Origin of the sequence: Paenibacillus sp. FSL R5-0914 (assembly GCF_038004525.1) — a bacterium.
In the GTDB taxonomy this organism is placed as follows: Bacteria; Bacillota; Bacilli; order Paenibacillales; family Paenibacillaceae; genus Paenibacillus_AQ.
Map to the genome: position 1 here is coordinate 2,941,098 of NZ_JBBORH010000001.1, position 57,671 is coordinate 2,998,768.

At 43.9% G+C, this 57,671-nt stretch carries 51 protein-coding genes, 1 pseudogene and 2 riboswitches (2 of these 54 cut by a window edge); of the genes and pseudogenes, 43 read left to right on the forward strand and 9 right to left on the reverse strand.

What is annotated here, in order from left to right:
• Window positions 1–340, reverse strand: the beginning of a protein-coding gene (locus MKX60_RS12945; RefSeq protein ID WP_339266250.1) for an ABC transporter substrate-binding protein. The gene continues 668 nt to the left of window position 1, outside the view; the window shows 340 of its 1,008 coding nt (coding positions 1–340); its start codon is at window positions 338–340; its stop codon lies beyond the left edge, outside the window.
• Window positions 341–553: 213 nt separating this feature from the next.
• Between MKX60_RS12945 and MKX60_RS12950 the strand changes: the two genes are divergently transcribed.
• The 6 genes from MKX60_RS12950 (at window position 554) to MKX60_RS12975 (ending at window position 8,416) form a co-directional block, all read left to right on the forward strand.
• The gene (locus tag MKX60_RS12950) at window positions 554–1,612 is read left to right on the forward strand and encodes a FecCD family ABC transporter permease (protein ID WP_042190334.1); all 1,059 of its coding nucleotides are present in this window, start codon (window positions 554–556) and stop codon (window positions 1,610–1,612) included.
• Window positions 1,613–1,614: 2 nt separating this feature from the next.
• The gene (locus MKX60_RS12955; RefSeq protein WP_042194295.1) at window positions 1,615–2,649 is read left to right on the forward strand and encodes a FecCD family ABC transporter permease; all 1,035 of its coding nucleotides are present in this window, start codon (window positions 1,615–1,617) and stop codon (window positions 2,647–2,649) included.
• Between the two features lie 43 nt (window positions 2,650–2,692).
• On the forward strand, window positions 2,693–4,408 hold the full coding sequence (locus tag MKX60_RS12960) for an ABC transporter ATP-binding protein (RefSeq protein ID WP_042190332.1): 1,716 nt from the start codon (window positions 2,693–2,695) through the stop codon (window positions 4,406–4,408).
• Between the two features lie 42 nt (window positions 4,409–4,450).
• A complete protein-coding gene (locus tag MKX60_RS12965) occupies window positions 4,451–5,491 on the forward strand; it encodes an NAD(P)/FAD-dependent oxidoreductase (RefSeq protein ID WP_042190330.1) in 1,041 nt (346 codons plus the stop codon).
• Between the two features lie 84 nt (window positions 5,492–5,575).
• Window positions 5,576–7,258 (forward strand): AraC family transcriptional regulator, encoded by a 1,683-nt coding sequence (locus tag MKX60_RS12970; RefSeq protein ID WP_341060045.1) that lies wholly within the window; start codon window positions 5,576–5,578, stop codon window positions 7,256–7,258.
• 132 nt (window positions 7,259–7,390) lie between these two features.
• A complete protein-coding gene (locus MKX60_RS12975) occupies window positions 7,391–8,416 on the forward strand; it encodes an iron-hydroxamate ABC transporter substrate-binding protein (protein WP_341060047.1) in 1,026 nt (341 codons plus the stop codon).
• A 143-nt stretch (window positions 8,417–8,559) separates the two neighbouring features.
• Here the strand turns inward: MKX60_RS12975 and MKX60_RS12980 are convergent, their stop codons facing one another.
• Entirely contained in the window at window positions 8,560–9,588 is a 1,029-nt protein-coding gene (locus MKX60_RS12980) for an ABC transporter substrate-binding protein (protein ID WP_256716301.1), read from the reverse strand.
• 103 nt (window positions 9,589–9,691) lie between these two features.
• Entirely contained in the window at window positions 9,692–11,278 is a 1,587-nt protein-coding gene (locus MKX60_RS12985) for an AraC family transcriptional regulator (protein WP_341060049.1), read from the reverse strand.
• Window positions 11,279–11,424: 146 nt separating this feature from the next.
• On the opposite strand from MKX60_RS12985, the gene MKX60_RS12990 reads away from it, so the two are divergent.
• The 5 genes from MKX60_RS12990 to MKX60_RS13010 all read left to right on the forward strand — a co-directional run bounded on the left by MKX60_RS12990 (window position 11,425) and on the right by MKX60_RS13010 (window position 15,343).
• Window positions 11,425–11,784 (forward strand): (2Fe-2S) ferredoxin domain-containing protein, encoded by a 360-nt coding sequence (locus MKX60_RS12990; RefSeq protein ID WP_042190321.1) that lies wholly within the window; start codon window positions 11,425–11,427, stop codon window positions 11,782–11,784.
• A gap of 168 nt (window positions 11,785–11,952) precedes the next feature.
• Window positions 11,953–12,102, forward strand: a complete 150-nt coding sequence (locus MKX60_RS12995) for a hypothetical protein (protein WP_340971653.1) — start codon at window positions 11,953–11,955, stop codon at window positions 12,100–12,102.
• Between the two features lie 166 nt (window positions 12,103–12,268).
• Window positions 12,269–13,423 (forward strand): AI-2E family transporter, encoded by a 1,155-nt coding sequence (locus MKX60_RS13000; protein WP_341060051.1) that lies wholly within the window; start codon window positions 12,269–12,271, stop codon window positions 13,421–13,423.
• Window positions 13,424–13,442: 19 nt separating this feature from the next.
• Window positions 13,443–14,915, forward strand: a complete 1,473-nt coding sequence (locus MKX60_RS13005) for a carboxylesterase/lipase family protein (RefSeq protein WP_341060053.1) — start codon at window positions 13,443–13,445, stop codon at window positions 14,913–14,915.
• A gap of 23 nt (window positions 14,916–14,938) precedes the next feature.
• Window positions 14,939–15,343: a VOC family protein gene (locus MKX60_RS13010; protein ID WP_340971647.1), complete on the forward strand. Its 405-nt coding sequence runs from the start codon at window positions 14,939–14,941 to the stop codon at window positions 15,341–15,343.
• 50 nt (window positions 15,344–15,393) lie between these two features.
• Here the strand turns inward: MKX60_RS13010 and MKX60_RS13015 are convergent, their stop codons facing one another.
• On the reverse strand, window positions 15,394–16,890 hold the full coding sequence (locus MKX60_RS13015; protein WP_341060308.1) for an N-acetylmuramoyl-L-alanine amidase family protein: 1,497 nt from the start codon (window positions 16,888–16,890) through the stop codon (window positions 15,394–15,396).
• Window positions 16,891–17,097: 207 nt separating this feature from the next.
• Window positions 17,098–18,288 (reverse strand): PstS family phosphate ABC transporter substrate-binding protein, encoded by a 1,191-nt coding sequence (locus tag MKX60_RS13020; RefSeq protein ID WP_339266235.1) that lies wholly within the window; start codon window positions 18,286–18,288, stop codon window positions 17,098–17,100.
• 208 nt (window positions 18,289–18,496) lie between these two features.
• Window positions 18,497–18,645, forward strand: a riboswitch (FMN riboswitch).
• Between the two features lie 126 nt (window positions 18,646–18,771).
• Between MKX60_RS13020 and MKX60_RS13025 the strand changes: the two genes are divergently transcribed.
• The 7 genes from MKX60_RS13025 to MKX60_RS13055 all read left to right on the forward strand — a co-directional run bounded on the left by MKX60_RS13025 (window position 18,772) and on the right by MKX60_RS13055 (window position 28,340).
• Entirely contained in the window at window positions 18,772–19,731 is a 960-nt protein-coding gene (locus tag MKX60_RS13025; protein WP_076299551.1) for a DMT family transporter, read from the forward strand.
• Window positions 19,732–20,033: 302 nt separating this feature from the next.
• Window positions 20,034–21,785: a sensor histidine kinase gene (locus MKX60_RS13030; RefSeq protein ID WP_076284532.1), complete on the forward strand. Its 1,752-nt coding sequence runs from the start codon at window positions 20,034–20,036 to the stop codon at window positions 21,783–21,785.
• An 11-nt stretch (window positions 21,786–21,796) separates the two neighbouring features.
• Window positions 21,797–23,437, forward strand: coding sequence for a response regulator transcription factor (locus tag MKX60_RS13035; RefSeq protein WP_076284533.1), 1,641 nt, complete (start codon window positions 21,797–21,799; stop codon window positions 23,435–23,437).
• Window positions 23,438–23,546: 109 nt separating this feature from the next.
• Window positions 23,547–25,250, forward strand: a complete 1,704-nt coding sequence (locus MKX60_RS13040) for a sugar ABC transporter (protein ID WP_341060055.1) — start codon at window positions 23,547–23,549, stop codon at window positions 25,248–25,250.
• A gap of 247 nt (window positions 25,251–25,497) precedes the next feature.
• On the forward strand, window positions 25,498–26,388 hold the full coding sequence (locus MKX60_RS13045) for an ABC transporter permease (RefSeq protein ID WP_042129685.1): 891 nt from the start codon (window positions 25,498–25,500) through the stop codon (window positions 26,386–26,388).
• A 24-nt stretch (window positions 26,389–26,412) separates the two neighbouring features.
• The gene (locus tag MKX60_RS13050) at window positions 26,413–27,291 is read left to right on the forward strand and encodes a carbohydrate ABC transporter permease (RefSeq protein WP_042190304.1); all 879 of its coding nucleotides are present in this window, start codon (window positions 26,413–26,415) and stop codon (window positions 27,289–27,291) included.
• A gap of 2 nt (window positions 27,292–27,293) precedes the next feature.
• Complete coding sequence (locus MKX60_RS13055; RefSeq protein ID WP_340971632.1) at window positions 27,294–28,340, forward strand: glycoside hydrolase family 53 protein; 1,047 nt, start codon at window positions 27,294–27,296, stop codon at window positions 28,338–28,340.
• Between the two features lie 54 nt (window positions 28,341–28,394).
• Here the strand turns inward: MKX60_RS13055 and MKX60_RS13060 are convergent, their stop codons facing one another.
• Window positions 28,395–29,429: a glycoside hydrolase family 53 protein gene (locus MKX60_RS13060; RefSeq protein ID WP_042190300.1), complete on the reverse strand. Its 1,035-nt coding sequence runs from the start codon at window positions 29,427–29,429 to the stop codon at window positions 28,395–28,397.
• Between the two features lie 263 nt (window positions 29,430–29,692).
• Between MKX60_RS13060 and MKX60_RS13065 the strand changes: the two genes are divergently transcribed.
• The 5 genes from MKX60_RS13065 (at window position 29,693) to MKX60_RS13085 (ending at window position 35,137) form a co-directional block, all read left to right on the forward strand.
• Window positions 29,693–30,355: a stage V sporulation protein AA gene (locus MKX60_RS13065; protein ID WP_339266226.1), complete on the forward strand. Its 663-nt coding sequence runs from the start codon at window positions 29,693–29,695 to the stop codon at window positions 30,353–30,355.
• Window positions 30,352–30,777, forward strand: a complete 426-nt coding sequence (locus MKX60_RS13070) for a stage V sporulation protein AB (RefSeq protein WP_076284537.1) — start codon at window positions 30,352–30,354, stop codon at window positions 30,775–30,777. The genes MKX60_RS13065 and MKX60_RS13070 overlap by 4 nt, the downstream gene beginning before the upstream one ends.
• A 707-nt stretch (window positions 30,778–31,484) precedes the next feature.
• Window positions 31,485–33,098: a spore germination protein gene (locus MKX60_RS13075; RefSeq protein WP_076284655.1), complete on the forward strand. Its 1,614-nt coding sequence runs from the start codon at window positions 31,485–31,487 to the stop codon at window positions 33,096–33,098.
• Window positions 33,099–33,225: 127 nt separating this feature from the next.
• Window positions 33,226–34,560, forward strand: a complete 1,335-nt coding sequence (gene lysA / locus MKX60_RS13080; RefSeq protein ID WP_076284538.1) for a diaminopimelate decarboxylase — start codon at window positions 33,226–33,228, stop codon at window positions 34,558–34,560.
• Between the two features lie 145 nt (window positions 34,561–34,705).
• A complete protein-coding gene (locus MKX60_RS13085; RefSeq protein ID WP_042190291.1) occupies window positions 34,706–35,137 on the forward strand; it encodes a peptidylprolyl isomerase in 432 nt (143 codons plus the stop codon).
• Between the two features lie 57 nt (window positions 35,138–35,194).
• Here MKX60_RS13085 and MKX60_RS13090 read toward each other — a convergent pair whose 3' ends face one another.
• The gene (locus tag MKX60_RS13090) at window positions 35,195–35,953 is read right to left on the reverse strand and encodes a YwaF family protein (RefSeq protein ID WP_076299557.1); all 759 of its coding nucleotides are present in this window, start codon (window positions 35,951–35,953) and stop codon (window positions 35,195–35,197) included.
• A gap of 280 nt (window positions 35,954–36,233) precedes the next feature.
• Between MKX60_RS13090 and MKX60_RS13095 the strand changes: the two genes are divergently transcribed.
• Window positions 36,234–39,677, forward strand: a complete 3,444-nt coding sequence (locus tag MKX60_RS13095; protein ID WP_341060056.1) for a collagen binding domain-containing protein — start codon at window positions 36,234–36,236, stop codon at window positions 39,675–39,677.
• Window positions 39,678–39,758: 81 nt separating this feature from the next.
• Here MKX60_RS13095 and MKX60_RS13100 read toward each other — a convergent pair whose 3' ends face one another.
• Both MKX60_RS13100 and MKX60_RS13105 read right to left on the reverse strand, forming a co-directional pair.
• Window positions 39,759–40,862 (reverse strand): sensor histidine kinase, encoded by a 1,104-nt coding sequence (locus tag MKX60_RS13100; protein WP_341060057.1) that lies wholly within the window; start codon window positions 40,860–40,862, stop codon window positions 39,759–39,761.
• A gap of 38 nt (window positions 40,863–40,900) precedes the next feature.
• Window positions 40,901–40,984 (reverse strand): annotated as a pseudogene (locus tag MKX60_RS13105) (DNA-binding response regulator); the annotation flags it as partial.
• A gap of 358 nt (window positions 40,985–41,342) precedes the next feature.
• Here MKX60_RS13105 and mscL point away from each other — a divergent pair.
• The 19 genes from mscL to MKX60_RS13200 all read left to right on the forward strand — a co-directional run.
• Window positions 41,343–41,747 (forward strand): large-conductance mechanosensitive channel protein MscL, encoded by a 405-nt coding sequence (gene mscL, locus MKX60_RS13110; protein WP_341060059.1) that lies wholly within the window; start codon window positions 41,343–41,345, stop codon window positions 41,745–41,747.
• Window positions 41,748–41,995: 248 nt separating this feature from the next.
• A riboswitch (FMN riboswitch) is annotated at window positions 41,996–42,171 on the forward strand.
• Between the two features lie 216 nt (window positions 42,172–42,387).
• The gene (gene ribD / locus MKX60_RS13115; RefSeq protein ID WP_042190282.1) at window positions 42,388–43,488 is read left to right on the forward strand and encodes a bifunctional diaminohydroxyphosphoribosylaminopyrimidine deaminase/5-amino-6-(5-phosphoribosylamino)uracil reductase RibD; all 1,101 of its coding nucleotides are present in this window, start codon (window positions 42,388–42,390) and stop codon (window positions 43,486–43,488) included.
• Between the two features lie 101 nt (window positions 43,489–43,589).
• Complete coding sequence (gene ribE, locus MKX60_RS13120) at window positions 43,590–44,258, forward strand: riboflavin synthase (protein ID WP_042190280.1); 669 nt, start codon at window positions 43,590–43,592, stop codon at window positions 44,256–44,258.
• Between the two features lie 62 nt (window positions 44,259–44,320).
• Window positions 44,321–45,574 carry a bifunctional 3,4-dihydroxy-2-butanone-4-phosphate synthase/GTP cyclohydrolase II gene (locus tag MKX60_RS13125; RefSeq protein ID WP_076284543.1) on the forward strand — a complete coding sequence of 418 codons (1,254 nt, stop codon included), beginning with the start codon at window positions 44,321–44,323 and terminating at the stop codon, window positions 45,572–45,574.
• Between the two features lie 36 nt (window positions 45,575–45,610).
• Window positions 45,611–46,078, forward strand: coding sequence for a 6,7-dimethyl-8-ribityllumazine synthase (gene ribH, locus MKX60_RS13130; RefSeq protein ID WP_042194286.1), 468 nt, complete (start codon window positions 45,611–45,613; stop codon window positions 46,076–46,078).
• Window positions 46,079–46,213: 135 nt separating this feature from the next.
• The gene (locus MKX60_RS13135; protein WP_042190275.1) at window positions 46,214–47,005 is read left to right on the forward strand and encodes a segregation and condensation protein A; all 792 of its coding nucleotides are present in this window, start codon (window positions 46,214–46,216) and stop codon (window positions 47,003–47,005) included.
• Window positions 46,974–47,576, forward strand: a complete 603-nt coding sequence (gene scpB / locus MKX60_RS13140) for an SMC-Scp complex subunit ScpB (RefSeq protein WP_042190273.1) — start codon at window positions 46,974–46,976, stop codon at window positions 47,574–47,576. Before MKX60_RS13135 ends, scpB begins: the two co-directional genes overlap by 32 nt.
• Before the next feature lie 184 nt (window positions 47,577–47,760).
• Window positions 47,761–48,474, forward strand: coding sequence for a DUF2953 domain-containing protein (locus MKX60_RS13145; RefSeq protein WP_076284544.1), 714 nt, complete (start codon window positions 47,761–47,763; stop codon window positions 48,472–48,474).
• 83 nt (window positions 48,475–48,557) lie between these two features.
• The gene (ytfJ, locus tag MKX60_RS13150; RefSeq protein WP_149646797.1) at window positions 48,558–49,052 is read left to right on the forward strand and encodes a GerW family sporulation protein; all 495 of its coding nucleotides are present in this window, start codon (window positions 48,558–48,560) and stop codon (window positions 49,050–49,052) included.
• Window positions 49,053–49,218: 166 nt separating this feature from the next.
• Window positions 49,219–50,418, forward strand: a complete 1,200-nt coding sequence (locus MKX60_RS13155) for a D-alanyl-D-alanine carboxypeptidase family protein (RefSeq protein ID WP_341060060.1) — start codon at window positions 49,219–49,221, stop codon at window positions 50,416–50,418.
• A gap of 35 nt (window positions 50,419–50,453) precedes the next feature.
• The gene (locus MKX60_RS13160; RefSeq protein WP_076284546.1) at window positions 50,454–51,119 is read left to right on the forward strand and encodes a nucleoside recognition domain-containing protein; all 666 of its coding nucleotides are present in this window, start codon (window positions 50,454–50,456) and stop codon (window positions 51,117–51,119) included.
• A gap of 52 nt (window positions 51,120–51,171) precedes the next feature.
• On the forward strand, window positions 51,172–51,660 hold the full coding sequence (locus tag MKX60_RS13165; RefSeq protein WP_042190265.1) for a spore maturation protein: 489 nt from the start codon (window positions 51,172–51,174) through the stop codon (window positions 51,658–51,660).
• Window positions 51,661–51,726: 66 nt separating this feature from the next.
• Window positions 51,727–52,071, forward strand: coding sequence for a peptidoglycan recognition protein family protein (locus tag MKX60_RS13170; RefSeq protein ID WP_076284547.1), 345 nt, complete (start codon window positions 51,727–51,729; stop codon window positions 52,069–52,071).
• 20 nt (window positions 52,072–52,091) lie between these two features.
• Window positions 52,092–52,850: a pseudouridine synthase gene (locus MKX60_RS13175; protein WP_036676166.1), complete on the forward strand. Its 759-nt coding sequence runs from the start codon at window positions 52,092–52,094 to the stop codon at window positions 52,848–52,850.
• A 120-nt stretch (window positions 52,851–52,970) separates the two neighbouring features.
• Complete coding sequence (locus MKX60_RS13180; RefSeq protein WP_042190261.1) at window positions 52,971–53,492, forward strand: redoxin domain-containing protein; 522 nt, start codon at window positions 52,971–52,973, stop codon at window positions 53,490–53,492.
• The gene (gene resB, locus MKX60_RS13185; protein WP_341060062.1) at window positions 53,492–55,177 is read left to right on the forward strand and encodes a cytochrome c biogenesis protein ResB; all 1,686 of its coding nucleotides are present in this window, start codon (window positions 53,492–53,494) and stop codon (window positions 55,175–55,177) included. Before MKX60_RS13180 ends, resB begins: the two co-directional genes overlap by 1 nt.
• Window positions 55,174–56,436, forward strand: coding sequence for a cytochrome c biogenesis protein CcsA (gene ccsA, locus MKX60_RS13190; RefSeq protein WP_042190256.1), 1,263 nt, complete (start codon window positions 55,174–55,176; stop codon window positions 56,434–56,436). Before resB ends, ccsA begins: the two co-directional genes overlap by 4 nt.
• Window positions 56,437–56,513: 77 nt before the next feature.
• Entirely contained in the window at window positions 56,514–57,230 is a 717-nt protein-coding gene (locus MKX60_RS13195; protein ID WP_036676174.1) for a response regulator transcription factor, read from the forward strand.
• Window positions 57,231–57,671, forward strand: the 5' portion of a protein-coding gene (locus tag MKX60_RS13200) for an ATP-binding protein (protein ID WP_076284549.1). The gene runs 996 nt beyond the window's last position; the window shows 441 of its 1,437 coding nt (coding positions 1–441); the start codon lies at window positions 57,231–57,233; its stop codon lies off the right edge, out of view.

Genomic DNA, 57,671 nt, shown 5'->3' on the forward strand with positions numbered 1-57,671 from the left:
TTTTGAGCAGGTCTTTCAAGAAGGGGTTATCAAAAGTACTAGGTTCAACGCCTATGACGTTAGCTCCAACGGAGAGTAATTCCCCACCATAATAATCTGTAACGATCCGCTGAGGTTTAACTGGGATTTGAACAGTACCTTTAGTAGTTTCATAGCTGCGCATTTCGGCAGCGGAAGCATCAGGAACAGCTGTTGCCTCTGCACTCGGGGCTGTTGTTGCTTCAGTTGTCGCTGTTGGTGTATTAGATGAAGCCTTGTTGTTTCCCCCGCAAGCCGTCACAAATACAGACAATAACATTACGAGTGCCAGGATGGGGAAAAGGGTCTTTCTTTTTAGCATGGTAAACCTCCCTAAGTATATGTACCAAATGATAATAATGAGAATCATTATCATCATTATTATCAATTTGAACTGTATCAAAGCTTAGAATTTCTGTCAATGCAATAAATTAAATGGTACCAATTAAATCTATCTATTGCCAAACCTAGGAAATGTAATTTACAATAGTCTAATGATAATGAGAATCAATTTCACAGAAATAGGGTGGCATTCATGAATCAACAGATAACTACCAGGATAGGAGCCGATAAAGGAGTAGTTAAACGAGAATTTCGTTCACGTCCTTGGGCGGCAACATTAATCTTGGTCGGCGGTCTGGCGCTATTATTATTAGGAATCGCTGTTTCCGTCTCCTTCGGTGCAGCAGATATTAAGCTGTCTGTGGTATGGTCAGCTGTGTTTCACTTTGATCCGGAGATCATGGATCATCAGATTATTAGAGAATTAAGATTACCTCGTGTACTTGGCGGAGCAATGATAGGGGCTAGCTTTGCAGTTGCAGGTGCCATTATGCAAGGGATGACGCGAAATCCATTGGCTGATTCAGGTCTGATGGGTATCAACTCAGGCGCAGGATTTGCGCTTGCACTATGTTTTGCTTTTTTTCCAAATTTATCGTTTATGTATTTGATTCTATATTCTTTCGTGGGTGCCGGCGTAGGCGCGGGTGTTGTATACGGAATAGGATCACTTGCTAAGGGAGGATTAACTCCTGCTCGTTTGGTGCTGGCCGGTGCTGCTTTTAGTGCACTTTTGTCTGCGCTGAGTGAAGGGGTAGCTTTATATTTTCACATCGGTCAAGATTTAGCCTTCTGGTACGCGGGAGGTGTGGCTGGAACGAAATGGATCCAACTCAAAATCATGTTCCCTTGGATAGGGGCCGCTTTAATTGGTGCAATGGTAATCTCTCGATCGATCACGATGCTCAGTTTAGGTGACGATGTTGCGAAAGGTCTAGGTCAGCGTACAGGGCTTGTGAAGTTGGCAGGTGCATTAATCGTATTGATTTTGGCTGGATCATCGGTTGCAGTAGTTGGTGCAGTTGGTTTCATTGGACTAATTATTCCCCATTTGACACGATTTTTTGTGGGTGTCGATTACAGATGGATTATTCCTTGTTCAGCGATCCTCGGCAGTCTACTTGCTGTATTTGCAGATTTAACTGCGCGGATGATTAATCCACCTAATGAAACGCCACTTGGCGCTATTATTGCACTGATTGGTGTACCTTTCTTCCTTTATCTTGCACGTAAAGAAAGGAGGGAGCTGTAATGATGGAAAAGACGACATTCGGTTCCTTCGAAGCCGCCAAAAACAAACGGGGCTTAATTATCATGATTTCGTTGGCTGTACTAATTGTGATTGCTTTTATTATTAGTATGAATACAGGTTACATACGTTTGACTCCTATGGAGTTGATTAATACATTGTTCGGTAAAGGAACCGACAAGCAGGAGTTAATCTTGTTTCAGTTTCGGCTGCCACGTATTGTGATTTCCGTTCTAATTGGGGCAGGTCTGGCTGTATCCGGTGCTGTGATGCAGGGCGTCTTTCGTAATGCGTTGGCGGACCCTGGTATCTTAGGGATTAATGCTGGTGCAGGAATTATGGTTATGCTGTTGATCTCTTTTTACCCTACGGCAACCGCGGCTCCAGTGTATCTGCTGCCAATGGTAGCGTTCGTCGGTGCGGGGCTTACAGCTGCCTTAATCTATGCTCTAGCTTATAAACGGCACCAAGGAATATCGCCTATGCGTCTACTGTTGACTGGTGTAGCTGTCGCAGCTGGGATGAGTGCAGCTATGATCGTGCTTACGCTAAGGCTTGATCCAGAAAAATACCAATTCGTCGCTACTTGGCTAGCAGGCAGCATTTGGGGAACAAGCTGGAAGTTTGTACTTTCACTCCTACCGTGGATTCTTATTCTGGTGCCTTATGTCATCTATAAGGCAAGGGTGATGAACGTACTGAATCTAGGGGAGCAGACCGCTGTGGGACTTGGTGCCGCAGTAACGAAGGAACAATTTCGGCTTCTTGCGGCTGCGGTAGGATTAGCAGCGGCGAGTGTCGCTGTCAGCGGTGGAATTGGTTTTGTGGGATTGGTCGGACCCCATTTGGCGAGACGGTTAGTTGGGCCGAAGCATCAACTCATGCTTCCGACTTCGGCACTGCTTGGGTCACTACTCGTTATTACAGCGGATACCATTGGACGCTGGATCCTCCAGCCGTCTGAGATTCCTACGGGTATCGTTGTAGCTGTAATTGGAGCACCATACTTTTTGTATTTGTTAGCCCGTACGAAATCTTGATGAAAGTAGGCTGATCTCTCACCAGAAGGAGCGAATTATTAACATGTTGCGTCGTTTTTTTGCTTACTATAGGCCCTATAAGGGATTGTTTATTCTTGATTTTTCTTGTGCTATTGCTGCTGCACTACTTGAACTGGTCTTTCCGTTAGCCGTTAACCGGGTAGTAGATGATCTGCTGCCAAGCGGCAATTGGAGATGGATACTCTATTCATGCCTCGGCTTGCTGGGGATATATATTGTCAGTGCCTTTATGCATTTTGTCGTCACTTACTGGGGGCATAAGCTGGGGATTAATATCGAATCGGATATGAGAAAAAAGCTTTTTGACCGAGTTCAGAAGTTATCTTTCAATTTCTTTGACAACAACAAGACCGGCCATCTAGTATCCCGGATGACAAATGATTTGATGGACATCGGTGAGATTGCCCACCACGGTCCAGAGGATCTCTTTATAGCAGTAATGACACTGCTCGGTGTGTTCGGCATTATGCTCAGTATCAATTGGCAATTAGCTATTCTGACGTTTGTGATCGTTCCGCTTATGATTTATTTATCCATGTACTTCAGCCGGAAAATGTCTAAAGCCTTCCACATTATGTTCGCGGACATTGCTGACTATAACGCACGTGTGGAGAACAATGTAAGCGGGATCCGCGTTGTGCAAGCTTTTGCTAATGAGAATCATGAAATTTCCCGTTTTGCGGTCAATAACGAACGCTTCCGTATAACAAAGCTAATGACCTATCGAATTATGGCTTGGAATTCATCCTTTAGCTTTGTTCTCATGAAACTGGTCTCGTTATTTGTTCTCGTATGCGGAACATATTTTGTAATCCAGAAGCAAATGACCTACGGTGAATTTATTGCTTTTGTGATGTTGTCCAATGTATTTTTAGGACCATTACAACAGATTAACTCGGTCATTGAGACCTATCCCAAAGGCATTGCAGGTTTTAAACGTTATCTCGAACTGTTGGAGACGGAGCCGGATGTTGATGATGCGATTGACGCTAAGACAGTTCATGATCTTAAGGGGAATATAACCTTCCATGATGTGGCTTTCGCCTACAGCGATAAAGAGAACGTACTCCAAAATGTGAATCTGTCGATTCAAGCAGGAGAGACCGTTGCTCTGGTCGGTCCATCTGGTGCGGGTAAGACAACGCTTTGTAGTCTACTACCTCGCTTCTATGATGTAAGTGAGGGTAACATTAGCATTGATGGAATTGATATTCGTTCCATGAAGCTTGAATCTCTTCGTTCACACATCGGGATTGTACAGCAAGATGTATTTCTGTTTGACGGAACCATCCGTGAGAATATCGCTTATGGGCGGTTGGGTGCCTCCGATGAAGAAATCTGGGAGGCAGCACGGCGCGCCCAACTGGAAGAGCTGATCAAATCCCAGCCTGCTGGGCTGGATACTATGATCGGGGAGCGGGGCGTTAAGCTCTCTGGAGGTCAGAAGCAGCGGCTGTCCATTGCCCGGATGTTCCTGAAGAATCCAACGATTCTCATTCTAGACGAAGCCACATCGGCGTTGGATACCGAGACGGAGTCCGCAATTCAGGAAGCACTTGCGGAGTTGTCACAAGGTCGTACGACGCTTGTTATAGCTCATCGATTGGCAACGATCAAGAATGCCGACCGTATTGTTGTTGTTGCGGAAGGTGGTATCGCTGAACAAGGCAGACATGAAGAACTGTTACAGACTACCGGAATTTACAGTCGACTACATGAGGCACAATTTGGAGCGTAAGAAGCTAAGGGCATCAATAGAATATACTTTTGGAGGGACATAATGAACAATCAACTGGAATTATACGATGTAACGATTATTGGCGGCGGACCTGCTGGGATGTATACAGCTTTTTATAGTGGAATGAGAGACCTCAAGACGAAGTTGATTGAAGCGAAGGATGAGCTCGGAGGAAGAATGCTTATTTATCCTGAAAAAATGATCTGGGACGTAGGCGGAGTAACGCCGACTCTCTGTCATCAGCTGATCGGGCAGCTCAAGGAGCAGGCGCAGACCTTTGAACCCACCATTGTGCTGGGACAGCAAATCATGAATCAAGAGAGACAGGAAGACGGGACATATATCTTAACCTCGTCTACCGGGGAACAACACTGGACACGAACCGTTATTCTGGCAATTGGCTACGGAATCCTACAAATGGCTAAGCTCGAAATCGAAGGTGCGGATCGCTATGAGGTGACGAATCTTCATTATACCGTTCAGGAGCTAGAGCCATTCCGTGGCAAAAGAGTGCTGATCTCCGGCGGAGGAGACTCTGCAGTAGATTGGGCAAATGAACTGGAGTCCATTGCAGCAAGTGTAACGATTGTGCACCGTCGTGAACAGTTTGGAGGTCATGAGAAAAATATTGTGCGGATGAAGGAATCTTCGGTCAATGTCCGCGTGCCCTATGCAGTAAGCCAATTACACAGCAGTAATGGGGAAACGATAGATCAGGTGACGATCAACCACATAGAGACAGGTGAATCAGAGCAATTTGAAGTGGATGCAGTGATCGTAAACCATGGTCTTAAGAGCGATTTTGGTCCGTTAAAAGAGTGGGGCCTTGATATGGGCGAATGGTGTGCGAATGTATCTGATAAGCTGGAGACCAATCTCCCAGGCATATTTGCAGCTGGTGACTTTGTGGATTATACAAGTAAGGTACGTTTAATTGCCGGTGCTTTCACAGATGCAGTTCTGGCGCTTAATAGTGCCAAGCTGTTCATAGATCCAACTGCGGCTAAAGTTGCTTATGTGTCTTCTCACAATGAGCGGTTCAAAGAGAAGAATAAGGCGCTTGGTGTCGTTGACGACCATTAATAGCGGTAAATTCTTAAGGAATAGGTTTGATTTTAATGTTGAGCGTATAGGGCTTCTTATCCATTTCGAGCGGAGAGAAGCCTTATGCGCCTTCTTTATATTTCAAGCTTTAATAGCCTGATGATCTGGAAGGGAGCAGGAATGAAGCTATCTAATAATAACCTGGTACACAGAATTTATATGTTAAAAGAGGCTGGGAAACGCCAATGCGGCGGTGGTCATATCAGTAATCTCCAGATGGCCCAGTCCCCACTTTTCCTGACACCAATAGAAGCTACCGTTCTAATAACCATTGAAGGAGAGACAGTAGCTCTTAAAATAGGTGAAATTCTTTTTTTAAGCGCAGGTGCGACTTATCATATTAATACTCCATTAGAGACCGTTATCTCTGTTCTAGCAATCTCCTATGAGGTATATGGGCTAAGCAATAGCACTGAGCAAGAATTGGTCTATGGACTTTGCCGTGAATTTTTTCCTGTCAATGGGATTTTACCAGTACGTACGACGAATAAAATAACCCGCTTATTCAGCGAATTGGAAGATGTTGCTGCCAATAATTTAGAAGCACAGGCAGATAGAATTCAATCCTTGCTGCATCAGCTGCATCAACTGGTCGTAGAGACTGATACTGAAGCAGACATTACGGATAGTTCATATTTCAGAATGCTCTCTTATATTCACCAGAACATCCAAAAGGAGATTACGCGAGAGATGATGTCTAGAATGATGGGATTTAATCCTCGCTATTTCTCAGTATGGTTCCGCAAGCAGACGGGGTGGAGCTTAACCGAATATGTAGCTCATTTAAGAGTGAATAAAGCGAAAAAATATTTGATGTCCAGCCAAGCAACAATCCAGCAAATTTCTCAAAAAGTAGGCTATTCAGATGGACTATATCTGAGCCGGAAATTCAAGCAAGTCACCGGGATGACTCCAACAGATTTCCGTTTGCGTCCCAAACCGAAGCGGATTGTAGCGTTGCAATTTTTCGGGGATTTACTTGCGCTGGGTGTGAAGCCTGTCGCGGTTGAAAAAGATGTGATGAACTACTCATTGCTTTTACAGCCGGAACTGGCGGATGTACGATCGTTTGAGTTACAGGGATGTCCGGCGGAAGCGGACTTGTCTGGACTGGAAGCTGATATAGTCATTGCACCGACCTATCTGAGCCCCCGTCAGCTTAAATGGATGGAAAAGTTGGGTCCATTAGTTACGGTGGAATGTGATGAAATGGACCGCTTAGAACAGATTCGTTTATTCGGCAGACTGCTGGGAGAAGAGGAGAGGGCAGAAGCATGGATAAGACACTATCATTTGAAAATAGATTTGGCCAAGCAGCGCTTGTCCTCACTAATTGAATCTGGTGAAACGGTAGCGGTGTATGAGATTAGGCAAGATAACAGTATTTATATCTGGAATCATACAGCCCGAGGTGTGTACAATCTGTATCCAATGCTAGGGTTAGCTCCGCCGGACAAGGTAAGGTCAGATGTTCTGGAGCGGAATGATCATCTATGCATCTCACTGTCGGAATTGCCAATATACGCGGCTGACCATATGTTTGTGGTTGTATCAGGACGAGAGGACTGGATGTCGAGAACACGTAAACGCATTAGCAAGAGTGTGGTTTGGCGCAATCTTCCAGCATTCAGGAATGAACGCATATATTACCTCAAGCTTGAGGAATTTTGGGGCAGCGAAGGGCTTGCACTCGAACGTCAGTTGGAGATACAGACAGATTTGTTAATCGGCTATAAGTTAAGCTGACAATCGTCCATAGCCAAATTGATGTATTAGCGTGTATATATGTTTTCCCACGGAGACGTTATATTAAACATGGATCTAAATGATATTGATTATCAATATCACAATAATATAAAGTCTCAAGGGGGATTTACATTGTACAGAGTAATATCGTTAGGAAAAACAAGTATGATAGCCGTTGTACTTACGCTGGTGCTAATGTTGAGCGCATGCGGACAAGCTGCTAATCAGGGGAATGCTCCAGCTAGCACGTCTGCTGAAGTGGCTAAAAGCACTAATGATTCTGTAGTTGCCAGCACGGAGCCGGCTGCTGATGCAGAGTACTGGACATACGAAAGCGACAAAGGTCCGGTGCAGATCCCACGCAATCCACAAAGAATTGTAATTCCGGTACAAGACTTTATCGGTGATCTTCTGACGCTGGGGGTGACGCCCATTGCCGTAGCTGGGAATGACATCTTGAATCATCCATATTTCAAAGAGGCGCTTACAGGTGTAGAAGTAGTGGGTGATGACATGACGGTGTCCCTGGAGAAAATAACGAGCCTGGAACCGGATTTGATTATCACTTATCAGGAAGATACCTATGAGCAAATCTCCAAGATTGCTCCGACTGTCTTTATTCCTTGGGGCAAATACGACTATAAGGAACGATTGATCGAGATCGGGAAAATCTTGAACAAGGAGCAGCAGGCTGTAAAATGGGTGGCGGATTTCAATCAGAAGCTGGAAGCGAAGAAAGCGGAATTGGCCGATCTGATCGCAGCTGACAAAAAGGTGGCAATCTTTGAAATTGCCGGTAAAGAGCTGTATCTATACGGTTCGTCATATGGGCGTGGTGGAGAGATTATATACAACGGATTGGGGCTGCATGCACCTGATCTTGTCGAAGAGGTAGCCTTTAAGGAAGGCTGGGCTTCCCTTTCTCTCGAAACGCTGCCCGAGTATCTAGGAGAAGCTGATTATATATTCCAAGGCTTCAGCCGTGGTGTGGAGCAGGACAAGCTGGACATTCTGGACAGTGTCTTCTGGAAAAGTCTACCTGCTGTTAAGGCGGGTCATGTGTTCACCTACGATCTCAAAACTTATTATCTCTCTGATGCTTATGCGCTGGACAAGCAGCTGGATGAGATAGTCACGTTGTTGAAGTCCCTACAATAAGTTAAATTTGAAGCGTGAGATAAAAACACTCACAGATAAAACGCATTTAGATGCTTATAAGTTATCTTAGTAGGAATTTTGTACAACAATAAAGGGATGTCCGCTTAGCCGCTATGGCTTCGGACATCCCTTTTCCTCATGCATTATTTATTATTTATTAGCCAATCGGCCAGCTCTTCGGTCTGGGTTAATACCGCGATAGGGTCATAATACCAGGAACGTTCTTCTTTCCAAACATAGAGGTGTCCATTTTTGACTGCAGGAAGGTTGCCCCAAAATGAATCAGCCTTGTAATCAGCTTCTGTAAGGTTATTTGAGGTTAAGATAATATAATCTCCGGCATACTTAGTTAACGCTTCTTTAGATATTTCCGCCCATTGCTTCTCCATAATCTCCGCTGCTACTTCTGTAGGCGGCTTGCGACCAAGCGCTTGATAGATGGGCTGTCCGCCTCGGCCAAAGTTATCGCCATAGACCCAGATAGATTTTCCACCGTCTTCCATGATGGAGAAGGTTGCATCCGCCGGGAGGACCTTGTCCACTTTTGCTTTAGCTTCGGCTATCCGTTTGTCATAATCTGCAAGCCAATTCTTTGCTTCTTGTTCCTTTCCAAGGAGTTCTCCGAAATAGGTTAATTCTGCATGAGCATCTTTTAAATCCCCGTAAGGCACAATGATGGTAGGAGCAATTTTGCTAAGCGTTTCATAGCTTTCTGCTTGTCCCGAAATAATCAAGTCAGGATTTAGTGCGATGATTTTTTCAGGTGACATTTTACCGTACGCTCCTGTGTCTGTAACACCGGTAAGAGCCTCCTTATAATACATATTCTCTAAGGTCAAGCCTGGAGCTCCGATAGGAATGGTATCAAGAGCTATTAGACTTCCCAAGTATTCCTCAGCGACAATTCGTTTAGGATGAACAGGGATTTCAACATCACCTTTTACGGTATTTACTGTCTTGACAGCAGGGGTTTCAGCACTTTCTGCTTCTTGACTAGTTTCGGTTGGTGCTTGTGTTGCTGCTGTTGTATTACTGGTGTTACTGGTACCACCTGTATTCTCCACCGTAGTATTGGAATTTCCACAAGCTGATAGGACTAGAATTAACGTCAGCATGAAGGGAAATAGAAGCCAATGATTCTGTTTCGAAGTATTCTTTTGTAGATTATGCAATTTGTTGTTCCTCCTATGGTAATTGATTATCATTCTCAATAAGAACTTTACAATCTTCTCTGGTTATTTACTATGGACGAATATGATCTTCGTTTGTGCATATTTATGATGTCATCACACGCAGCAATTCTTTAAGCTGTGCTTGAGAAGACAGCGGATCAAATCCATAGAACATGTCACCCTGGTTCAGGATGTATACCCGATTGTTACGGACTGCATCTAACTGCTTCCAATCACGAGAACGCAGAAGGCGAGAGAGGCGTTTTCTTCCCTCAGAAGATGATGGGATGCTAGTGATAATAATATAGTCTGCAGGATAGGTTCCGATTTCCTCAATAGAAGACACTAGATACCCTGAATCCATTATTCCGTTCTCCATAATGATAGATGGTGGCTTGAATCCAAGATCTCCGTACAAAATCTGACACCCCCTACCGTAACTGCTACTGAAACAATAAGCTGCTCGGGAACTAAGCTCCCAAACGATAGCTGTCCCTCTTTCCGATCCTATCGAATGGTTCAGTTTCTTATTGGCAGCATGGCAGAGCCCATCGTAATGACCTAACCATTCTTCTGCTCGCTGTCGCCGGTTGACTACATCAGCGATCAAACCAAATTGCTCTCGCCAGCTCATTTGCATAAAGGGTAATTCAATGACCGGAGCAACTGGAGTCAGAATCTTATTCTCAGGAATATTGTAGCTGATAATGATATCTGGTTCTGCTAAAGCTATCGAATCAAATAGAAGGGAAGAGTTACCTTCGTTCATCGTAAGTTGTTTGGAGGCTGGCACTTGCTCTAAGCTCCGATGCCAATCCGAATAAACACCGAGTTGAGGCATAATTTCCAGTACCCGTAGGATAGCTGTGTGATTGTAGTTTAAAGCAACAATTTTTTTGTTCTTATTCTGATAGGCTGTAGGTGAAAGACCCACAAGCTGCTTGAATTTACGGCTCAGATAAGTTCCTTCTTCATAACCAACCTCATGCGCCAGCGTTGTTAGATTTGGGGAACTGGTGAGGATTCGCTGCTGTGCTCTGCGGATTCTTAACAGTGTAATATAAGCGCCGAAAGTTTGACCCATAATTTTACGAAAGGTACGTGAGAAGTGTTCAGGGCTTACCCCAGCTAACGTAGCCATCTGCTCCCGAGTAATATCTTCGTTGTAATGAGCTTCTATGTATTCAAACACATTTTCAATCCAGCTTCCTGACGTCTCCTTTTTAGCAGCCAGTTCATGATGAAGATCCACGATGAATTGAGTGAATAATTGCTGGACCTTAAACGGTTTCCGATCATCGGGTTCTATCCAAGCACTGTAAAGCTCACCAGATAGTGCGATCAATTGTGTGGAGGCGTGGTGTAAGGCTGGGCTGCCATTTAGAAAATTTTGCTCTTGCCTATGGTTGGGCATACTGGTGTACTCTATCCACATCCCCTGTAACTGTTGCTCAGTCTTTAGCTTCAATTTTGAAGTTGCAGCAAAGGTCATGATGATTCCGGATTCGAGGCTATGAAGTTCGCCATCTATCTCAAGCTGACCTTTACCTTCCCAGACAAACATAATACAGGAATTCGTAGCTGGGATGTTATCGGTTGCGTAGTGGGAAAGACTTGTTAGGCTACTAATCTTAACAGGCATATAAAAAGGATGGGAATGATGTGGCATCCCGCCGGATTGGATGGGCATGGTAGAAATCGCTCCCCTTTTCAATGATAATCATTCTCAGTTATAGTATACCAGTCTTTCTTTCTATTGACTATAATGGCTCTTATGATAGTGTTTAGAATAATCCGCTAACGGAATATTTTAGGCATGAAAGGAATGGGGATTTCATGACAACTTGGAATTTACAAGGAACCGTAAGTCACTTGTTGATATGTAATGGTAGCAGCTGCAAGAAACATAAAGGTGAAGAGGTAGCTGAAGCGATAGAAGATGAGATTGAAAAGCAAGGTGCACAGAGTCTTATACATACGACGGTAACCCGTTGTAATGGTAGATGTTCAGATTCCTGCGTCGTGATCGCATACCCTGAAGGTGTGTGGTATAAAGAGATCACACCTAAATCAGCGAAATCGCTAGTACGGAAGCATTTACAGGGCGAGAGACTTGAAGATCATCTGCTGTATACATATGATGGTCAGCTGATGGCTGCAAATGACAAGGGAGCTAAAGGGAAGAAGAAAAAATAGCTGTCAACTGATCGAAGCTTCGCAGCTAAGTGAAATCAAAGTAGAAATGATTGAAGTACCGTCAATGCGCTGGCGGTATTTTTTTGTCTTTTCAGGAAAGCAACTTCGTTTCTTTTTGTTTAGTAGAGGATTATGATTGAATGAAAAGAAGATCTAGGGGGAATAGACATGTTTAAGAGGCTTACAATGGATGATCATGCAGAAACGGCGCAGTTGTTTGCGGAATCTTTTTGTGTATTACATGAAGAAACTTTTCATACATATATGATGCTTGCGACTGAAGAATACAGTACTACGATTGCAGAATTCATGGCGTAGCAGATGCCAAAAACCCGGATTCTAACAAAGTATATCAATCGATTGGTTTTGTGGAGGCGGGCAGAATTGCGGATATCAAATTTGACTTGCGCCCCTAACGTTGACTATGCTATTAAAAAGTGAATAAAATAACACTTCATATAAGGCGCATGGGGGAGAGGGTTCGATGGAGAGGCTGCAGGTGTGGCCGGGGAAGTTTAAGAAGTTTTTTCTGAACAATAAATTTGTGGTAACCTTACTTGTTTTATTGTTAACTGGGGTAACTATCCTGGTGTTCTCAAAGATACCGTTTATTTTTACGCCTATATCTGTATTGCTGCACACGGTGGCTGCACCATTGTTACTATCCGGTATCGCTTATTACTTGCTGAATCCGTTAGTAGACCTAATGGGAAAAAGATTCAGGATGAAACGTGTATATGCAATCATCATTCTTTATCTGTTAATTGCGGGTATTATTACGTTGATTCTGGTGATGGTGATTCCGATTCTCCGAACGCAATTATCTGGTTTGATTGACGATTTTCCAAGGTATAGTGACTTGATCCAGGAACGATTTATGAATCTGACGGGAAGCGAATTCTTTGGTCAAGTTCAAGATAGTATAGGAACTAACCTAAGTGAAATCACCAGTAAAATTACGGCTTGGGGCACTTCTTTTCTGAATAATGCGCTAACAGGTGTAGGGAGCTTCGTCGGAGCCGTTACGGAGATTGTGCTGGCGGTGGTGACGACACCGTTTATTCTATTCTACTTGCTTCGTGATGGGAAAAGATTGCCAGATTACATTTTGAAATTTGTACCTACCGCGCTGCAGCCGCAGACTCGGATGGTAATGTCGGAAATGAACGCCCAGGTATCATCCTATATTCGAGGGCAAATTATAGTAAGCTGCTGCATTGGTGTGCTGCTCTATATTGGCTACTTGATTATTGGTCTGGAGTATTCACTTGTCCTTGCCATTGCTGCTGCATGTACAGCAGTTGTTCCCTATTTGGGTCCGGCAATTGCTATTACACCAGCCTTAATTGTGGCCATGGTCACTTCGCCATTTATGCTGCTGAAGATGATCATCGTTTGGACGGCTGTACAGCTGATTGAAGGAAAGTTTATCTCTCCGCAGATTATGGGCAAGACACTGAAGATTCATCCGATCACGATCATTTTTGTGATTATTTTTGCCGGCAAAATGTTTGGCGTTCTTGGCATTATCCTTGCAGTTCCTGGTTACGCGGTGCTCAAGGTTGTATTTACACATATTTTTCAATGGTTCCGGTTCCAGTCCGGATTGTATAAGCAGATTGAAGAGAATAAGGAATAATGTGGAAGGGTGAAATGTAATGGTAGGACCGATAGCAGTAACCTCTTACGGTAAGCTTCAAGGACGAGAGGAGGATGGCGTGAACGTTTGGCGTGGAATCCCTTTTGCCGATCCACCAGTTGGAGAGCTTCGATTTCGTGCGCCGCAGCCACCAGAAGCTTGGAGCGGAATTAGAGATGCTTCTGAATTTGGTCCAGTTAGCCATCAGCCAGCGGATACGAGAGGTACGCGTTTCGGTGGCTTAACACCTCGTCATTCTGAAGATTGTTTATATTTAAATGTATGGTCACCTGCATCCCCAGGCGAGGCACTCCCTGTAATGTTTTGGATCCACGGGGGTACATTTGTGACTGGTGCTGGAAGTCAGCCACAGTTTGATGGCACTAGTTTCGCGAAGAATGGTAATGTAGTCTTGGTGACGATTAATTATCGACTGGGACCATTTGGTTTTATGCATCTGTCTTCGCTTGGTGATGGATTTGCGTCTAATCAAGGCTTGCTGGATCAAATTGCCGCGCTGGAATGGGTAAAGCTTAATATTGCCGCCTTTGGAGGCGACCCTCAGCGAGTTACGGTATTTGGAGAATCAGCTGGCAGCATGAGTATCGCTGCCCTTCTGGCTATGCCTGCTGCAAAGGGATTATTTGCTGGAGCGATCATGCAAAGTGGGGCTGCTCAAACCTTGCCAAATCAGCAAGGAAAAGATATTGCTGTAGCATTACTTACTGAACTAGGCATTTCTCCTGATGGAGATACTAGCCTACTTAATACGTTCTCAGCGGAACAAATTATAGAAGCAGCCACAAGAATGACTATTAAATTAACGGGTGGTTCAATAGGCATGTTATTTCAGCCTGTCATTGATGGGGATACGCTTCCTGTAGATCCTGCACAGGCTGTGGCAGAAGGATCAGCCCAGGGTATTCCTTTGTTGATTGGAACCAATCGAGATGAGGGTAATTTATTTTTCAGGGGAGAAACACCAGGTGCAGACTTTGATGAATCGCTCAAGGCGCTGGAGCAGATGATGGGAACTGGAAGTCTGGCGGAGGTTGCCAGCCACTATTCTTCTACATGGGAAGGACAGGCGGAGATTCTAACGGATCTATATTTCTGGGGAACCTCTATATCCTTAGCTGAGAATCAATTGGCCTATGCGCCTGTTTGGATGTATCGTTTTGATGGGACGGTCCCTGGCCATCCATTGTTAAATAAAGCTGTACATGGTGCGGAAATTGTCTATGCTTTTAACAATCTGTCTCATGTAACTCGCTTGGGTGCGGAAATTACACCGGCGATGCAAAAATTGGCTGAAAGTATGCATACGGCATGGATTGCCTTTGCTCATCGAGGAAACCCAGCTACATCTGAGCTATCATGGCCTGAGTATAATCTGGAAGAACGTCCTACACTGATCTTTGATGAAGAGATGCGAGTAACTCAAGATCCCGATTCAGAGAAACGCAAGAGAATTGTCTCTATTCTGGTTTGAGAAGTCTGAGGAGATGAACGGGGATGAAGGTCCAAGGATTTAATCATGTGACGGTAAATGTGAGTGATTTATCACGTTCATTGAATTTTTATACTGGTATTTTGGGTCTTCAGCTAATACACAAAGGGAATACAGATGCCTATCTGGAATGGGGAAGCGCCTGGATTTGCCTCATTGAAAAGCCAGAATACACTGAATTAATGGGCAGTGTAATTGGGATAGACCACATTGCCTTTAGTATAGCGGAAGAACATTTCGAGGAGGCTGTACAGGTACTCCGTACCCACGAAGTACGAATCATTAGAGGACCTGTTAAAAGGGGAGTAGGCTGGACCGTCAACTTTCTCGATCCAGATGGGATTCAGTTAGAGCTACACACCTCTAATCTAAGAGAACGAATGGGTGTTTGGAATAACAAACAAAAATAAAATAGAAAGGGGAGCTTCTTAGCCAATTGGCTAAGAAGCTCCCCTTTTTTCTATCGACCTAAATATTCCTTAATCCCTAGAACTACTGCTTCGGCTATCCTATTCTGTACATCTACTGTGAAGAGTAATGCTTCGTCCTTGGTATTACTTAAGTAACCACATTCTAATAAAATGGCTGGCATTTTAGTTTCTCTTGTTACATGATAATTTGCTTGACGAACCCCTCGATCCTGAAGACCTGTAGCAACAGTAAGATATTTATGAACGGTTTGCGCGAATAATAAACTATCTTTACGTGTGTAATAGGTCTCTGTACCACTAGGATTGCTCTTACTGCCCACTGGGATACTATTGGCATGGACAGAGATAAACAAATCTGCTTTTACCTTATTGGCGAGGTTGGATCTGTCCTGCAGGGTCGGGTATGTATCATCACTTCGAGTGAGCACAACCTCAATATTTGGCTCTTTCTTTAGTAATTCTGCAATTTTTAGTGCTGTTGGCAAGGTGAAATCTTTCTCTTTGCGGTTACTTCCAGTGCCAGGATCTTTCCCACCATGTCCTGCATCAATAACGATTATCTTCTTGTCTGTGTTGCCAGTAGAAGGTGGAGGCGTTGTGACCGGTACTTCAGGTACAGTGGTTGCAGGAGGCGTTGTGCTTGTCCCATTTAGATCCACTATAATAAGTCCATCGTTAGCATTCGTTACACTGTAGTTATTCGCACTGTTCAGATCAATCACGATCCGGATCGTAGAGGGAGAACTACTGAATAATGAATAACGAATGGTTGAGACGTTAGGATATTCGGTAATCGTCAACTGCCCACTTTGGTTTTTTCCGACAGAAAGGTTCTGATGAAAGCTGTCGCCAAAGCTGGTATTCGGTAAATCTACGACAATTCGGTCTTTATCTGTCATTGTGAATACATTTGGTGTTACACTGCCGTTCATCGCGATGATGAGCTTGTTATCGATAAAGCTAAGATTTGTGACTGCTGCCGTCGAGGTGTTTCCATCAGTTGTTGTGTTACCATTCGCTCCATTATCAGAGGGTGCGGTTACAGATGTGTCTGGAACTGTAATTTCTGGTTCGCTTCCGCCAATCTCTGGTACTGGAGAAGTTAAGTATACCGTTTTGGTCACATTATCCCAACCGACAGTAGTTCCTGTCTGTTCACCAACAAATCTTAAAGGAACGAGGGTCGTGTTGCCACTGAGAAAAGGAGGGTTGTCCAGTTTTACCTGTTTCCCCGAAGCCTCTGCCATCGCATTATTCACGATAAGCTTTAATGTCGTTCCCTTTTGCTCAATGGTTGCAGTCTTGGTCACATTATCCCATTTCACGGTATAACCAAGCTGCTCCGTAACGAGGCGAAGTGGAACCATCACGCTTCCATTTACAATTTGAACTTGTGCTTCTTTTGAAATCTTAAGATCATTGCCGTCTAGATTGATGTGTGTCTCTGCAGAGCCGGCATAACCAGTTCCTGGATGAACCAGCACCAACAAAAGCAGCAGTAACGCCAAAAAACCAAACTTCTTCATCTGCAATCCCTACCATCCCCGTTTCTTGGTTTCTAGCAATTCTTACTTTTTCTTCCTATGATGCAGTTTCGGCTTATATAAATCTTAAACGACAATAGTTTCCAAAAGTTGCGCTCTTTTATAGTGAAAAAGGAAAAATTTCGGTATAAAAAGCGAAAAGAGAGCTTTCCCAAACATTTGGGTTAGCTCTCTTTCCCTAACAATATTTTATTGCAAAGAAGTATAACCCGTTTTTTCTACCAATTCCTGACCTTGAGCAGATTGCATCCAATCTAGAAAGGGCTGAATATTGGGGTTGTCACTTCCAGCAGTCACAGCATAAAATTCTGTAGCCAAAGGGTACTGTCCACTGCGAATACTCTCTTTGTCGGGCTTAACACCATCGATGGCGAGTAGTGCAATTTCCCCACTTTGATTCATTTCTGAGGCGTAAAATAAGAAGCTGTACCCGAGTGCATTTTTATAATTGCGATAACTGGAGGTTTGTTTAATAATTCCGCTCATAATATCCGCCACGTCTTCCTTAGGAGGTGTCATGAGTGTAGTGTCTCCCATAAACTTTTGCAGCATCGTCTGGCTCCCACTATCCTCTGGGCGTTGAAAAGCGCGAATACGGTTATTAGCTCCGCCTACATCTTTCCAATTGGTGATCTTGCCTGCGTAGATATCTTTAAGCTGGGCGGTGGAAAGTCCAGTTACTTCGTTTCGTTTATTCACAAAAAATACGAAAGCCTCGCGGCCGATGGGTGTGAGCTTCAGCTCGACGCCTTTTCGCTTCGCATGTTTCTGTTGGGCAAGAGAAGGAGCAGCGACAAAGATAATATCAGTTTCACCTTCGATTAGTCTTTTGTAAGCTTCCGGTGTGCTACTGCAAATCACTTGACTTGTTTGAAAATCATATGGATTATAACTGGCCGCAGGATAAGCAGATTGCACGAAAGCTGAATACAGTGGGTATAGTGCGGTTGCGCCATCCAATTTTGGTAAGTTGTTATCGATATGATATGAAGAAGGTTTATCCAGATTCACTGCTTTGGTATTCTCAGCAAAAGGTTCGTATTGTACCAAATTAACTTCCCGATCATCGACCGTGGCAATGCTGTTGATATATGCTTGTTTGATCTCATATCCTGCGGTTACGAGCACACTAAGTCCGAGGATGGATAGCAATATAATATTGCTTGTTTTTCGGGACAACACATTAAATATAAGGAGTACAACATAAATAGCTATCACAACAGATAAAATCGCCACAAGTGGAGTATAAAACATTAGTCCCCCGAAAAGCGCGGTAATTATTGAACCTATGAATCCTAAAAAAGCTATGACTCCGACAGCAAAAAAGGAGAACAATAACTTCGTCCAGAATGACTCCTTCATCCAAAATGATTCTTTCATAACAACCTCCTTAGAAAAATTCCTAAACTATGGAAAAATAAACATAATTTCATTATACAGATTTTTTTGGATGAGACAGTAGAACAATAACGAATAAAATATGTAAGAAAAGCTGTGATACATGAAAATTTTATGTATATTTTCATAAAGTACTGGACGAATGGCAAGAAGAGGTTTATTCTGAGATTGTGAAAAAAACAACGGAATACAAGATTCTCGGGGTAGGGTGAAATTCCCAACCGGCGGTAATGTTCAAAGCGAACTGAGCCCGCGACTCACTTGTTCTGCTTGCAGAGAAGTGACTGATCTGGTGTGAATCCAGAGCCGACGGTAAAGTCCGGATGGGAGAGGATCATAAGATAAAGGCGCTAGGAGTCTATCCTGTACGTCTTTATTGATAATGCCCCCGAGACGACCATTTATGGTGATTCGGGGGTTTTTGGTCTCTTATCGAGGGTTTGTATCGACAAGGAGAATGGAATTATGAGTAATGTAACAGCTTCATCATCAGCTAATAAGGTAAGCAGCACGTCGCCGTTACGCAGTGGGTTTTGGCTCGTTGTGTTCGGTGCAGCACTATGGGGCGTTGATCCGCTCTTTCGTATTATCCTCTTAAAATCTTTGACCTCATCGCAAATTGTTCTTTTGGAGCATGTGGTGCTTTTCTTGGCTGCTTCCCCTGTTCTTTGGCGTCACCGGGCGGAGCTAAAAGGTATTGGATTTCGCCAGATTGGAGCTTTGCTAATTGTTTCCTGGGGAGGTTCTGCTGGGGCGACAATTCTATTTACGATGGCACTCTCCAGTGGGGATTTAAATGCTGTGCTGTTGCTGCAAAAGCTTCAGCCAATATTCGCTATCGGTCTTGCAGCCTTAATTCTTAAAGAACGTCTGCCTAAAAATTTCGGAATCCTCATTATTGTGGCACTGGTAGGAACCTATCTGCTGACCTTTGGCTGGAGTATTCCATTCGGACATGTGAACAACTTTATCGGTGTTAGCAGTCTGATGGCCTTAGGAGCGGCCGCATTGTGGGGTGGCTCAACAGTAATGGGACGTTATCTGCTTGGGTCTATGAAATATGAGACAGTGACTTCCCTAAGATTTATATTGGCGCTGCCGTTGCTTTTCGTTATCACCACATTAGAAGGTGCTCCTTGGCAGATTAATGGTGGATTTGGTGCATCTGCTGCCATAGCCATTAATTTGTTGCTGCAGGCTCTGCTGCCAGGACTACTCAGTATGCTGATGTATTACAAAGGACTCAGCACTACCAAAGCTTCCTTTGCTACATTGGCTGAACTAAGCTTTCCTATGACGGGAGTAATCATTAACTGGATCGTATTCCAGCAGCTTGTCACGCTACCGCAAATTATCGGGTTCGCGTTGATCTGGACCGCTTTATTCTTCATATCGAGTCAACAATCTAAAGCACAAACGCTCTGAACAGACTCTGATTGTATAGATTGAACAAATAAAGTATAAAGGGATGACTGGAATGCCTAGCGGCTTTCGGATCATCCCTTTTTGTATGTCTCTACAATACATTAGACTGCAAAAACTGCAGAAATGTTTCGTACGTAGCATATAGCGCAATAATTTAAGCCTTTACAATAGAGAAGACGATAACAGTGCTTGAACAAGCTATCATCTGTCTACCTCATTTTGCAGGCAGAAATTATCTATGCGTTAATGAAGATTATTTGTACAATAGAGGCTATGACATTTGAGTCGGAGTGTGAAGGAAAGTGTATAGATATAATTTATTTACCAAAATCGTAAGTATCATGGTCATCATGCTGATTCCTATTACGATCCTCTATTTCTATTCCAATAAGACGACCACGGATGTGCTACGTACGGAGTTAAATACTTCGAACAGCAATCAGCTCAGTTTTTTTCAGAATCAAGTAGAGAGTAATATGGAGCTGTTGTCCTCCTGGCCGATCCTGCTCATTCATGATCCTGATATTTTGAGCTTGAAGGATACTTATTTGAAGGGAACACATTTGAACCTGGATGCGATTAACCTGATTAAGCGGATTCAGACCAAAATCAGTATTCAGGAAAGCTCCTCCAACTGGAAGAGTAAGTTGTACCTCTATTCACCGTCCATCCACCGAATGGTGTCAGAGAATGATGCTATACCGTATTCGGATGAGGATTTGAAGCGGGAAGTTAAGTCAGGCTGGCATGTAGAAAAGATCGTTGAGCAAGATGGCGACCATTTTGTGTTCTCTTGGTTTTCTTTTACCCCCTTCATGTCAGAGTTCACTCCTGAAAAGGTCAATACGATTATGAAAGTGGAGTTTGACAGCCGAAACATTGAAGATATGCTGGATAAATTCAAAAGTGATGGCAGGAGAGATCCTTTTTATTATAAACAGGGTACTGGACTTATCTTTAACCGTAGTGCTGACAAGCTGCTAGCTAATGAATTGGTAAAAAGGCTGGAGCAAGAGCAGCTGAAGCAAAGTGAAAATCGTACAGTGAACATTAATGGTGAGTCCTACAGTGTAAACATAGTCTATTCGGATAAAATGGGCTGGTATTTGATCGACTATATGCCGCTGTCAGAAATACTACATCCGATCCAAACCTCCAACCGCTTATTTTATTTTGCTATTGGTGCATTGTTATTAATGAGCTGTCTCGTAGCCTATCTACTATATGTTCAGGTGCAGGTGCCCGTTAGATTATTGGTTGGAGGCTTCCAGAGATTGAAGCAAGGAGACTACTCTGCTCGGGTGGAGATCAAAGGTAAGAATGAGTTCAGCTTCCTGTCCGGAAGGTTTAATAGCATGGTGGAACAGATTCAGAAGCTGATTGAGAATGTGTTAATGGAAAAGATCCATGTCCGAGAAGCTAGATTAAAGCAGCTTCAATCCCAGATTAATCCGCATTTCTTTTATAATTGTTTCTCATTTATTACGAGTATGGCGAAGCTCGATAATATGGGTGCTGTCGTCGGTATGTCGCATAATTTATCCCGATATTACAGATATACGACCCGCCAAGAACGCGATCTTGTCGCTTTATCTGAAGAAACGGAATTTGTGACTCACTATCTGGAGATCCAAAAAATGAGGATGAGCAGACTTCAATATGAAGTTCTTATCCCGCCGCAAATGCGGAAAAGAGATCTTCCTCCGTTGGTTCTTCAGCCTTTGGTCGAGAATGCGGTTATCCATGGGATTGAGCCTGTCTCTAAAGAGGGGCTGGTGCGAATTACGGGCACATGCAACGGAAGAGTTATGACATTAACGGTTGAGGATGACGGAAAAGGCATGACCCCGGAGGAAATTATCGTATTGGAAAATAAGCTAGGCAAAGCGATGGATGAAGAAATGGGCTGCGGGCTTTGGAATGTGCATCAGAGAATGCGGCTGCGTTTTGGTGAGGATGCTGGATTGACGATTGCACCATCATCACTCGGAGGATTGCAGGTTAAACTTCAGTGGTTGTTACCGCTAACTGACAATAATATGGATGACATCTAGGAGGGAATATGATGATAGAGATATTGTTAGTCGATGATGAGCCTTATGTAACAGAAAGTCTGGCCCGCACGATTCCGTGGGACGAGATTGGCGTAAAGCAAGTGCATCAGGCGGCATCGGGTGCCGAGGCTCTGGAAATATTGGAAACGCAGGACATAGATATCATGGTTACTGATATTTCGATGCCTGGAATGTCCGGTTTGCAATTAATTGAAACGGTGAGCGAGAGATGGCCGGATATCCGGTCGATTCTGCTGACAGGTTATTCTGATTTTCAGTACGCTAAGAAGGCGATTCAGCTACAGGCGTTTGATTATATTTTGAAGCCAGTAAGTGATGAGGAATTTATTAATAGTATCTCCGGAGCGATAGAGTCTCTAAAAGACGAATGGGAAGCACATGATAAATATCATTTACTACTCTATAATCGCAAAGCCGATTACAGTGTTTTACGGGCCAACTTGATGCATGAGTTACTACTTGGTAGAGTGCTGTCTGAGCGGACACTTGCATTAAAGCTTAAGGAATATGAAATCTCTTTCGAATCAGATGTTGAAGCGGCGATGTTATTGATTCAGCTGGGTAAACATTATGCCGCAATGGATCATCATTCAGTTTCCCTAATGGAATATGCCATCGGCAATATTGCCGAGGAGCTCTTTAAGGAGCAGTTCCATGTCTGGTTTTGCAAAGCACCCCATGATTGTTTAATTTTGCTTGTGGAACTGAAGCCAGTCATCCAGCGAGAGTTAGAGAAGTCGAATAATTACGATGCTGCGAGACAACAAATCCTTAAGTCAGCCATTGCTAACTTCAGAATTAGTGTGAGTAACTACCTGAAGGGTGAGATATCGCTTATCGTAACGGAGTGGTTTGCTTTTCCCGAAGGGATGACGGCTGCCTATCGAAGTGGCTTAAGTTCAATGTATTTGACAACACATAATGAAACAGGCTCGGTACTTTATCTGGGGGATCGTCATCTTCAGGAGATGATGAGCATCAAATCACTCGAAAGCCTTTATCGTCCGCCAACGCTCATTCATTTGCTGGAATCTAAGCAATGGGATACAGCCCGCCAGAAGATAGCTGATGTGTTCCGAGATATGGAGAATGCACGCTTTTCAAGTGAGCATCTGTATGAAGTCTTTCTGTCCATTACTAATGCATTCATGTACATTGCCCACAAAGGGGGGCAGTTCATCTCACAAATCGACCAATATGCGTTCGATCCGATGTTGACTCAGAGCATCATTGTTTCTTTTGACAAACTGAAGGACTGGGCGTTCGATATGCTAAACAAGCTTCAGAAGGAACTCTCAGAAAGTGATCAGAACACGAAAAGTTATATTATTAAGCAGGTACATGAGCTGGTAGGGAACCATTCTGGGCATGATCTGTCGGTCAAGACGATAGCGGATCATGTGTATCTGCACCCCGTATACTTATCTAAAATATATAAGGCAGAGACAGGAGAAGGGCTCGGAGACTATATTATCCGCATGCGGATGGAACGTGCACTTTATTTACTTAAGAATACGAATAAAAAAATCTATGAAATCACTACCGAACTCGGATATCAGAATCCGCAATATTTCAGCAAAATGTTCAAAAAGCATTACAATATGACACCAAATGAATTTCGTGACGGATAGAGAGGTTGAGAAAGGTGCAGAAACCTTGTTTAAATGACGTATTCGACATCATCTTCGTTCCCTATAATTAAGTCATAACCAACACTTAAGGAATCTAAGGGGGAACAAAATGAGCGCGATGAAGAGAAAAAAATGGCTGCCGCTCCTGTGTATGAGTATGCTTTTGGTAGGTAGTCTCGCAGGTTGTTCGGGCAATAATGCCGCTGATGGAAAGAATACAGCCGGTGATACGACTACCAATACAACATCTAATTCTGAAAACGCCTACAAGGATAAATATGATCCTGAGGTAACCATTACAACGGTATGGGGTGTTGACCCTGAGCTTAAATTCAAGAACGGGGAAAGCATTGAGAATAACGTTGCTACGAAGTGGACAAAAGAAAAGTTCGGCATCAATATTAAATCACTTTGGTCCATCACAGATACGAATGGTGCTTTTGGAACCAAGCTACGCCTGTCGATGTCATCTGGTCAGGAAATGCCTGATGTTGTAACGATCGGTACAGGTGATAGCACGATTGCTCAGGATTTGATCGATTCCGGTATGTATGCTGAAGTGGGGACCCTGTTCGATAAATACGCCTCAGCTACTTGGAAAGAAGCCATGGCACAGGATCCTAACGTATGGAACCAATACAGCCGCGATGGCAAAAAAATGGGTCTTCCTGTACTTGATTACGCGTACAACCATGATTACATTCTCTGGATCCGCCAAGATTGGCTAGACAAGCTAAATATGCAAGCACCTAAAACGATTGATGAGCTGGAAAAGGTTATGGATGCCTTCAAGAATCAGAACCCTGATGGCTTGGCACCAGATAAAGTAACTCCGCTCAGTATCGGCTTTAAGACATCGATGAACACTTGGATGGGCGATCCTTCTTGGATCTTCGGTGCTTACGGAACTCTTCCACAGCAGTGGAATCTTGATGCTGATGGTAAATTGGAATACGGTTCTGTAAATGCAGGTATGAAGCAAGGGCTGGAAAAAATGAAGGAATGGCTCGCAAAGGGTTATATTCCTCAAGAAGCAGCACTTTGGGATGAGAACAAAACAGCTGAGCCAGCAGTGGCGGGTACAGCAGGTATTCTCCCAGGACCTTACTGGATGAGCGGTTGGCCGCTTCAGGATACTGTGAAGAATGCTCCGAATGCTGTATGGGCTCCAATTGAAATTCCAGCGGGACCAGATGGTAAAGTTATGCGTCATGGTACACAGTTCACCAACGGTGTAACTCTGATTAGCACTAAAATGAAAAATCCAGAAGCATTCTTCACCTATCAAAACTATCTGTTCGATAACTTCGCTGATCCTAAGCCTGGTAGCGAGCTAGATAACGGTCTCTTCGCAGGATATGACTATGAACTAGATGCAAACGGTAAGATGATTGATAATGAAAAAATTGCTGGTGGTTATGTGAACAGCGTTCGTTATATGCTGGTTCGTGACGGTGCCCGGATTCCGGATGCCCAAATGAAAGCTCTTCTTAACCTTGCAGATGGTGCTGAACCAACCACTCGTTTGGAGAAGGATGTAGCTGTGAACTATGGTAAGGATACCCCTGCAGCTGCAAAGGTTCTACTGGCACAAGAGGATAAATCCTTCAAAAATATGTTCACCGGTCCTACTACTGAAACTATGAAATCGAAGATGGATTATCTGAACAAAATCGAGAACCAAACGTTTAATGAGATTATCTATGGCAACAAGCCACTAGAAGCTTTCGATACCTTCGTAGCGACCTGGAAATCAGGCGGCGGCGACCAAATCACTAAAGAAGTAAATGAATGGTATGACAGCGTAAAATAATGCTTTGTTAAGGGTATGAGTAGCACAATTCGGGACTGTTTCCTCAGCTGTTTATTTAGCTGTGGGAACGGTTTCTTTTTGCGTTAGCGGTTATCCGAATTTGTATAAATTTGCTTCTGTTTCTATACGGTAAAGAGATTGGTTTTGTACCATATATATTGGTTTTGCTCGCTATTTGGGGGATCCTGTCGTTGCTATAATTTGAGTATGGTTACAGAAGAACTTGACACGATATGGGGGACCAAGAATGAGAACACTTAAAAAAACATGGCCATTTCACTTAATGTTGCTGCCGGCGATGATATTCCTGATCATCTTCAGCTTTATACCGATGGGCGGAATTGTGATGGCGTTTCAGGATTATAAGCCATGGCTAAAAATTTCGGGATCAGCGTGGGTTGGATTAGATAATTTCCGCTATCTATTTGAACGTAATGACAGCATGCAGGTCATTTGGAACACATTGATTATTGCCGTTCTGAAGATGATCTTCAATCTGGCTGTGCCGTTTGTGTTCGCCATTCTATTGAATGAGATTCGCAAGGTTTATATACAGCGTACAATTCAGACATTGGTTTATTTACCTCACTTCTTGTCTTGGGTCATCCTTGGCGGGATCTTGCTAGATTTGCTTGCTACAGATGGCTTCGTCAATCAGATCCTCGGCAGTATGGGAATTAAACCCATATTTTTCTTAGGTGATAATAACTGGTTCAGGTTCACGGTCATTCTCACAGATGTATGGAAGGAATTTGGTTATAACACGATCGTCTTCCTGGCTGCTCTAGCAGGAATTAACCCTTCATTATATGAAGCTGCTGAAATAGATGGTGCAACCCGCTGGAAACAGACACGTTTTATCACAATGCCTTCTCTACTGCCAATGGTTGTTGTGGTAGGTACTCTGGCTCTCGGAAATGTATTGAATGCAGGGTTTGACCAGATCTTTAACCTCTACAATCCGCTGGTCTATCAGAAAGGCGATATTATCGACACCTTCGTATACCGGACAGCTATTCTGAATGGTGAGATGGGCTTTGGTACAGCAATCGGACTGTTCAAGTCAGCCATTAGTATGGTCTTAATCCTTGTATCGTACAGTCTGGCTAAAAAATGGGCAGGATATCGCATTTTCTAAACTACCAACGGAAGAGGGAGACCTATGTATTACAAAACTAGAGGTTATCGTATTTTCAACATATTCAATACTTGTTTTCTGATCATACTCGCACTCATGTGTATTGTTCCTCTGATTCACGTATTAGCTGTATCTTTCAGTGCCAAGTCTGCGGCTGACGCCAATCTGGTGGGCTTGTGGCCAAAGCAGTTCTCTCTGGAAGCTTATAAAAAGACAATGAATAATCCGATATTCCTACACTCCATATGGGTATCTGTGCAAAGAACTGTACTCGGAACCGGACTTACGCTTCTGATTACTTTTCTGGCAGCTTATCCGCTATCTAAGGAAAACTCAGCCTTCAAAGGCCGGAATGTTTATTCCTGGTTGTTCGTGTTCAGCATGGTGTTTAATGGTGGTCTGATTCCATTCTATATTGTTATTCAAAAGATTGGCTTAATGGATTCCTTCTGGGTACTCGTTCTGCCAGGCGCGGTGAATACATTCTTGGTAATTCTGATGCTGAACTTCTTCCGCGGTATTCCTAAAGATTTGGAGGAAGCTTCGCTAATTGACGGTGCAGGACATTTCCGTACCTTGTTCAGCATTTACTTACCGATTTCATTACCATCGATTGCGACGATTGCACTGTTTAGTATGGTGTTCCACTGGAACTCCTGGTTCGATGGACTGTTGTACTTGAACAATTCCAAGCAGTTTCCGCTGGCGACCTTTCTGCAGACCGTTATCATTCAACGGGATATGAGCTCCATGAGCATTAATCCGAAGGAGATGGAATTAATCTCGCAGACAACGGTTAGAGCCGCGCAAATCTTTATCGGGGCTGCTCCTATTCTAATCGTATATCCATTCTTGCAGAAGTATTTTGTTAAAGGAATGACACTTGGTTCTGTAAAGGAGTAGGGATGATGATAACGACATTTATCAATGGAATGGACATCTCGTTTTTGGATGAAATAGAGCAGGGTGGAGGCAAATTCCATAGTCGCTCTGTTCGGACTGCTGAGGAAGGTGAGGATTTACTCCACATCCTTAAGGACAATGGAGTAAATGCCATACGGCTGCGGATTTGGAATGACCCTCCAGGTGTCTTTTGCAATTTGGAACGGACGCTGGTTATGGCAAAGCGGATCAAAGAAGCAGGGCTGGATTTTCTACTGGATTTTCATTATTCAGATATATGGGCGGATCCAGCTAACCAATGGAAGCCAAAAGCTTGGGAGGCACTTGACTTCAGTGGTTTGACATCCGCCGTGTATGAGTATACACGCGAGACCCTTGAAGCTTTACAGTCCCAAGGCACACTGCCCGATATGGTGCAGATCGGTAATGAAATTACGCCAGGCATGTTATGGGGAGAAGGCAAGGTTGATGGAGATTGTGATACTCCGGAGCAGTGGGAGCAGTTCACTACGCTAGTTAAAGCAGGTATAGCGGGTGCGAAATCCGTCGATTCTGACTTGTCCATCATGATCCATATTGACCGGGGTGCTGATCATCCGGCGAGCCGTAACTTTTTTGATCGTTTCTTAGAACATGGTGTAAATTATGATGTTATCGGATTATCATTCTACTCTTGGTGGCATGGTACTTTGGACGACTTACAGCTTAACCTGAACGAATTAGCGCTGCGTTATAACAAGGATATCATTGTGGTGGAAACAGCCTATCCATGGACACTGAATGCACCTGAAGGATTTCCAGTAATTGTGAATGAGGAAGCCCAGCTCCATGATGGTTATCCAGCCACAGAAGAGGGTCAAGCTAAGTATATGAAGGATTTCATAAACGTAATTGAGAATACACCTAACGGAAAAGGAATCGGCTTTTATTACTGGGAGCCTGCTTGGATTCCTTCGCAAAAGGAATGGTCTGTTGGGCATGAGAATGGGTGGTCCAATTTAGCTCTGTTTGATTTTGAAGGCAAGAAACTGGATTCGCTCCATTTCTAAAGATTATTAGAAAAGAAGACAGCCAATGGTTAAGCACCGTGGCTGTCTTCTTTTTTAATTCAAAAAGGCATCTAAAGCCACCGTAGGCTTACCAGAAGAATCAAAGGCACCTTTTGTGTAAGCGTACCATGTACCATAACTCTCCGGTTCCCAATAGAACACGCCAAGCCCTTTGCCGCCACTTACCGATTTTGTTTTGCTAATGATGTCGGTAAGAAAAGCTTTCGCCGTTGTTGGAGCACTAACGTCCATGCCGACCTCTGAAATGATCACCTCTTTACCATACCGGGCAACCATATCATTCATATTCGTTAATGTCTGAGCGTTCAGTGTAGACCAGTTGCTTGTAGTGGGATATAGTGACATGCCGATCACATCATAGTTGGCACCGTTAGACTTCAGACCGTCAAACATCCAGCGGAATAAGGAATTGTCGTAGCCGTTAGAGAGGTGGACGATGACTTTTGAACTACTACTGACCGCTTTTACTGCACTATATCCTGAATTGATCAACGCGGCAAAATTACTCATACTTACAGAAGCTTTTCCATCCTCCCAAAGCATTCCATTATTCGTCTCGTTCCCTACCTGTACCCATTCCGGCGTAACACCGCTAGCTTTGAGTGTATTCATAACATCATACGTGTGGTCATATACCGCTGTCTTTAGAGCTGTAAAGTTCTTGCTGGTCCAGGCAGCAGGTTTCTTCTGATTGCCGGGATCTGCCCATGTATCACTGTAATGAAAGTCAATCATGATTCGGAAACCCATGTTCTTGGCCCGAACGGCCTGTTTCACAACATCGGCTTTGTTAGAGAAATTAATGGAAGGGTTAACCCAGACCCGTAGTCTAATGGAGTTCATTCCGTGATCTTTGAGAATTTGCAGTAGGTCTTGTTTCACACCGTTATCATTGTAAAAAGACCAATTATAGTACTCCATCTCCGATAGCCAGCCTACATCAGCCCCTTTTGCAAAAGTCGTAGCAGCTTCCGCTGGTTTGTTATTCCCAAAGTTGAAACACATACTAAACACGAGAGACAGGCAAACGAACAATTTGAACGTTGTTTTTGAGTTCTGTTTGTTCATGATCATAACCTCCGGATTAGGATTTTAACAACAGGCGCCCTTAGTTTAGCGATGTTTGTATCCGTTTACATAAAACTCCTTCCTTTCTCTTTTATAACAAGATTGTAAGGTGGGGTAAGCATTCCCGATACCAATAAAAATTCAACATTTCAGCATCTTTGGAAATTGATTCAGAGCTTCAAGAGTAAAAATAAGGCTTTACTCCCATACTACCGTTATCTTGCACCGGAGCTACTTGATCACAACCTTTAGGAGGAATGCGGATGAAACAACATTCTGCTCCCGCCATCTATATACAGCTTAAGAACCGGGTGACGGTGCCCAAAGGTAAAGGTGTCACATTGGGTGATATTGCATTTTTGATCGCGGAGCCAGAGCTGAAAGAGTCGTTGGAATCGATTCTGCTAATGAAGCCAGAGCAAAGTGACGGTAATCTAATTTTGATTGACCTTCTGATGGTTATTCCCCGCATTTATGAGCTTTTGCCGGAAGCGGATATTGAGCCGATCGGTGAAGGGAGAACGATTGTGCAGATTGAAGGTCCAGTGGAGAGGCGGAAGCCTTCAGTAGCGATGTTTGTCTTAGTGTGGCTGCTGCTGTTCTTCGGATCTGCGCTGACAATCATGAATTTTCATGCGGATGTAAACATGCAGGAGGTTCAAATCCGAATTGTGGAGATGATAACCGGTCATCGGGATGAACATCCGGTTGTATTTCAGATTGCGTATTCTGTAGGAATCGGCTTTGGGATGGTCATTTTTTTCAACCATTTATTTAAGAAAAAGTGGAATGAAGAGCCTACACCGCTAGAAGTGGAAATGTACCTGTATCAGAAAAATATCGACCAATACGTCATCAATGAGGAGTATAGCAAAATGAGGCGCCGTGGAGAAAATCAACCAGAGAACGTGGAGGACGGAAGATGACGGCACCTATAACACTAGGGTTGAATTTGCTGCTGGGTATTGCAGGGGGGATCGCTGTAGGTGGTGGTGTGATCGCTTTATTTGTGGTTCTCGACATGGTGCCCCGTCTGGCTCAATTAACTTCTTCTTACGATAAAGTACATTGGTACGAGGGTGCGATGGTAGTTGGATCATTGCTAGGAACCGTAAGTGATTTTTGGAATTGGAAAATATCCTCAGGTCCTTTAGTTGAACTTGGTATAGGACTTTTTGACGGGATTTTTGTCGGGATGCTCGCTGCAGCATTGACCGAGGTATTAAATGTGCTGCCGATACTCGCTAAACGCTTGAACATGACACATTATTTGTTCGGGCTGTTAATGGCGATGGTAAGCGGGAAGGTCGCGGGTTCTTTGTTCGACTGGTTTGTATACCGACAGTAAACGGAGGTTATGGAATGAGCAAATTTATTCACAGCGGTGATTCTCTGCCAGAAGAGGATCATCAGGAAGAAAACGCTGCGGCTGCCGCAGCAATGAAGAATACCGCAGAGGATCTAGTTGATGATCATACCGAGGTTAACGGAGCTTCTATGACCAGTGAAGACGCAGATCCGGCGGAAAATACTACAGCAGCTGATCCGAGTCAAGAACAGCAGGATGCAGAAGCATCTGCGGAGCTAGGAGCAGAAGAGCAGAGTACCGAAGCGTCAGCACAGCCCGATTCCGGGCAACAGGATACAGAAGCATCTGCGGAGCTAGGGTCAGAAGAGCAAAGCGCTGAAGCATCAGCTCAGCCGGATTCCGGGCAACAGGATGCAGAAGCATCTACGGAGCTAGGGGCAGAAGAGCAAAGCACTGAAGCATCAGAACAGCCGGATTCCGGGCAGCAGGATGCAGAGGCATCGGATGAGCTTGGGGCAGAAGAGCAAAGCGCTGAAGCTGCACAGCCGGATTCCGGGCAGCAGGATGCAGAGGCGTCAGATGAGCTCGGGAATCAGGAGCAGAATGAGCCTAGTAAAGGATTTTTTGCCAGGTTATTCGGCTTAGATTCAGACTCTGAATCCGAAGATGAGGCGCAAGATCAGAATACCCAACAAACAGGCGGATCAGAGTCCGCAACAGAGTCCGGGGAAGAATCTCAAGCCAAAGTGACGCCAAAGTCCAAACTATCTAAAAAGCAAGCGCAACAAGAGTCACAAGACAGCAATAAAAAGGGAAGCAGCAAGCTACAGAAGAAACGAGATCGCGAGCACTCCAACTCATTAAAAGAATCCGTCATTTACTGGCAAGGTAATGATGAAATCCCAATGTCCTTGCAAGATACGAAACAAACACTTACTGAGGTAATGGGACTGGGCACAAGCTTTGATGTAACGTTCAGACAGATGTCCTTTGGCGGACATAAGACAGCTCTACTCTGTTTAAGTGGTTTTACCAACACAGATGTGACCGATGATATTCTAAAACGTCTGACCTATCTCACCTCTGAGAATCTCTCTACGGGTGTGCTGTCTAGCTTTATGAATGAATATGTCCCTCACATCCAGGTGGAAGAGGGGAATTCTTTAAGCGAAAGTATCGAGAAGGTACTAGAAGGCTTGAGCGTGCTATTCGTCGAAGGTGAGAACAAAGTTATCATCATGGATACTCGTTCTTATCCTAGTCGCAGTCCAGCCGAGCCTTCGATTGATCGGGTGGTGCGCGGTGCGCGCGACGGTTTTACAGAGACTTTACTGAGCAATATCTCGCTTGTCAGAAGACGGGTTCGAGATCCAGGGCTGAAATATGAGCTATTTCGGGTTGGACGACGGACACAAACAGATGTATGCGTGGCTTACATTGATGATATCGTTGATAAAACACAGGTTATGTCTGTTATCGACAAAATCAAAAGCATTGATATTGATGGTATTCCTCTGGCAGATAAACAATTAGAGGAGGCGATTATCGGCGGTGGATGGAATCCATATCCTATGGTGCGTTATTCTGAACGCCCCGACGTCGTAGCTTCCAATTTATTGGAGGGACGGGTAATACTGTTTGTAGATACCTCACCAATTGTTATTGTTCTTCCGACTACTTTTTTTGATCTTTGTCAGCATGCAGAGGAGAATCGTCAGACTCCTTTTATGGGAACGTACTTGCGGTGGGTCCGTTTCATCGGTATATTTGCGTCCATGTTCCTGCTGCCGCTATGGATGTTGCTTGTCATTCATCCTGAACTAAAGCCGGCTATGCTGGATTTCATTGGACCTCAAAAGACCGCCAGAATTCCAATACTCGCCCAGTTTCTAATTGTGGAGCTTGGGGTTGATTTACTGCGGATGGCTGCAGTACACACACCAACGCCTTTAGGTTCAGCGATGGGTCTGATTGCAGCTATATTGATTGGCGATATAGCGGTTCAGAGTGGTTTGTTTGTAAACGAGGTAGTTCTGTATATGGCTGTAGCCTCCATTGGTATGTTTGCAACCCCGAGTTATGAGCTGGGTCTTGCGAATCGAATCGTCAGGCTTGCGTTGCTAGTTGCCGTAGCGGCATTCCAGGTGCCAGGATTTATGATTGGCACGACGCTACTGACTATTTTCCTTACTACCCATCGCTCCTATAACTCGTCTTATATGTGGCCGTTTATACCTTTTAATGCAAAGGCAATGAGTGAAATTCTAGTGCGTAAGCCAGTCTTAAGCTCGAAGACAAGGCCGTCTTTCAACAAAACTAGAGACAATACAAGGGTGCCGCCTACTCAAAAGAATGATTAACAATCGTAGGAAAATACAAAACTACTGCAAATTAGTCCATTCAATGGAGTTCCCACTGTCTGTTATACTGAATACACTAAAGACAGGGTGGAACCTTGATATTCCACAGAAATTGGAGGACTAAAGAATGTTTCTACACGGTACTAGCCGAATTAACGATGCTGGGCATTTGGAGATCGGCGGATGTGATGTAACTGAATTGAAGGCGGAATATGGAACCCCGCTATATATATTGGACGAGCAATTGGTGAGACAACGTTGCCGGGAATATATGGATGCTTTTAAATCCTCTGGACTTGGGTTCCAAGTAGCTTACGCAAGTAAGGCGTTCTCAGTAATGGCTATGGTTCGTTTGGCTGATGAAGAAGGCTTGTCGCTTGATGTTGTATCTGATGGCGAACTTTATACTGCTTTGCAAGCTGGCTTTCCTGCAGAACGCATTCATTTTCATGGCAACAATAAGACTTCTGAAGAGATCGAAATGGCGATTGATGCCGGGATCGGCTGCTTTGTAGTCGATAATCTGGTAGAGCTTAATCTTTTGCAGTCGATTGCATCACGTAAAGAAGTTAAGGTTAACATCTTGTTACGTGTGACACCAGGTGTCGAAGCTCATACGCATGAGTATATAACAACAGGCCAGACCGATTCCAAATTTGGATTTGATATCGGTAATGGATCAGCTTATGAAGCAGTTAAAGCGGCAGTCAGCAAAAAGAATTTAGTGCTGCTTGGCGTACATTCCCATATTGGTTCTCAAATTTTTGAAACGGATGGATTCCAGCTTGCTGTTGAACGTGTAGCGAGTTTTGCTCGTAGTGTTAAAGAAGGTTTGGAAGTGGACTTCCGTGTAGTAAACCTAGGTGGAGGTTTCGGTATTCGTTATGTTGAGGGGGATACCCCATTACATGTTTCTGAATATGTAACTGCAATTACGGATGCCGTGAAGACTCATTTTGCTGGAATCTATAATGCTTTGCCTGAAATTTGGGTGGAGCCGGGCCGTAGTATTGTTGGAGATGCAGGTACTACACTTTATACAGTAGGTACGAACAAGGATATCCCAGGCGTGCGTAAGTACGTTGCCGTCGACGGTGGGATGACTGATAATCCACGTCCTGCATTGTACCAATCTAAATATGAGGCATTACTTGCTAATCGTGCGAATGAAGAGGCTACAGAAACTGTATCCATCGCTGGTAAATGCTGCGAGAGCGGAGATATGCTGATCTGGGATGTAGAGCTGCCTGAGGCTGAAAGCGGCGATCTGTTGGCTGTAGCCTGCACAGGCGCTTACAATTACTCCATGGCGAGCAACTACAACCGGCTTCGTCGTCCGGCTTTAGTGTTCGTTCAGAACGGACACAGCGATCTTGTAGTGCGTCGCGAAAGCTATAATGATCTTATTGCCAACGATATTGTTCCTGAGCGTATCGCTAAACAAGCTGCTGTTGCTAAGTAACAGCCGTTAATGTTAGGTAGGGAAAACTGGTAAGGCATAAAGAGCAAGCAGGAATTACTCCTGCTTGCTTTGCTTTGTGCGTAGTTTCATAGTAATATAATTGAGGTATTCTAAATTTGTTAATTTTGAAAGGGGTCATTTACATATGGCAAAGCAAGCGAAAATTACTCTTGAAAATGGCGGCGTAGTGCTGATTGACTTGTTCGATCAAGATGCACCAAACACTGTAGCTAACTTTGAAAAGCTAGCAAAAGATGGTTTCTACAATGGATTGACATTCCACCGTGTTATCCCTGGTTTTGTAGCTCAAGGCGGATGTCCTAACGGAACTGGATCTGGTGGTCCAGGATACACAATCAACTGCGAAATCAACCCAAACAAACACGAGCGCGGAACACTTGCTATGGCACATGCGGGTAAGAACACAGGCGGAAGCCAGTTCTACATCTGCTATGCACCGCAACCACACTTGGATGGAGTTCACACTGTATTCGGTAAAGTAGTTGAAGGTATGGATCTTGTTGATACTTTCAAAGGACGCGACAAAATGACTTCGGTAGAAATCATCGAAGCTTAAGAATTCTTAATTTAAAAAGGCTAGTCTCCGGATTATCGGAGGCTGGCCTTTTCTTATTTAATAAGGAATCCGGCTTATTCGTTTACGTCTCGATTTACGCTGCTCTGGCACCCAGAAGAATACCAAATACATGAGCAGAAACACAATGAAGGCAAACAACTCTTCAACAAGCAGGTAATAAGGATAAGGCCCGAAATAATCCAATACAGAATAAGTGCTGGGCTTATGAGATAAGAACATGTAGTTAGATCCTAGGATGTAATTGGCGATCCACACACAAGCGGCCACAATGTTTAGTCCAAGCATGGTGAACAGGAGAGATTTCCAAGTGGGCTTATAGCCCTCAATCCAGGTCATATAAAGTGAAGCGAGAACAATACCACCATGTGCTATAAAGAACAGTAGAAATCGGAAATGAGGGAATGGATAGACCAGATTCGGTGTGAGTAAAGCAATGAATGCTCCACCAATCCCAGCAAAATACAGAAAGGAATATAGTGCTCGGCTACGAGTGATCAGCATGATAACGGATAGTAGTAAAGTAATTCCGCATAGTTCGAGCGGGAGTGAGCTGCTGGATTGCCATACGCCTTGAGAGAGGTACCATATTTGAAGTCCTGTTTCTGAGAACAAAAGAATAATAATCAGCAGCAAGCGCACACTTTGCCGAAGTCTCACATCAGTCCGAATCTCGAATCTTAAACTGTAAAACAGTATACAGACCAATGTAATGATAGACAGAGCAATCCAATGTGAAGGGGAGAACATAATGAAATCCTCCGTACGCTGTCGATCAAAATAAGATGAAAGATGCATGAACCAACCTCCTTCGTACCTAAAAAGCACTTCAAAAAACAACTTTGTAAATTTTTGATATTTTCTGTTTCTGAACATCCATAAAATGGTTATATATGTATGCATTCTGTCAGCTAACCCACAAAAGGATGGCTTTTCATTATTTTAACATAAGATGGGGCAATGGGCGCGGAATTACATAAGAAGCATTCGAGCATGAGGAATGGCAGAGATTACGCTTCAAGAGGGGATACAAACATAGAAAAATCAAATTGGAAAAGGAATTGGAGGCTTTAGGATAATGTTAAAGAAAAGAATAAGTGTGATGATCGTTATTCTGATGCTTGTAGCGCAATATGCCTATGGCATCGGGTTCACTCCACAAGTACAAGCAGCGGCAATCGATCAAGAGCGGAATATCATCACCAGTGTCTCAATGGCTGTATATGGTGAAGACGGGCAGACGGTTACGGATAGCGTCTATGAGCAAGAAGCTAATGTAACATTAGATTATACGTGGTCTCTTCCTAAAGCTCATCCGTACAAGCAAGGTGACACCTTTACCTTTCAGCTTCCAGAGCAGTTTCAGCTTTTTAATGATATTAGCGGCTTGTTGGTCTCAGAGGATGGAGATGTAGGAACTTTTACAGTTGAGCAGTTATCACACCAAGTAACAATGACCTTTAACGACTACATAGAAACGCATGATGACGTGCAAGGAACGCTTCGGATCAATACTAAGTTTGATAAACAAAAAATCTCAGGAAGTACTGTTCAGCAGATTTTATTTCCGGTGAGCGGTGGTGTTCAGACGGTTACTGTGAATTTTAAACCGAATGTAGGATCGACCATTGAGAAGAGGGGGATTCCTCAGGGGTTTAATGCAGACCATATTCTATGGTCTGTTGACGTAAATAAATCATTAAAAACTGTTGGAAATGCAGTCGTAACGGACCCTATACCAACAGGTTTGTCACTTAGCACTCCGGTTACTGTGAGTGTGTATCAACTGAGTATCCAGTTGGACGGTTCGGTAACACAAGGCGCACTACTCGATACCAGTAAATATTCTACAGAGTTCACTGGAGGATCGTTAAATGTTCATTTCACTGATCCTGCGATTTCGAGTGCTTACCGTATTGAATACTCCACAGCTATTACTGATGAGCATCGGCTAAGCTTCACGAATACAGCGACTTTTACAGGAGATGGGCAAGTTCCTGCAAGTTCTTCTGCTACTGTTCAAGTAGAACGAGGAGGAAGTTTGAACAAGTACTCTAGCGGATATGACTGGAGCAATCAAATCATTTCCTGGGCAATCGAATATAACTATAATAAAAAAACGATTCCGCAAGGAAATGCTGTACTAAAGGATTTGTTTAATGATTCTCAAGCGTTAGTAGCCAATTCTATAAAAGTATACACGGTGCAACTGGATTCAGCGGGTACAGCAACGTTGAGTAATCTTTTGACCAAGGATATTGATTACACTGTAGTTGCAGCTTCAGACGTGAATAAGTCAGGGTTCACCTTACAATTTAAACAAGATGTAACATCTCCTTATCGAATCGAATATAAGACCAAAGCTGTAAAGCGTGTGTTTGAAGATACCATAATCACTAATACAGTTACGGACAGTACCTATACTGGAGAAGCTACACGCTTAATACGGTCAGCCATTTTGTATAAGAACTTATCAGGCGTAGATTATCAGAATAAAACGGTTGGATGGAAAGTCACATTAAACAGTGATAACTATCCAATGGGTCAGGTTGAAGTTACGGAGTCATTCCCGTTTGGCGGACTGAAGTTTATTCCGGAATCACTCGTAATTAGAAATTCTAATGGGAATGTATTGAATCCTTCCAAATATAGTTTGGTTTACAATGCTCCTGTTCAGGCTAATAAAGGATTCAAGGTTGTCTTTAATTCGCAGATTACTGGTCTTTATACGATTAGCTATACAACGGAATTTAATAAGGATTGGATTTGGTCTAATACTGAAAATTTCAATAACAAGGTTAGGATGGACTGGTTAGACACGTCCGAAATTCCTCGCACAACAGAAGCAGAAGGGCTATTTATTCCAAGAACTGAAGCGAAAAGCAATGGTTTGAAGTTTGGTTCTTATAATGCTTCAACTAAAGAATTAGCTTGGACATTAGGGGTCAATTATAATAGCAAAACGGTTGCAGAGCCAGAAGTCGTGGATATTTTGAAATCGGGTCAAACCCTGGTTCCTGGATCGCTGAAAGTATACACCATGAATGTTGCTAAGAATGGAGACCCAACGAAAGGTGTCGAGGTAAACAGTAGCAAATACACTTACGGTGTTAATGGTAATAATGAGCTGAAGCTCTCTTTTACAGATGCTATTCAATCCGCTTATTATATAGAATTTCATACAAGTCTTGAAGGCAAAGTCATTGGCACTTCTATTGATAATAAAGCCAATCTCTATGATGGGGCAAAAAAGGTATCCAAGGATTTGAACGCTACCGTAAAGATTCCTTATGGAGACGAATATCTCTTGAAAAATGGTGTTCAGAATGGCGAAAAAATCGATTGGAGCATTCAAATTAATCGTAGTCAGTCTACTGTGAAGAATGCGTTAATCAACGATACTCCTAGCGCTAATCAGATTCTGCTGCAGGATTCATTCCATCTGTATCCTACAATCGTAGCTGAAAATGGGGATGTAACAAAAAGCGGACCTGAATTGATTCAGGGTATCGATTACAGCTTAGAAATAAAAACAGATGTAGACGGCAAGCAGTCGTTTGATTTAAGCTTCGCCAAGGAGATTAGTAAACCTTATATTCTCGACTATCAATCCCTGATTATGGCGAATACAGGAGACAAAGTTATTAATACTGTTCGTTTCAGTGGATTTAATGTTATCGAAATAAGCAAAGATTCTTCTAAAGAAATTATCGTCGGTGTGTCGAGTGGATCAGGATCAGGTAGCGGGGTTAGAGGTTCCTTGATGATCAAGAAGCTGGATGCAGAGGACAACTTGAAGACGCTGGCAAATGCAACTTTTGCACTCTATCGCCTTAACGGCTCAGACCGGGTATTTATTAATAGCTTAACCACAGATTCCGCTGGTACAGTAACATTCAATAAATTATGGTTGGGTAACTACGTATTGATTGAGACGACAGCTCCTAGTGGCTATGTACTTGATCCTAAAGAGCATCCAGTGTCCATTCATTCTTCATCAACGAATCAACTCGTATTTACGAATCAAAAAGCAGTTGAGCCTACACCTACTGCAACGCCAGAACCAACTATAGTCCCAACCGCAACACCATCAGCTTCATCGGAACCGACGGCTACTCCGTCAACAGAGCCGACATCAGGACCTACGTCTACACCAACCTCAGGAACCCCAGGAGGTCCGTTGACACCTACACCTACGAGTTCGCTGGTGCCAGGAGTAATCATCAATGATCCGGCAGTACCTGCTGGCCCTGGGAATACGAGCGATCTGGAATCCGCGACATCAGAAGAAGTAGGAACTCCTGATTTAGTTATTACAGATGAAAATGTTCCTTTGGGTGAAGTCGACATTGTTGATGAGGAAGTTCCGAAAGGTACAGTCAACAACAGCACTTCAAGTGCCCCTCAGCTTCCAAAGACGGGAGAAAGTAGCCCTGCGCCGCTCTACATGACAGGTATTGGATTAATAGCCATAGGCTATATTCTAAACAGTGTGTTTAGACGTGGAGGAAACTTAAAGTAAGTGAATAAGTATGATTTGAAATTGAACTGAAAGAAGCACCCGGCGTGATTATAGTCGGGTGCTTTTGTTTGTGTTCAGAACCTATTCACTCGCAGGGAAGGAAGTCTCGAATTCGGTTTGTTTACGTGAGCTTTTGGCTGAAATTGTTCCACCGTGGAGCTCTGTGATGCTCTTGGCAATCGCGAGTCCTAAGCCGCTTCCGCCAGTCTCCCTGGAACGTGACTTATCTACACGATAAAATCGCTTGAATAAGTGGGGGAGGTCCGTGGCAGGGATCGGGTTACCGTAATTCGTGCATGTAGTAATCACACTGTTATCTTTTCTATAAACGGAAATATCTAGAATTTTACCTTCTTTACCGTATCTAACCGCATTGGTAAATAGGTTCTCATATAATCGTACTAACTCGTCCGCATCACCATGGATAATCAAAGGGCCCATATCCGTATGAATACGGCAGGTCATATCCGCTTGCTCCAATACGGGAGCGAATTCCTCGACAAGCTTTTTGAGCAGCTTGCCGAGATCTAAAGGCTCCATATTAAGGGGAAGCCCGTTGCTGCTAACACGTGTATATTCAAATAAATCGTCGATCAGCTTTTTAAGAGTCAGGCACTTCTCATAGGCGATATTCACATAATAACGCAGCTCAACCTCGTTCTTATAACGATCCTTCTCCACATATTCCAGGAATCCCAGTACAGAAATTAGAGGGGTTCGAAGATCATGGGATACACCAGTGATTAGGTCATTTTTTGCTTTCGCTGCTGCTCGTTCTTCATCTATAGCGGATTTTAGCTTGCCCGCCATGAGGTTCATATTTTCGGCGAGTTTACCGAGTTCATCCGTTCCTGTTACTGGTACCTTGAAAGATAAGTTGCCGTCAGCAATCGCTTGAACCCCGCTTGAAATGTTATGAAGATGGCTTGTTGTATTTCTGGATAGCTTCAGGATGAAAAAAATAAATAAAGGAACCCCAATAAGAATCACTATAGGAGTAGAACCGATGTTATTGGTCACCCAGCGGATGAGTTTAACGCCCCAGAAGGAATGAGAAGGATTGAGCCATAGCAAAAGGGATGTCCCATAATAGCCGACCAATAAAATTGCTGCTGTAAGAGCTAGACTCGTTAGGCTAAAGCCAACTATTTTCCAAGATAAGGTATCGAATCTTTTAAAGTTCATCTAGAAGAACCTCCTTTTTCCAGTTTGTAGCCAACGCCCTATACCGTCTTTAAATACTGTGATTTTCTTGAATTAGCTTCAATTTTTTCTCTGATTTTTCGAATGTGTACGATGAGTGTATTACTGAGTCCAGTGATTTTATCTAGTTCCTGACCCTTGGCAGATCGGGAATTTTTGTGTTTCCCGAATTTTTATACAGGCCTCTATACCGTCCGTACTACAAGAAGTATACAATATTCTCGATTGAAATCCTTATTTGAAGGCTGGCGAGGATCGATGGGAAACAGTTTGTTTAGCTCTTTGAAAAACTTAAGGCTATTATAAAACCGTCCACATACCAAAGATGAAACAGGCGAACTTCCCAATGGCGGCATGTAAAAGTAAAAAGTAAACTTAATAGTTTCTTAACAAGCCTTAAGATTTGGGAAGCGGCTATGCTATAATAATTTCAAATTCAATAGGTTGGAGGAGAATTGGAAGATGTGGAAAGAGTTTAAAGCTTTTGCCCTGAAAGGAAATGTACTAGATTTAGCCATTGCTGTCGTTATCGGAGCAGCTTTTGGTAAGATTGTGACTTCATTAGTATCTGACATCATTATGCCAATTGTTGGCTTGATAACAGGTGGTATAGATCTGAAGGATCGGGCTCTAAGTGTTATGGTTATGCATAATGAACTGCTTATCCCTTATGGGCAATTTTTGCAGGCGGTAGTTGATTTCTTTATTATTTCCTTCTCAATCTTTATGGTGATTAAACTGGCTAATAAATTCCAGCGCAAAGAAGCCGTTAAAGTTGAAGTGGTGGAGACGCCAGCACCCGCAGAAGATATCGTGTTGCTAACGGAAATTCGTGATTTGTTGAAACAACAAGAACACGGATTGTAATTGGAAAAAGAAAAAGCGCCTGGAGATACAGTCCAGGCGCTTTTTCTTTTGTTATGTAAATGTATGGAATGGGTTTTAACTGTACATTTGCAGGCTATGTATAACCATGTCGTTTCTTCTAGTAATCACCATACCTCTCAGAATTAAGTTACAAATTTTAAGTAAATATATAAAACGCACTTGCATTTCGAAGGTGTAAGTGATAATTTTGTTAGTAAGGAAAAGTTGAACCTCAATTAAATAAAGGATCAATCCTTCAGGGCAGGGTGTAATTCCCTACCGGCGGTGATGTTGTTGTAGAGTGCTTATTTATTAAGTTTATCTACCACACTTAGTCCGCTACCCGGCTCGCGTTGTTGACGCGAACGGTGGACCCGGTGAAATTCCGGGACCGACAGTATAGTCTGGATGGAAGAAGGAGAGGTTAACCGCTTGTCTGTAATAGACAGGTGGACTGCAGTGTTTTCATTTATTATGTGCGATATTTCACAATTGCCGTCGTTTGACGGTTATTTACGCACACTTTTATTTGGACTGCCGATAAACTCTCGCATAACCCATCTTTACTCCTCCTGGAGAATGAGATGGGTTTTTCTGTTTTTACGCATCAGATAGACAGTAAGTGGATAGGGGGAACGAGATGGATAATATGAATGACGAGTTTTATATGTCGTTAGCGCTGGATATGGCAGAACGGGCCCAAGGACAGACGGGAATTAACCCTGTTGTTGGCTGTGTTGTTGTAAAGAATGGAGCGATGATTGGACTTGGAACTCATTTGCAGCGCGGAACAGGTCATGCTGAGGTTCATGCCTTGAATATGGCGGCTGGCCAAGCACAGGGCAGCACTGCCTACGTAACACTGGAACCATGCAGTCACTATGGCAAGACTCCGCCCTGCAGCCAAAGGCTGATCGACGAGGGAGTAGCCAGAGTGGTAGTCGCTTGTGAAGACCCTAACCCTCAGGTTGCGGGTCGCGGCGTTCAAATGCTGCGTGAGCATGGCATTGAAGTAGAAGTAGGGTTGCTGCGAGAACGTGCGCTGCGGTTGAATGAGCGTTTTATCAAGTATATTTTGACAAAACAGCCTTTTGTTACGCTCAAGAGTGCCAGCACGCTGGATGGTAACCTAGCTACCAAATCTGGTGACAGTAAATGGATTTCAAATGGTGAAGCGCGGGAGATCGTACATACGCTGCGGCATCGGCATCAGGGAATAATGGTCGGTGTGAACACAGTGATTGCAGATAATCCTTCACTGACGACAAGAACGGAAGTGCCGGGTATTCATCCGATACGGATTGTGATTGATTCTGGACTACGTATTCCTTTGGATTCAGCAGTTGTAAGTGACGGTCTAGCGCCTACTATCATCGTGACAACTGAAGCCGCAGATGATGAAAAGAAAGCAGCACTTCTTCAAGCAGGTGTGCAAATCATTGTTAGCGGAGCAGGACCACGGGTGGATTTGAAGGCTGCTATGGTAACACTCGGTGAAATGGAAATCGGATCGATTTTACTTGAAGGCGGAGGCACGCTAAATGGTGCGATGCTGGAGAGTGGGCTAGTTGATCGAGTGATTCTCTTTTTCGCTCCAAAGATTGTTGGCGGTGGTGCTGAAGCGAAAGGGACGTTCGTATTTCCTGGTATAGAGCTAATGAAGGATGCGATTTCTCTGGAGGGATTGGAAGTAAAAGTGCTCGGAGATAATGTATGTATCAGCGGTACTCCGGTACGCTAAAGTAAATGGTTACAAAACTTAATCGTGTGCTTCCGGAGCAAGTTTTGTTCGGAGAGATAGCGGAGAAGTGTTACTCACACAAAACTCCTAGGAGGGAAAGCATGTTCACTGGATTAGTCGAAGAAGTTGGCACTCTGAGAAGTGTCTCCACCGGTGGAGAAATGATGGTGCTGAACATTGCCGCTTCCGTCATCATGGATGATTTGAAGATTGGTGATAGCGTATCGGTTAATGGCGTCTGTCTTACAGCGACAGCTTTAGGCGAGAACTATTTTACAGTGGATGTCATGCCTCAGACCTATCGAAACAGTAATTTGAAGGAGCTACGTCCTGGCAGTCGAATGAATCTGGAGCGAGCAATGGCAGCCGGTGGTCGATTTGGAGGTCATATTGTTCAGGGACATGTCGATGGCACTGCTGTCATCAAAAGCGTAAAGCGTGATCAGAATGCAGTAGTTTATGAGATTGCGCCGGATCGCAAATCGCTGTTTAAATATATCATCCCTAAAGGGTCGATCACGATTGATGGCATTAGCTTAACAGTAGTAAAGACGACGGCTTCATCGCTTACTGTATCCATTATTCCGCATACGTTAGGGGAAACTGTGCTAACTTATAAGCGGGCAGGAGATAGTGTGAATATTGAGTGTGATGTCCTGGGCAAATATGTAGATCATCTTCTTCATTATGGCTCAGCTGCACAAGATGAAGAAAGTGATAGCAGCTCCGGGATTAGTCGTGATTTCTTGGCGGCAAACGGATTTGTTTAAATAATGAGTAAGCTTACGAAGAAGGGAATAATCCTTCGTAAAGCTATTAGGAGGATAGGATCATGAGCGAACAATCGAAGAAGGATAGTGTCTTGGATCCGATTGAAGAAGCGATATATGATTTAATGCGCGGCAAAGTCATCATCGTGGTGGATGATGAAGATCGTGAGAATGAAGGGGATTTTATAGCTCTTGCTGAACGGGCGACACCAGAAGTCATCAATTTTATGATCACTGAGGGGCGTGGTTTGGTCTGCATGCCAATTACCGCTGAGCGTGCGGAAGAGCTTGAACTACAGGCTATGGTCAGTCACAATACAGATAATCACGGCACAGCCTTTACTGTATCGGTTGACCATATAGATACAACTACTGGTATATCAGCAGGGGAAAGATCCTTGACTGTAAAGGCCATGATTGACCCTAAAGCGAAGCCGTCTGATTTCCGTAGACCTGGCCATATGTTCCCGCTGATTGCGAAAAAAGGCGGTGTACTGCGCCGTTCCGGACATACAGAGGCTGCTGTTGATTTAGCCCGTATGTGTGGTGCATATCCAGCCAGTGTGATTTGTGAAATCATCAAAGAAGATGGCTCGATGGCCCGGTTGCCTGATCTGGTTGAGATTGCTAAGAAGCATGATCTTAAGTTGATCAGCATCAAAGACCTCATTCACTATCGGAACGAGAAGGAACAGCTCGTCAATCGCGAGGTGTCTGTACGTCTGCCTACCGATTTCGGTGAGTTTCAGACCATTGCCTATACAAATGAAGTGGATGATAAAGAACATGTAGCATTGGTGAAGGGCGATATTTCCGGTGATGAGCCAGTGTTAGTACGAGTACATTCCGAATGCTTGACGGGTGACGTATTCCACTCCCATCGCTGCGATTGTGGTCCCCAGTTTGAAGCAGCGCTTCGGCAGATCGAAGCTGCTGGTAGAGGCGTATTGCTCTATATGCGTCAAGAAGGCAGGGGCATTGGTCTTATTAATAAGCTTAAAGCCTACAAGCTTCAAGAAGAAGGACTCGATACTGTAGATGCCAATCTAAAGCTTGGTTTTCCAGCAGATTTGCGTGATTACGGGATTGGAGCACAAATTCTGAAGGATCTAGGTATAAGTCAAATTCGTCTCTTAACGAACAATCCTCGAAAGATCAAAGGGTTGGAAGGTTATGGATTGGAAGTTGTTGAGCGAGTGCCAATTCAAATGCCGGAGAATAAGGATAATACTAATTATCTCCATACGAAGCAGGCGAAACTTGGGCATTTGCTGTCTTTTGACGACATTGAACAAAATGAGGATTCGAAAGTATAATCACACACAATAAAAAACGAAGGGTAGATGAATGATATGCCGAAATATTTAGAAGGACATTTAGTTTCCGAGGGGTTAAAATACGGAGTCGTAGTAGGACGTTTTAATGAATTTATTACTAGTAAGCTTTTGTCAGGTGCACTTGATGCATTTAAACGCCATGGTGCTAACGATGATGAAGTAGATGTTGCTTGGGTTCCAGGCGTGTTTGAAATTCCGTTAATTGCTCAAAAAATGGCGGAAAGCGGTAAATACGACGCTGTAATCACTTTAGGAACTGTTATCCGTGGCTCTACAACGCACTATGATTATGTATGTAATGAAGTTGCAAAAGGGGTAGCTGCGATCAATCTTAAAACCGGCGTGCCGACGATTTTTGGCGTAGTAACTACTGAGAATATTGAACAGGCCATTGAGCGTTCAGGAACCAAAGCAGGGAATAAAGGCTGGGATGCTGCGACTGCTGCGATTGAAATGGCGAATCTTAACAAACTGTTTAAGTAAGACAGCTATTGACGAATCAGTCGAATTCGTGCTTATTTATAGTATAAGAAGAAAGCATGGATTATAGAGCCCTTTCTACTTGTGTAGCGTCCTTTAGGGCGCTGCACTTTACTTTTTTTGGCGGGAGGATGCTTCGTGACTGTATTGTACAAGCTGGAAACGTTTGAAGGTCCGCTGGATCTGCTTTTGCATTTAATTGATAAGGCGGAAATCGACATCCAGGACATTCCGGTCGCCGAGATCACCGAACAGTATATGGAATACCTGCGAAGTATGCAGGAGCTTGAACTGGATATTACGAGTGAATTTCTCGTGATGGCCGCAACCCTATTATCTATAAAGAGCAAGCTATTGCTGCCCAAACCACCGGTCATTGAGATCGATGATTTTGAATATTACGAAGAAGATGAATTTGATCCACGAGCTGAACTTGTTCAGCGACTGATTGAGTATCGTAAATTCAAGAGTATTGCTGTTCATTTAATGGATATGGAGAGCGAGCGGAGCTTGATTTTTACGAAGGAGCCGGAGGATCTGGGTCCATACGTGCCTGAAGAGATTGACCATACGCTAAAAGGACTACATACTTCCGACCTTATAGCTGCTTTCCGTAAAGCACTTAGTAAGGCGGCAAGAAGGTCATCTTACCAGCGGATCACCCGGGACGAAATATCGGTAAAAGATCGTATACGTGATGTATCGGATGCGCTGCAGCGCAGAGGGAAGGGCGGTAGGCTCCACTTCTCAGCACTGCTTCACGATGAAATGGCGCGGCACGAAATCGTAGTAACTTTTCTTGCGATTCTGGAACTAATGAAAATGAAGGCGATTTTTTGCTATCAGGAGAAATTGTTTGAGGACATCGTAATGGAGTGGAGAGGAGGAGAACACTTCAATGGATTACAAAACGCTGAAATCGATTATTGAGGGCCTGTTGTTTCTATCAGGTGATGAAGGGATCTCCGTACGGCAAGTAGCCGAGATTACAGAGCAGCGGCCAGAGCTTGCAGCTGGAGCATTAGAAGAACTGAAAGAGGATTATGTAACGCAGGAGCGGGGGTTACAGGTAGTCCAAATCGCCGGGAATTATCGGCTGGCTACCTTGCCTGAGCATGCCCATTATTTCGAGCGATTAGCTTATTCCCCTTCAAGATCAACCTTGTCACAGGCTGCATTAGAGACATTGGCGATCGTGGCCTATCGTCAGCCCATTACACGGGTGGAGATCGAAGAGATTCGAGGCGTGAAATCCGAACGTGCAATTCATACGCTGAATAATAAGGATTTGATCCATGAGGTTGGCCGTGCCGAGGCTGTAGGACGCCCAATTTTGTATGGGACTACTAAATCATTCTTGGAGAGCTTTGGCCTCGCAAGTCTGAATGAGCTGCCTGAACCATCAAACTTCGAATCCACTGATAATTTGGAAGAGGAGACGCAGCTACTGTTCAATAAGCTGGATACTCAAATGACGTTCGAGGATATTGAGCAACCATAGTTTTTTTGTTATTTCGCAATGATTTGTATTGCTGGGACTGCCCATAAACCATTCATATGGTTTATGGGCAGTCTCTATTTTTTTGTAAAGCCACTTTTTTTAACCAAACCCCGAATTTTTTCCAGATTAAATTGCCATACTAAACCAAAGGTTCCCATTATTAAGGTTTCTTGGAGGTAAATACGTGACGTTATGGCTTGGAATACCCCTCGGATTGCTGGTACTGGCAATGATCCTGGTTCTGTCTTCATCTATCGATTTCCGCATCCGGTGCTATAAACATGACAAAAATGATCTGATCGAGTTAGATGTTAAGACACTTTTTGGTCTGATCAAACTCCACTATGAACTGCCTCGATTGGTCTTTAAGGGATTGGAGCAAGGCGTGCTTGGGAAGTTTAAAGAGACGGGTACCGCGACTACAGGTGTTGACACTGTAAAGGAAGAACAATTCGATAAAGAAAGAATTGAGCGCTGGCGGGACAATGTACAGCTAGCAGTGAAATCCACACGTGGATTGAAGAAGTGGTTCAAGGAAACTGTATCACATGTCAAAATATCAAAGCTCGACTGGTCCACAGACTTCTCACTAGGTGATGCGGCAGACACTGCCATAGTATCAGGAGCCGTCTGGGGATTGAAATGGAGCATCGTTGGATTTATTTCGCAGAGGGTCAAATTGAAACACAATCCACGAGTGTTTGTGAAGCCTGTTTTTCAAGATGAGCATTCTTTTTCAATGGAGTTCGTATGTGAGGGTAAATTGTCCGTTTCCTATGCCGTATACGCATCATTGCAGCTTATTCTTCGTGTCTTGAGGGAGGCGGGGGGAATCAGTAAGTGGAGAAAAATACTAAAACGGATGCGTAGGGAGTCTCATGGGCAAAGTTTAGAATGAAAGTTACATACAAATGCGTGGATGTGGGGATGATAAGCGCTGTAGAAGCAAGAGAAATCGTACTCAATTAAGGAGGAAACAATATGAGCGACCATCCTATTCAGGGTCTAATGCAAACAGCGATGGAAAATATCAAGGGCATGGTAGATGTTAATACGATTGTTGGAGATCCAGTACAAACACCTGACGGTAGTATTATTCTGCCGATTAGTAAGGTGGCCTTTGGGTTTGCTGCAGGGGGTAGTGATTATCGAGTAGAGGATTCTATAAGTGGATCAAGCTCCCAAGGCGGTGTCAAAATGCTTCCTTTTGGTGGCGGTAGTGGGGGCGGTGTCTCCATCAGACCGATCGCTTTTCTAGTGGTTGGTAAGGATGGGGTAAACATTGTGCCACTCGACAATCAAACGCATTTGTTCGAAAAAATTATCGATGCCACGCCTGGGCTCATCGACAAAATCCAGACCATGTTCCAAAGCAGCAGTTCTTCAGGTCAAGCTGGGTCAACTGCTACACAAGCACCACAAGCACAAGCACCTGCTAAACCCGATCCAAGTACATCCCAATCTTCAACACATTAGGTACACATAATTCAACAAATAGCCTCGGGGATATCGCCTTACATCAGGCGGTGTCCCTTTTTGTGTGGAGAGGACATACCCTAAGGCTGGTCCGCATACACTTGTACAACATAAGCATGAAATGAATGACTTTACTTAAGAACCGATAAGAATCCGGAGGATAAATATGAAGACAATAACCCGTAAATTTCCAATCGCCTTATTACTGAGCGTTTTGCTGCTGTTTCTGACACCGCTAACTTTGATTCATGCGGAGAACAGCTCCATATCTACGCATGCAAGGGCAGCGGCGCTGATTGATGTGGAATCCGGGCGTATTTTGTATAGCAGTCGAGGAGATGAGCCGATGCTTATTGCCAGCCTGACTAAAATAATGACTGCCCTCGTCGCTATTGAGAATGGTGATTTAGCATCCAAAGTCAAAGTTGGTAAAAATGCTTTCGCCAAAGAAGGCTCCTCTATTTATTTACAGCAAGGTGAAGAGATGACGCTGGAAAATATGCTGTATGGTCTAATGCTGCGATCTGGGAATGATGCGGCAACAGCGATCGCTGAACATATCGGCGGTTCTGAAGAAGGGTTTGTATACCTGATGAACAATAAGGCTGAAGAGCTCGGATTAAAAAACACTCATTTTGCTAATCCGCATGGTCTAGATGCTGAAGGTCATTATTCGAGTGCTAACGACTTAGCCGTACTGACGGCGTATGCTCTTCATAATCCTGTATTTAAGCAAATTGTGAAGACACAGGAGAAAACTGCGGACAATCCAAATGAGAAATGGGATTACAAGTGGAGAAACAAGAATAAAATGCTGTACTTATATGAGGGCGCAGACGGTGTGAAGACAGGATATACCAAAAAAGCGCTACGCTGCCTTGTCAGCTCAGCGACCAGAAACGGCCAGCAGCTTGTCGCAGTGACCATAAATGATGGGGATGACTGGAATGATCATGCCTCACTGCTAAACTTTGGATTTAATCACTACCCACTAAAAACAATGATCGAACGCGGGGACCCCGTGAGCGGTTATGACTTCGTGACAGCCAAAAAATTCGCCTATCCGCTCGGACAAGGGGAGCAGGATAGAGTGACCACCAAACTTGTCTTAAATCAGATCCCTTCGGCGTCAGCCAAAGCTGCAAGATCAAACTTTGGATTACAAGGGGTTCTCGTTCTTGATCTAGGTGGCAAGGAGATAGGCCGGGTTCCAGTATATACACGAGAGTCCTTACCTCCTGAGGAATCCGCTTATACTAAAAAATATAGTACAACGCAAGCACACACTTATCCTGCTGATAATTGGTTTCAGGCTATAGGGAGTGCACTGAAGGCGTTATTTAAATTGGGCGAAAGTTCCAAGTAAGCAGATAGCTGAATAATGAGGAGGGAGGCGTATCCATGATTAACGGGATCTGGCTAGGAATGATCATCATCGGTTTTCTGTTCGCCGCCGTTAACGGCAGAATGGATGAATTTACAGCCGCCGTATTCGACGGAGCCAAGAGTGGGGTTACAGTAAGTTTCGGCTTAATAAGTGTGCTTGTATTCTGGCTAGGAATCATGCGGATCGCAGAGGATGCTGGTTTGCTTAAAAAAATAGCCAAGATTCTTGGGCCTATCGTAGCCTTCCTCTTTCCAGATGTGCCGAAGGGTCATCCTGCAATCGGATATATTCTCTCCAACATGAGCGCTAATTTGCTTGGACTTGGCAATGCGGCTACACCTATGGGGATCAAGGCGATGCAGGAGCTGCAGAAGCTCAACCCGGATAAAGAAACGGCCACACCAGCCATGTGTACCTTACTGGCGCTTAACACAGCAAGCATTACGCTAATTCCCGCGACACTAATTGCGATCCGATTGAATTACAATTCGGCAGATCCTGCGGGAATAGTAGGCACAACCCTCGCCGCAACGGCTGTGGCGACTCTTGCGGCTATAGTTGCTGACCGGTTTTTCCGAAGGATGACATTGCTGCGCAAACCTCCAAAGCCGCCGTCAGCAAAGTCTGGTTCTGCTCCATTGGCCAAGACGTCGCTGCCTAATTCTTCATTGAAAGGGTGAGCATGACTTGTACCAGTTAATCAGTCTCCTATCGGCATGGGCGATTCCGGTCATGATTACGTTCATCCCGCTCTATGCTTTTACGCGTAAAGTCCCGGTGTATGAGTCATTTGTTGAAGGGGCGAAGGATGGATTTGGAACGGCAATCGCGATTATTCCTCATCTTGTGGGAATGCTTGTGGCGATCAGCGTCTTTCGCGCATCGGGCGCACTCGACTTCCTAATGGGATTCATATCTCCTGCTCTGCGGGGACTTGGCGTACCTCCTGAAGTACTGCCGCTCGGCCTTCTGCGGCCCCTCACTGGGACAGGCTCGCTTGCTTATACCACGGATCTGATTCGCGTTCATGGTCCGGATTCTCTAATCGGCATGATTGCCTCCACCATACAAGGCAGCACGGACACAACGCTCTATGTATTAACGGTTTATTTTGGAGCCGTTGGTGTGCGTAACGGACGTTATGCACTTAAGGTAGGTCTATTCTCCGATGTCGTTGGCTTCGTCGCCGCGATCGCGGTCTGCCTCCTGCTTTTTGGGTAGGAGGCGTCACCCCCTTTCCTTCCTCAACATATGCTATTGCAGCAATGTGGAGGGAGGCAATCCGCTATGAACTACAAAGGTTTTATTCTGCATCAGTCTCGCTGTACTTCCATTAATGGCAAAGGCTTTGATTTCTGGGTTGATGTGGACGGAGCCATTTATGCAGCACCGCTGCTGACCGATCCGGAGTATATTCACATTTGCTTGGAAGGTGATTTCAGCTGGGAAGATGGCATTCCTCCATTATCTGGAAGGAAGGAACAGCTATTTGCCACAGGTAAACTCATTTTAGAACTGGTAGAGCGCTACCAAATCTCCCCTTTAATCATCGAACCCCACAATAATTACTGCCCAGGAGCATTTTTTCCATGGAATGAACTTGTGATTTATCCCTCTGATGGTTATCATTAATCTGAGGTGACTAGTCGAAAATGGAAAGATTACAGAAAATTTTGGCGCAGGCAGGTGTGGCGTCCAGACGTAAGTGTGAAGAAATGATTTTGGCCGGTAAAGTGGAAGTCAACGGGGAACTCGTAACTACGCTTGGCACGAAGGTGGACCCCGCAACAGATATTATTAAAGTCTCCGGTAGACTGATCCGGGGCGAGAACAAAATCTATATTATGTTCAACAAACCTAAAGGAGTCATTACAAGTGCTTCCGATCCAAAGGGTCGCAAGGTTGTAACAGATTACCTTAAAGGAATTACAGAACGGGTTTACCCTGTAGGCCGTCTGGATTACGATACGGAAGGACTGCTGCTGTTAACGAATGATGGAGATTTCGCTAACTTGCTTACCCATCCTAAGCATCATGTACCTAAGACGTATCACGCTACGGTCAAGGGTATTCCGCACGGTACTGCACTGGACAAGCTAAAGGCTGGGATCAAGCTGGAAGATGGTATGACAGCGCCTGCCGAAGTAGAGTACAAAGATATTGATGAAGCGAATAAAGAAGCAGTAATCAGCATTACGATTCACGAGGGACGTAACCGTCAGGTACGACGCATGTTTGATGCGATTTCACACCCCGTTCTCCGTCTGAAGCGGATTTCATTCGGGGATATTATGCTGCAAAATCTTAAACGTGGATCCTACCGTCATTTGACTAAAGATGAAATTAACCATCTGCAGCAAATTGCCAAAGCAGGATTACTCAAAGAAAGAACTCCACGTAAAGAGTCATAAAGACACACAATATTCACAATTAAACCCCCTAATACTGTGACGAAATTCGCTATAATGTTCATAGGATGTTCACACCTTACAACATAAGTATGAGTTGCGTCACAGAAGGGGGCTTTACATGTGGGTAAAGCGAGAAAACCAATTCAAATCGTAATTCTGTTTCTAATCGTTCTAGTGGGTGGTTATGCAATTGGTTCCTCTGTATTTGGTGGAAGCGGAAAACCAGAGGAAGGTAGTAAAGCGCCTGCCATTGATTTGCTGGGTCTTGATGGACTTGGGCATACGTTAGACGAGTATAAGGGGAAGGCTATTGTGCTGAATTTCTGGGGCTCATGGTGCACGCCATGTGTAAAAGAAATGCCGGCTCTCCAAGCACAATGGGAAAAATGGAAGGACAAAGATGTAGTCGTTATTGGAATCAACGTAGGTGAAGATCAGATGACTGTCGAGAATTTTGTGAAGCAAGTCAATATTGATTTTCCGATTTTGATGGACACGGGACGAGACGCTGTACGAAGTTATGGTATTTCTCCACTCCCCACTACTTTTTTTATTAATGCAAAGGGTAAAATTGACAGCATTCATATTGGTCAGCTTGATTTAGATTCACTAGATGATCAAATTGGGAAGCTGGTGGATTGATGAGTGAACGCGAGGCTTTTATAACCAATACCAAATGTGAATGTGGCCATCAGAACCCTGTAGGCACTGTTCTATGTGAAGCATGCGGAAAGCCGCTTGGCAAAGAATCGGACTGGGGCGAGAATCTGGAAATGCGTTATGATGGTGTAGCCCGTCGTTCGCAGCGTGTTAATCCAAACATTATTGATCGAGTTTGGAACTTTTTTTCATCTGTCAAAATAGCGATATATCTAATCGTTTTGACACTGTTAGGCTCTATGCTGGGAACCATTTTCCCTCAGGAGAGTACTTTCCTTAATATTGATGCATCGAGTTATTATAAGCAGGAGTACGGAACAGCTGGGGACATCTACTATAAGCTTGGACTTTCACATACATACGAATCCTGGTGGTTTGTGACTCTACTCGTAATGATTGGTGCTTCACTAGTCATTTGTAGTTTGGACAGAGTACTTCCGCTATATAAGGCATTAACTAGGCAGAAGATTCGGAAACATCGTCAGTTCTTAACTCGGCAAAAGGCTGTGCTAGTTACTGAAGTGCAAGAAGAACCAGAAGCTTGGGTTGCTCGGGTGGTTCAGCCTATGCGTAAAAAGGGCTACCGAGTCAAGACGGATGGAGGAGCTCTGCTGGCAGAAAAACACCGCTTCAGCCGCTGGGGGCCTTACGTAATACATATTGGTTTGATTATTTTTTTACTTGCTGTACTGGCAAGAGGATTGCCGGGTCTCAACATGGATCAGCATCTTGCTTTCCCGCAAGGGGAAATTACACAGATTCCGGATACTACCTATTATTTAAAAAACGAGAAATTCACCGTAGAGTTCTACACCGATGAAGAGATGCCTGAGGAGTTTCGAGGCAAAAAAATCCTTCCAAAATTATTCCAAACTAAAGCAGTGCTATATAAATGTACCGCGGATTGCGCAGATCCTACTAAGGAACCGCAGCTTACTGAGGTGACAACGCATAATATCCAAGTAAACTCACCTTTGGATTATAAAGGATTGAAAGCGTATCAGTTTGATTATGATCTAACACCTGTGCTGCGTTCTGTACAGCCAGTGCTTAAGAATTCCACCACTGGGGAGTCGTACGGTAAATTCAAACTGGATATGAAGAATCCGCAGCGTACAATTACAGCGGGACCCTATACGATGACTTTAAAAGAGAAGTATATGGATTTTGGACTGAATGAGGATGGTCAGCCGATATCTAAGTCGCCTTATCCGAATGCACCAGCATTCTTATTCTTGATTCAAGGACCGAATTTGCCAGCGGAAGGGCAGCAGTACTTCTATTTTCCTAAGCAGGTAGATAAGTCTCAGTTTCAGCAGGTGGCTATTAACGATAAGCTTGGTGGCAGCAATAGATTTCTTGAGCTTGAAGTGGACAACATGAGCGATGTTGATTTTTCGGAATCGACTACATACTTGAATATACGTATTGATCGTGCAATGCCTTTTGTATGGTTAGGTGCAGCAATCGTGATGCTGGGTTTAATCCTTGGATTTTACTGGCAGCATAGACGCATCTGGCTTACCGTTGTAAACGGAGAGCTAATACTCGGAGGACATACGAACAAGAATTGGTTCGGTTTCCGTCGTGAGATCGTTTCTATTTTAGAAAAAGTAGATATGGTAGTCGATGAAAAATCAATAGATAATGGAGGAGGCCTTACATGAGCTTGCTCGATATCAGCAGTGCCGTCTTTATTGCCGCATTCTTATTATACAGCGGGTCGTTTATGTTATTCACTATCGCTATCATGGGTCGCAAGTGGTCGGGCCGCAAGCCAGAGGAACATACTGCTCGATGGGGTAAAATAGCTTTTATTGTTTCTTCTATAGGTCTTATCTTTCATCTTATTTATTTCTTTACACGTTGGTTTGGTGCAGGACATATTCCAGTCAGCAATATGTATGAGTTCATGACTTTCTTATCCATGATGGTTATGGTAGCCTTTACAGTGATGTACGCGATCTATCGCAAAGTTATTCTCGGTCTGTTTGCAGTTCCAATTAGCATTATTGTGATGGCGTACGCAGCTGTATTTCCACAGGAGGTTCAGCCGTTAATTCCATCCCTGCAATCGAACTATCTCAAGATTCACGTAACACTGGCAGCACTAGGTGAATCCTTTTTCGCGGTAGGTTTTGCGGCAGGGCTGATGTATCTGCTACGGACTGTTAATTTTTCCAGTAAAGAGAAGGCGGATCGTAAGCAACAGAGACTGATTGAATTTACTCTCTTTTCAATCATTGTTATAATTGGGTTTCTGGGTTCAGTTTTTGCTTTCCGCGGAGCAGGTTATGAGACTGTTTTTGTTCGTCCCAACGTTACGATTGACAGCGCAGGGCAGGAAAATAGTACAATAGAGAAAGTGAGTTATCGAATGCCGCCGATTGTGGCTCCTCACAATAGCGAAATTGAAAGCTTCCAGTCGTTTCTTGGCATGAAAGAACCTCTCTTTGAAGCTCCTTCATGGATGAATGGTGTGAATGCTGGCCGGAAGTTTAATACTGTAATCTGGTCGATTCTTTCCGGATTACTCCTTTACGGAATTCTTCGCTTGATCGTACGCAAGCCACTAGGCGCAGCGATTCACCCGGTTATGGAGGGGATTGATGAAGGCGATCTAGATGAGATAACGTATAGGGCGATAGCCATTGGCTTTCCTATTTTCACATTAGGCGCTTTGATTTTTGCAATGATATGGGCGCAAATAGCCTGGGGAAGATTCTGGGGATGGGACCCCAAAGAAGTCTGGGCACTCGTTACTTGGCTTTTCTATAGTGCTTATCTTCATTTACGATTGGCTCGTGGATGGCAAGGGCGAAAATCTGCCTGGCTTGCCGTTCTAGGCTTTTTGGTCGTAATGTTTACCTTAGTTGGCGTTAATCTAGTCATCGCCGGACTTCATTCTTATGCGGGGACGGACTGAGCATAGTTTACCTGCTAACACAGCACAATGGATTTAAGGTTACGTTCTACTGTATTTGATGAAGGGGTTGTTGTGAAATGGCAGATCATTTAAACAGAATTCTGGTAGTGGATGATGAGGAACGCATTCGCCGCCTGCTAAAGATGTATCTTGAAAAAGAAGGTTATGAAATCGACGAAGCTGAAGATGGCGAAATCGCTCTACGCAAAGCAACAGCAAATGACTACGGTCTAATTTTGCTGGATGTTATGCTGCCTGGCATTGATGGAATGGAAGTGCTGACCCGACTCAGAGGGGTCAAATCGACACCTGTCTTAATGCTTACAGCTAAAGGCGAAGAGATTAATCGTGTACAGGGCTTTGAAATGGGCGCGGATGATTATGTCGTGAAGCCATTTAGTCCTCGCGAAGTGATTTATCGCGTGAAGGCCATTATGCGCCGTTCTTCAGCAACAGCATTTTTGTCCAAAGAGAGCAACTCCAGTAATAACATTGTATTCACTCATCTTATTATTGAGCATGACGCACACCGAGTAACTGCTGGCGGTGAAGAAGTGAGTCTGACACCGAAAGAATACGAACTGCTGCATTATTTGGCGATTTCACCGGATAAAGTGTTCTCTCGTGAAGAACTGCTTAAGGATGTTTGGAATTATGAGTTTTTCGGAGATTTGCGTACAGTCGATACTCATGTTAAGCGTCTTCGTGAAAAACTGAATAAAGTATCACCGGAATCCGCGGCGATGATTACAACTGTATGGGGTGTAGGCTACAAACTTGAGGTACCTAAATAAGTGAACTTCTGGAGAAGTCTTGTCGGCAAGCTGTGGGTCACGATCATCTGCCTGGTCGCTGTCGTGCTTATTACACTCGGGTTGTTTCTACTTCCCTATATCGATAGCAACTTTGCTAATTCCGGCGATATCAAACGTTTATTTATGTATACGTGCATGATCGGATTTTCTTTGACGACATTCTTCGCGTTGTTCTTGTTTACCAAGATCACTCAACCGATGCAACGTGTCATCGAGGCTGCAAACAACATTCGACGTGGTGAATACGGAACAAGGCTGACGCTGGTCACAAGTGACGAGATTGGCCAATTGGCGACTTCCTTCAACCATATGGCTGAGGAGTTGGAAGAGAATATTCGCAGTCTGCACCATGAGAAGGGCCATCTATCCAGTGTATTACGCAGCATGAGTGATGCTGTAATCACCTTTGACATCGAAGGC

What these genes read in the sequence shown, in the direction of transcription:
- MKX60_RS12950 (WP_042190334.1), top strand. Translation starts at nt 554, where the DNA reads ATGAATCAACAGATAACTACCAGGATAGGAGCCGATAAAGGAGTAGTT.
- MKX60_RS12955 (WP_042194295.1), top strand. Translation starts at nt 1,615, where the DNA reads ATGGAAAAGACGACATTCGGTTCCTTCGAAGCCGCCAAAAACAAACGG.
- MKX60_RS12960 (WP_042190332.1), top strand. Translation starts at nt 2,693, where the DNA reads ATGTTGCGTCGTTTTTTTGCTTACTATAGGCCCTATAAGGGATTGTTT.
- MKX60_RS12965 (WP_042190330.1), top strand. Translation starts at nt 4,451, where the DNA reads ATGAACAATCAACTGGAATTATACGATGTAACGATTATTGGCGGCGGA.
- MKX60_RS12970 (WP_341060045.1), top strand. Translation starts at nt 5,576, where the DNA reads ATGCGCCTTCTTTATATTTCAAGCTTTAATAGCCTGATGATCTGGAAG.
- MKX60_RS12985 (WP_341060049.1), bottom strand. Translation starts at nt 11,278, where the DNA reads ATGCCCATCCAATCCGGCGGGATGCCACATCATTCCCATCCTTTTTAT.
- MKX60_RS12990 (WP_042190321.1), top strand. Translation starts at nt 11,425, where the DNA reads ATGACAACTTGGAATTTACAAGGAACCGTAAGTCACTTGTTGATATGT.
- MKX60_RS12995 (WP_340971653.1), top strand. Translation starts at nt 11,953, where the DNA reads ATGTTTAAGAGGCTTACAATGGATGATCATGCAGAAACGGCGCAGTTG.
- MKX60_RS13000 (WP_341060051.1), top strand. Translation starts at nt 12,269, where the DNA reads ATGGAGAGGCTGCAGGTGTGGCCGGGGAAGTTTAAGAAGTTTTTTCTG.
- MKX60_RS13005 (WP_341060053.1), top strand. Translation starts at nt 13,443, where the DNA reads ATGGTAGGACCGATAGCAGTAACCTCTTACGGTAAGCTTCAAGGACGA.
- MKX60_RS13010 (WP_340971647.1), top strand. Translation starts at nt 14,939, where the DNA reads ATGAAGGTCCAAGGATTTAATCATGTGACGGTAAATGTGAGTGATTTA.
- MKX60_RS13015 (WP_341060308.1), bottom strand. Translation starts at nt 16,890, where the DNA reads ATGAAGAAGTTTGGTTTTTTGGCGTTACTGCTGCTTTTGTTGGTGCTG.
- MKX60_RS13020 (WP_339266235.1), bottom strand. Translation starts at nt 18,288, where the DNA reads ATGAAAGAATCATTTTGGATGAAGGAGTCATTCTGGACGAAGTTATTG.
- MKX60_RS13025 (WP_076299551.1), top strand. Translation starts at nt 18,772, where the DNA reads ATGAGTAATGTAACAGCTTCATCATCAGCTAATAAGGTAAGCAGCACG.
- MKX60_RS13035 (WP_076284533.1), top strand. Translation starts at nt 21,797, where the DNA reads ATGATAGAGATATTGTTAGTCGATGATGAGCCTTATGTAACAGAAAGT.
- MKX60_RS13040 (WP_341060055.1), top strand. Translation starts at nt 23,547, where the DNA reads ATGAGCGCGATGAAGAGAAAAAAATGGCTGCCGCTCCTGTGTATGAGT.
- MKX60_RS13045 (WP_042129685.1), top strand. Translation starts at nt 25,498, where the DNA reads ATGAGAACACTTAAAAAAACATGGCCATTTCACTTAATGTTGCTGCCG.
- MKX60_RS13050 (WP_042190304.1), top strand. Translation starts at nt 26,413, where the DNA reads ATGTATTACAAAACTAGAGGTTATCGTATTTTCAACATATTCAATACT.
- MKX60_RS13055 (WP_340971632.1), top strand. Translation starts at nt 27,294, where the DNA reads ATGATGATAACGACATTTATCAATGGAATGGACATCTCGTTTTTGGAT.
- MKX60_RS13060 (WP_042190300.1), bottom strand. Translation starts at nt 29,429, where the DNA reads ATGAACAAACAGAACTCAAAAACAACGTTCAAATTGTTCGTTTGCCTG.
- MKX60_RS13065 (WP_339266226.1), top strand. Translation starts at nt 29,693, where the DNA reads ATGAAACAACATTCTGCTCCCGCCATCTATATACAGCTTAAGAACCGG.
- MKX60_RS13070 (WP_076284537.1), top strand. Translation starts at nt 30,352, where the DNA reads ATGACGGCACCTATAACACTAGGGTTGAATTTGCTGCTGGGTATTGCA.
- lysA (WP_076284538.1), top strand. Translation starts at nt 33,226, where the DNA reads ATGTTTCTACACGGTACTAGCCGAATTAACGATGCTGGGCATTTGGAG.
- MKX60_RS13085 (WP_042190291.1), top strand. Translation starts at nt 34,706, where the DNA reads ATGGCAAAGCAAGCGAAAATTACTCTTGAAAATGGCGGCGTAGTGCTG.
- MKX60_RS13090 (WP_076299557.1), bottom strand. Translation starts at nt 35,953, where the DNA reads ATGCATCTTTCATCTTATTTTGATCGACAGCGTACGGAGGATTTCATT.
- MKX60_RS13095 (WP_341060056.1), top strand. Translation starts at nt 36,234, where the DNA reads ATGTTAAAGAAAAGAATAAGTGTGATGATCGTTATTCTGATGCTTGTA.
- MKX60_RS13100 (WP_341060057.1), bottom strand. Translation starts at nt 40,862, where the DNA reads ATGAACTTTAAAAGATTCGATACCTTATCTTGGAAAATAGTTGGCTTT.
- mscL (WP_341060059.1), top strand. Translation starts at nt 41,343, where the DNA reads ATGTGGAAAGAGTTTAAAGCTTTTGCCCTGAAAGGAAATGTACTAGAT.
- ribD (WP_042190282.1), top strand. Translation starts at nt 42,388, where the DNA reads ATGGATAATATGAATGACGAGTTTTATATGTCGTTAGCGCTGGATATG.
- ribE (WP_042190280.1), top strand. Translation starts at nt 43,590, where the DNA reads ATGTTCACTGGATTAGTCGAAGAAGTTGGCACTCTGAGAAGTGTCTCC.
- MKX60_RS13125 (WP_076284543.1), top strand. Translation starts at nt 44,321, where the DNA reads ATGAGCGAACAATCGAAGAAGGATAGTGTCTTGGATCCGATTGAAGAA.
- ribH (WP_042194286.1), top strand. Translation starts at nt 45,611, where the DNA reads ATGCCGAAATATTTAGAAGGACATTTAGTTTCCGAGGGGTTAAAATAC.
- scpB (WP_042190273.1), top strand. Translation starts at nt 46,974, where the DNA reads ATGGATTACAAAACGCTGAAATCGATTATTGAGGGCCTGTTGTTTCTA.
- ytfJ (WP_149646797.1), top strand. Translation starts at nt 48,558, where the DNA reads ATGAGCGACCATCCTATTCAGGGTCTAATGCAAACAGCGATGGAAAAT.
- MKX60_RS13155 (WP_341060060.1), top strand. Translation starts at nt 49,219, where the DNA reads ATGAAGACAATAACCCGTAAATTTCCAATCGCCTTATTACTGAGCGTT.
- MKX60_RS13160 (WP_076284546.1), top strand. Translation starts at nt 50,454, where the DNA reads ATGATTAACGGGATCTGGCTAGGAATGATCATCATCGGTTTTCTGTTC.
- MKX60_RS13165 (WP_042190265.1), top strand. Translation starts at nt 51,172, where the DNA reads ATGATTACGTTCATCCCGCTCTATGCTTTTACGCGTAAAGTCCCGGTG.
- MKX60_RS13170 (WP_076284547.1), top strand. Translation starts at nt 51,727, where the DNA reads ATGAACTACAAAGGTTTTATTCTGCATCAGTCTCGCTGTACTTCCATT.
- MKX60_RS13175 (WP_036676166.1), top strand. Translation starts at nt 52,092, where the DNA reads ATGGAAAGATTACAGAAAATTTTGGCGCAGGCAGGTGTGGCGTCCAGA.
- resB (WP_341060062.1), top strand. Translation starts at nt 53,492, where the DNA reads ATGAGTGAACGCGAGGCTTTTATAACCAATACCAAATGTGAATGTGGC.
- ccsA (WP_042190256.1), top strand. Translation starts at nt 55,174, where the DNA reads ATGAGCTTGCTCGATATCAGCAGTGCCGTCTTTATTGCCGCATTCTTA.
- MKX60_RS13195 (WP_036676174.1), top strand. Translation starts at nt 56,514, where the DNA reads ATGGCAGATCATTTAAACAGAATTCTGGTAGTGGATGATGAGGAACGC.